The following is a 53652-nucleotide window of genomic DNA, read 5'->3' as shown; positions in this document are numbered from 1 at the left end:
CGGGGGGTGAGCGCCGTCCCCGGGCCCCCACCCCGCGACGGCTGCACCTGCCGAATCGGCGGTCACCGTCGCAGCAACGGATGAGTCGAACTCCGGCGCGTCCCTGCGCCGAGAGATCTCCCGGGATGTCCCGTTGTTCCTCGTGAACTTCTACTACACGGATGTCACGCTCAACGACGACTCCATCGAGGCGCTGTGGTCCGCCGTGCCCGACGACTTGAAAGAGAACACCGTCGTCCTCCTGATCGCCGAGCGAGGCCTTCGGAACACGCCGGAAATCAAGGACTGGATCACGACGTGGGCCGACCGCGCGCAGGCGGCATCCATCCCGTTCGCCGTGCAGACGATCAACGGCGAGACCCGCACGAGCCAGCAGATCCCGGTCGCCTGGTTCCGGGCCCTCGCCGAGTCGCACTCCATGATGCACGGCGTCAACGCCGCAGAGCTGTACAACGGCGAACCGTGGTACGGAACCGCGGAGGGCAACCACTCCGACTACGTCAAGGACCTGATCCTCGCGGCCAGCGCGACCGGCATGCACCTGATCTGGACCGATACGAACGTCTGGGGCAACGGAACTCCCGAAACGGGAACGATCGCACGGTGGCTCGAAGACAACGCCGGGCTGTACGACGCATTCCGCGCGCACTCGGCGAACATCGTGATGATGAACAAGGAGTCCTTCGGTGACATCGACACGGACGCCCTCAACAGCGGGCTGTGGCTCGCCGGCAGTATCGGCAACTGGGGCACCTCCTCGGACTGGTGGCACTGGGGGCTCAACGGCTACGGACTCCTGGGCGGGACCGGCGGCCAGGATTGGAAAGACATCCTGCAGTACCCCGACGCCATGACCGTTCAGTCGATGCTGCGCGTTGCGAGCCAGGGCGGGACAGCGTTCAAGGCGGAAGCGCAGTGGTTCACCAGCGCGATCGGCGGAGAGCGTACCGCGACATACGAGTACGGGATCATCCCGCTCCTGCGCGATCTGAAGGCGGATCTGGTGCACATCCCCACCCGCGAGGAGATGCTGGCACAGAACAAAGCAGTCTTCATCGATTCATCCGCGTGGTCGTCGCCCAACTGGGATCTGAGTCGATCGAACCTCTTCCCGAACAGCGGCCGCTACGGCGTCATTCCGCTGCTGCCGTCCACTGCGAGTGACGCCGAGAAGGCGCATTTCGAGAACGTGCTGTCGACTCCCCAGGACAAGACGTACTTCGACGCCCTGTACCCCGAGCAGACGATCGCAAGCGACACCTTCATGTCCCACACCGGCAACACGTGGTACTGGATGAACTACGCGGAGAATCAGAGCTACACCGCAACGACGACATTCAAGCCGGCCGACAGCGGTGCTGACCTTGTCGGGATCGAGGCCGGCAACCACACCTTTGCGACCTTCACCGAGAAGGACGGTGCGATCGACGTGTCGGTGAACAACTATCGCGTCGACAAGTCCAACGTTCGATCAGAGACGCTGTACGGGGTCGAGCCTGAGGACAAGTTCGAGCAGACCGACACGTACCGATACATCCACGACTACCTCACGGTGAAACTGGACGCGGATGGTCGGCCGATCGTGGACGCCGACGGGAACGTCACCACCGCGGCGGGTCGAACGCTGAACGACCGCAGCGATCGCGACGTCCGGACGACGACTTTCCGGGTGGAAGGCACATGGGAAGGTGGCAAGCCCGCGCTCGTCTTCGCCGACCCCACTGACGCCACACGCCCATACACGGTGGACGAGCAATGGGATGCTGACCGCAAGACACTTCTCGTCACTCTGACCCACAACGGTCTTGTGAAGTTCACGATCAAGACCGACGGCCCGCCGCGCAACACCGTCTCAACGACGCGTGAGGCGGAGGATCCCGCGAACGAGCTGGGTAGCAAGCTGAAGGTGAAGTCCGCTGCCGAAGCCTCCGGCGGCAAGGTCGTCCGCGGCGGCAACGGAAAGGGCGACGATAGCACCATCGCGATCGCCGGTCTCTCGGCCGTGGCCGACGGAGAGGCTCGTCTCCGCGTCGACGCCGTCGCCAAGAAGGCCGGTACGGTCTCGCTCACGGTCAACGGCGGGCCGGTGCAAGTTCTCGAGTTCCCTGGTAACCGTGGGAAGAAACCCGTGAGCGTGACGATTCCGGTGAGCGTCGTCGCCGGTGACAACACCATCCGGTTCTCGATGCTCACTGCCGCCGGACCGGCTCTGGACGCCATCGTGCTGACGCAGGAGTCGGCGATCCCGCCGGTGGCTCCCGCGCTTGCGCTCAGCGCGGCGAGCGTCGAGCAGGGCGAGAGCGTCGTCGCGACTGTGACCGGGCTTCCTCCGGTGACCCAGGTATCCGCGAAGCTCATGCCCGGAGACATCCCGGTGACCGGCATCCCGACTGCCGACCTGACCGGCGCGGTGTCCTTCAACGTACCGGTCGACTACGTGGTGCCCGCCGGCGAGCACAGCATCGTCGTGACCGCCCCCGGCGTCGACGATATGGGCGCGCCGTTGACGGTTGAGGCGGTGCCCTTCATCGTGACGGACTACGAGGCCGAGAGCGCCGCGAACACCTTGAGCGGTGCCGCAGCGGTGAAGTCGCTGTCGGCAGCGTCGAGTGGAGCCATCGTCGGAGAACTGGGCGCAGGCGGGGCGAACTCCGTCACGATTGAACGAGTGGTCGCTCAGGCCGCCGGCGAGGTCAGGCTCCGCGTGTCGGCGGTGACGGGCGAGAACCGGGACTTCTGGGTCTCGGTGAACGAGGCAGCGCCCGTCAAGTTGACGATTCCCGGCCGCAGCTGGACGGAGCCCACAACCGTGGAGACGACGGTCGAGCTCGCGGCCGGCCTCAACTCCATCCGGTTCGGGAACCCGTCCGCCTACGCGCCCGACCTCGACGCGATCACGGTGCTGGAGCCGACCGATGGCAGCACGCCCGCCCCGGCGCTGCACCTCGGTGCTGCAACCGTCGAGCAGGGCACGAGCGTGCTCGCGGCGGTGACGGGCTTGGACGAGGGATCCCAGGTGTCGGCGAAGCTCATGCCCGGCGACATCGCCGTCGCGGACATCCCCGCGGCGAATGGGAACGGGGTGGTGACCTTCGCGGTCCCCGTCGGATCAGAAGTGTCCCCGGGGGAGTACACCCTCGTCGTCACAGCCGACGGCCTCGAACCCCTGCGTGCCCCGTTCTCGGTCGTGGCGCCGACCGGAATCACCACGTACGAGGCTGAAAGTGCGGGCAACACCCTGACCGGCTCGGCAGTCGTGAGGTCGAAGTCGACCGCCTCCGGCGGGTCGGTCGTCGGTGAGCTGGGCGCAGGAGCCGGCAACGCGGTGACGATCGAAGGGGTGACCGCGCGGACTTCCGGACCGGTGACGCTGCGGGTAGCAGCGGTGACCGGAGAGGACCGGGACTTCTGGGTCTCGGTGAACGGCGCCACGGCGGTCAAGCTCGCGGTTCCCGGCCACAGCTGGGATGAACCGACCATCGTGGAGATGACGGTGGACCTCGCGGAGGGAACCAACTCCATCAGCTTCGGGAACCCGTCCGCCTACGCTCCCGACCTGGACGCGGTCGTGGTGGATACCGCTGCGTAGGTAAGGGTGCGCAGGTCCTGAGCCCACATCTGCTTCTGATGGTCAGAAGGTCGTATTGATGCAGCAGCCGAGAAGTGCGCGGTGCTGAGCTGCCATTCGGTGTGATGAACGATCAGACAGCCGAAGAAGCTCATGCGAAGCCGGCCTGGTTCGGTACGAGCTACGACCGCTGGAAAATTCCCGCGCTTAGCTTGGAACGCCGATACACCGATGCGGAAAGTGCCCAGCAACCGCAAGGCCTTCCGGATTTCCCGAATGCGCCACCACAGCGCAATCGGAGAATCAGTTCCTGGTCTTCGGAAAATGGCGCAGAAGAGGTCGTGATCAGAGAAATCTGGCACGACCTCTTCTTCTTTGCGCGGGTGACCCTTTGAAGCCCGTCCAGCGCGTCGGCCTGCGAGAGGTCCCGCCCGTCAACGACGCCGGTGTCCGTGCCCGCCAGGAAGGACGAAGGACCCCCGCCGCCCGATGAGGCGACAGGGGTCTGGCCAGGAGAGGGCAGCTCAGGATCGGCGCTCACGCGGCGGCGAACGCGGAGGACGCGACGGTCAGCGGATGCTGTGAACGAAGTCGCGGATGTCCTGCGCGAGCAGGTCGGGTTCCTCCAGCGCCGGGAAGTGGCCGCCCTCGGCGAACTCTGTCCAGTGGCCGATCGACCGCTGCGGATCCATGGCTCGGCGCACGAGCGGATGCGCATCGAACACAGCCCAACCGGCCGCCACTGCCGCACCCATCGCGGGCGGCATACCGGAGTGCGTCGCCTCGTAGTAGAACTGCGCGCTCGACTCCCCACTGCGGGTGAACCAATAGAGACTCACGTTCGTAAGCAGGTCATCGAGGTCGACTGAGTCGCTCGGCGTGGCGTGGCGATCGCCGCGGGCCTTGAACTTCTCCGCGATCCATGCGAGCTGGCCGACGGGCGAGTCCGTGAGGGCCGCGCCGATGGTGTCGGGCTTGTGGTTCTGCATCTCGAGATACCCGCGGTCGGATGCCGCCTCAGCACGCATCGTCGCCAGCTCGGACTCCTCCTGCGCGGAAAGGTCGTCGGGTGCGGGGAAGATCACCCCCACCAGACCCAGAAGACGTTGCTCGCACGCGAGGTGCATGCCGATGACGCGCTCGGGATGCGTGTTGGCGAGCTGCGCGACGATGCCCGATCCGGTGTCGGTGCCGTGGGCGACGAAACGGTCGTACCCGAGACGGGTCATGATCTCCGCATACGCCTCGGCCGTGCGACCGATTTCCCAGCCGGCCGACGACAGCGGGGTCGAGAACCCGAACCCTGGCGGCGACGGGATGACGACGTGGAATTCGTCGGCCAGCAGCGGCATCAGCCGCCGGTACTCGACGAACGAGCCCGGCCAGCCGTGGCACAGCAGCAGCGGGGTCGCATCCGGGTTCGACGACGCGACATGCACAACGTGGAAGGTCTGCTCGTCGACGGTGGTCAGGAGTTGCGGGAAGGCGTTGAGCGCCGTCTCCTGCGCCCGCCAGTCGAAGCTGTCGCGCCAGAGCTCGGCGAGCTCGCGAAGATAGGGCTGGGGGATGCCACGGCTGAAATCTGTGCGGTCGTCTCGTCCCGGCACGGTAGCTGCCCATCGGGTGCGTTCGAGTCGATCCTTGAGGTCGTCGACGGCAGCCTGAGAGATGTCGATCCGGAACGGCGTGAGCTGAGAGTCGTTGTTCATGCCTCTACGCTCCTCGGTGATGCGGAAGGTTTTGTTCCGCGATTGCTGAAATGATCGTGAGCATGTTGGGGACCTCGGCGCGACTACTCGAGTTGCTGTCGCTGCTCCAGCTGCGCCGCGACTGGACGAGCGCCAACCTCGCCGAGCGTCTGGGAGTAAGCACCCGCACGGTGCGCACCGACATCGGCAAGCTGCGCTCCCTCGGGTATCCGGTGATTGCGCGTCCCGGTGTCACCGGCGGCTACCGACTGAGCGCAGGCACGGCCATGCCGCCCCTGCTGCTGGACGACGACGAAGCCATCGCCGTCGCGGTGGGGCTCGGCGCGGCCGCGGGCGGAAGTCTCGGCATCGAGGAGACCTCGCTCACTGCGCTCGCGAAGCTTGAGCAGGTGCTCCCGTCTCGCCTTCGGCACCGCGTTGACGCGCTGCGTCACGCCGCGAGCGTTGTCCCCGGCGCCGGGCCGGCGCTCGACCTCACCGTCGTCAGCGGTATCGCGGTGGCGATCCGCGGACACGAGCGCCTGCGATTCGGCTACACCAAGCCGGGCGGGCCGGAAGAGCCGCGCCACGTGGAACCGCAGCGCCTGGTCGGGTGGGGCTCGCTCTGGTATCTGCTCGCGTGGGACCTCGACCGTGACGACTGGCGTGTGTTCCGTGTCGATCGGATGCGCCTCCGCGCGCCGACGGGAAGGAGGTTCCGTCCGCGCGTGATCCCCGAGCGCGACGAGGTGGACTTCGTCGTCGAGCAGGTGCTCCGCGCGGGTTGGGTCCACCGCGCCCGCATCCTCGTGCACGCTCCTGCGGATGTGGTTGCCGCCAAACTCGTCGTTCCGGTCGAAATCGAACCGATCGACGACACCTCGTGTCGCGTCGAACTCGGGTCCGACGACCCCGACCGTCTCGCGCTGTGGGTCACGCAGCTCGGAGTCGACTGCGAGGTGATCGAGGGCGATGGCCTCATCGCCGCGCTCGAGCGACTCGGCGCCCGCCTGCAACGCGCGATAGGTCGCACCCCCGACGCGGGCTGACGCCCGTCGCGCCGTCCGGGTGATCGCGGCGGCCACCTGGCAACGCACCGACCACGAATCTCCCACAGCATCGCTGACGGGCTACAGACCGCGCGCCTGTCATACGACGTTCATTGCGCGGGAATTGCAGAGCCGTGCGATGAATGGAACGGGGGCCGGCGACACAGCCTCAGAACTCGGTCGCCACGCAGACCGACGAAGCGTAGATCCGTATGCCCGCTGCGGATTCCCGTATAGCGATCGTCGTCGCTCCCGGCGACAACGGATCAGACGAGGCGTAGACGGCCAGTCCGACCTTCGCTGAGCTCACGGGGATGTACCCGCTGGCGACCCAGGCTGCGGTGATCGCCGCGAACGCTGCGTCGGCACTGCTGGCGACCTCGAAGATCGGGATGGTGACCTCGCCCTCGGCGTGCTCGCCCTGCTCCTGTGCGCACTCTGCGACGCCCACGTCAGGTTGGCCGCGGATGCCGGCTGCGGCGCCGGCTGCATCGAGGAGGTTCGTGACGAGCACGCGATCGGCGGCGACCCGGCCGTCGGCAGCGCCCGGGTCGAGCACCAATGTCGCAGAGTCGGGGGCCGAGACGACCTGCTCATCAGGCACCTGCGATCCGAGCGGCAGCCCGACGAAGCCAGCGAGCTCCCCGGCGGGGCCGGCGTCATCGGAGAGCACGTCGAACACATCGAACTCAGCGCGGCTGACGCCAGTTGGCACTGCCGTGACAACGTCGTCGACCGAAGTCAGCACAGCCGTGACTCGCTCGAGAGCGGCTTCGCCTTCCACTTCGACGATGAGCGATGGTCGCTCCAGCGGCGCAGTGTTCAGCGATAGCTCTGTGCTCGCTGGCGACTCAGGCTTCGCACCTGTGTACGAGAGCCGCACGACGTCGTCGTCGTTCGCCAGCTCGGCGAGGACCTGAAGGAACGCCGGGCTCGGCGAGGTCGCATCGATCCGCAGCTGATTGAACCGGCCCGTGGGGGTGCCTGCCCTGCTGACCGGCGCAGCGCTGTCTGTGCTCGCGGCGATCGACACAGCCGTGAGCGCGCCGAACCCGAGGTCCGGGAGCTCGCGCAGCTGAGCCGCGACGTCTGGCCAGAGCGACGGGTCATCGACACCCACGGCCGCGACCGGGTCACCCTGTGACACGAACGCTGACATCGCTCCGTCGATGTCCCGGAGGAGCTCCAGCGACGACGCCAGTTCCTCCGGCGGCATGATCTCGTTCGAGCGGTCAGTGCGCAGGAACGAGAGAGTGGCTCTCGGGCCGTGATCGTCCTCAGGCACGTGCAGCGTGCCGCCGGTAGACACGGTCTCGCTGGCATCTGAGAGTACTTCTTCGACTTCGGTGGCCAGCCGGCCGAGGTCGGGCACGTTCCGCTCCAGGTCGACAGAAATGGTCCCGTGCCAGGAAGTGACACCCTGCTGTGGTTGGTCGGGGAGCGGCGACAAGCCGTCGGGCCGTTCGCCCTGAACGAGCTTCGACGACGCAGACTCGACGCCCTTGATGATCTCGATCCCCTCGACTGCGTCGTCGACTGCGGCCTGCATCTCTTCGACGCTTGTGTCTTTCGGGAACCGATCCCCGCCGACGTCGCCCTCGGTCAGGCTCTCCGGACCCTGGCTGACCATGCTGCATCCGCCGAGGGCGCCGAGGAGTCCGAGCACCACGCACAGCTGTTTCATGGTCGCTCAGCGTACTGACGGAAGCTCATCGCCCCGTGCGACGTTGGGTCCAGAAGCCCAAGATGCAACCAAAGTCGCATCCCCGGACATCTCTCTTCAAGTGAAGCTCGTCATGGGGGTGAGGACGATGCAGCAGGCAGGTACGAAGCTCATGCGCGCCGGCGGCGCGCTGACGATGCTCGGCCTCGTCGGTCTGGTGGTGGGAGCTGCGATGCTCGCGTACGCCTCGGCATTCGGCACGGCATCGGTCAACACAGACGCCCAGCGAGCAGTCGCGCTGCTGGTCGCAGCCGTCGGCACAGCGATATCGATCGCCGGCGTGAGTCTCGTCTGCATGGGTCTCGTGCTCCGGCCGCGTCGCACGGCGTCGTTGCGCACATCGCGGCGCGACCGTCGCTACGTGCCGCCCATGCACCGCGAGACGTACGCGCGTCCGGCTCGGCGTACGAGCACAGCGATCACCGGCGAGCAGCCGGTCATCGCAGCCTGACCGGAGATCGACCAGGAACGCAGCACGACTCCGCAGAGAATTCTCGCTCGAACATGTAACGAGGCACCCTTCTCCGACAACTACCCGAGTAGAGACAGGAATGGGGTGGTGTGGTGTCGGCTGGCAAGATGCTCATGCAGGCGGGTGGTGCCGTGGCGATGGTGGGCACGGTCGGCATGGTGACTGGGGCTGCGATGCTCGCGTTCTCCTCGGCGTTCAGCGAGGCGTCTGCCAACGCAGTGGCACAGAGCAGCATCGCGCTCTGGGTCGCGGTCGGCGGCGCGGCACTCTCGATCGCGGGGCTGGCGATCGTCTGCATCGGACTCGTCGTGCGGCCGAGCCGGGCAGAGCAGCATGGGCGTCTCTACGTCCCGGTGCACCAGCGGGACTCGTTCATGCGAACTGCGCACCAGCGCGGCCGCAGCAGCGGCCGACGCGGTTCCAGCGTGCAGGTGCACAGCCCGATCCCCTCCGAGCAGCCGGTGGTCGCCGGCTCTGCTTGACGGGCAGCGCCGCAGGTAGGGTCATCGGACGCGCCGGGGAACCGCGAACACAGAGACGGAACAGGCAGCGAGTGAGATCAGGAACAGGAACAGACGACGCCGAGGCGGTGCTCACGCATGAGCGCGCCTTCGACGAGCTGTTCCGTGCCCATCACCGGACGATCGTCCAGGCGGCGTACCACCGGCTCAGCAATGTGCGCGACGCCGAGGATGCCGCGGCCGAGGTGTTCTCGGTGGCGTGGCGACAGCGCGCCAGCGCTCCCGGGATCTACACGCTGCCGTGGCTCTACGGAGTGCTCCGCAACGTGGTCGGCGTCGAGTACCGTCGCCGCGACCGCGCGCGTGTGGGCGCTGCCGCGAGCGCTGAGACTGGCCGTGCCGAGGATGACAGCGCCGACGTCGATGCGGGTGATGCCGCGCGTGACGTGCGCCGGGCGGTCGCATCGCTTGCTCTGAGCGATCGCGAGCTGATCTGGATGGCGTACTGGGAGGACCTGAGCCGCACCGAGATGGCGGAGATCGTCGGCATCTCGCACGCGTCTCTGCGCGTGCGGCTCCTCCGTGCTCGGCATCGACTGAAAGTCGCACTCGACGCACCAGGGAACGCAGATCCGGGACGGAGGCAGAAACCATGAACGACGAAGAGCTCACGAACCGGATCCGAGCAGCACGCCCGGTGCTGCCGGGATACGAGGGGCGCGATAAGGCGCTCGACGAGAGGGCTGAGGCGACCCTCCTCGTCATCATGCGCGAAGGTGACGCAGGTGACGCAGGTGACAGCGCTGCTGTTCCGTCCAGCCCCGAGCCGGCTCTTGCACCCGTCACCCCGATCACGAGCGCGAGCAGCCTGTCCCGTCGGCTCCGCCCGGTTTACCTCAGCGTCGCGACTGGACTCCTCGTGCTCATCGTCGCGGCGATCGCCATGGTCGCCGTGCCCCGAGGTGGCGCGAGCACCGCGTGGGCGGCGACGCCGCCGCAACTCGCGCCCGTGCCCATCCCCGGAACTTCGAAGGAGCTGCTCACGGAGATGAGCGAAGCCGTCCGCCTGAGCGCGGTACCTGAAGCCGAAGGGAGCGAGACCGTCCGCTCCCAGTCCTGGGCGCTGGCGCTGGCTCCGGAGAGCGAGGAACTCCCGGTCGCGATCGTTCCCGAGGTGCGCGAGTTCACGCGCCACGCCGACGGGTCCGTGCTGATCGAGGTGCGCGCCGGCGTCCCGTACGGCGCCGAGGGTCAGGAGATCGTCTCCTTCCTCCAGGTCGCGCCCGGTGAGCTGGTCTGGCGCGAGGAGCTTGAACCTGGCGAGCAGACGTGGATGTACCCGGATGCGCCGCCCACGGACGCCGCGCTGTATGCGGGGTATTTCCGTGAGCACAATCCGATCTCCTCGGAGCCCGACTCCGAGGTGCCGACGACGAGCCACTACTTCAACTGGACCACCCACCTCCTGAATGAATGGAACATGAACCCCGCCCAGCGCGCGGCGCTGCTCGAGTTCCTGGCGGGGCTACCCGACATCGCCGTCGACGGCACCGTCGAGGACCGCCTCGGCCGGCCCGGCGTCTCGTTCTCGACGCACACCCGCGACATCAGCGGTGAGTACCGCGACATGCTCGTGGTCTCGCCCGAGATGGGTGTTCTCTCGTCCGAGCGGGTCTACATCGGCACCGATCGCACCGACATCGAGGCGCCCGCGGTCGTGCACTACGTCGCATGGGAGTGAGGGACTCAGCGCTTCGCTGAGCCACTGGTTCAACGGGAATTGAGAAGTGGTGCAGCACCCGCACTGCACCACAGCACGACGAAGCAGGAATCCGACCAACGTCGCATCTGGCGTCTGACGCGAGTGCACGACGGGCCCCCTCTCGCAGATTTGTAACACACAGCCTCGCTCAGGAAACAGACCAAGGAGACGGGTCCACACCGGCCTGGTGCTGCGCAACCGGATCACCAGTTCCGGACATTCCTTCTTGGGGGCGTCTCGCACCGCTCGCTGCAACCAGAGGGGAACACTCGATGAGGCTCATGAACGGATTCGCCGGCGCCGCGTCGCGCTGGCGCGACGATGAGTAGCGACACGGCGATCCGGGTCGTCATCGCAGACGACCATGAACTCTTCCGGGCCGGTATGCGTGCGATGCTCGCTGCAGAGACCGGCATCGAGGTCGTGGGCGAGGCCGCCGACGGCGCCGGAGCTCTCGCTGCCACGGTGGCAGCGCGCCCCGACGTACTGATGCTCGATGTGGAGATGCCCGGCGTCCCGGTTCTCTCAACGATCACTCGTGTGCTCGCGGAGTCGCCGGGTACCCGTGTGATCGTCGTGACGATGCACCGCGACAGAGTGCTCGCGGACCATCTGCATGCCGCCGGCGCGAGCACGTGCATCTCGAAGTCCGCCACCTCGGCTGAGCTGATCGCCGCCGTGCGCCAGGCCGCGCCCCCGAGCCGAGCCCAGGGAGAGATCCAGCGCGCGCCGAGCAAGGCCGTCCTCTCGCACCGGGAGCGCGAGGTGATGAGACTGATCGGCGACGGGTTGTCCAACGAGGCGATCAGCCGGCGGCTGTCGATTTCCATCGGCACAGTGAAGCGGCACAACACGCACATCTACGCCAAGCTCGGCGCGACCTCTCGCACGGATGCCGTGCGCCGGGCGTGGACTCTTGGCGTGTTCGCCGGCGCACGACCCTGATCGCGTCGGCTCAGGCGACGACGTCGAGGACGGCGCGCACGATCGAGTCGACGTCGATGCCGTGGGAGCGGTAGACGTCGGCGAGATCGCCCGACTGCCCGAAGCGACTGACGCCGAGGTTCCGCGCCGGCACCTGGTTGATGCCGGCGAGGAACGCGAGCGTGTGGGGGTGGCCGTCGAGCACCGTCACCATCGGCGCGGCCTTCTCCGCGGGGAAGACTTGGTCGAGGATCCAGGACGGCGCATCGGCCAGGCCGCGCCGAGCCTGCAGCGCCTCGAACAGCAGGCCGGCGCTCGTGACGCACACGACGTCGGCGATCACGCCGAGCTCCGTCAGCCGGTCTGCGGCGGCCAGCGCCTCGGGCACCAGCGCTCCCATCGTCACGATGGTCGTCTGCGGGCGGTCCGCCGAGCGGAGCAGGTATGCGCCGGCCACGACCTGGCGTCGACGACGCTCGCGTGCCGCGGGGTCCGCCGGAATCACTGCGAGGGTCTGGTCGACCGGCTTGGTCGAGAGCCTGAGATAGGCGGACTTGCCGCCGATGCGGCCCATCTGGCCCATCGCCGCGAGCAGCGCCCATTCGAGGTCCACCACGAATGCGGGCTCGTAGCTCAGGCACTCGGGCTGCTCGAGGCCGATCGACGGGGTCTTGATCGACTGGTGGGCGCCGCCTTCCGGTGCGAGCGTCACGCCCGAGGGCGTCCCGACGAGGATCGACTGGCCCCCGGCGTACATGCCGAACGACCACGGTTCGAGCGCACGCTCGACGAAGGGGTCGTAGATCGTGCCGATCGGGAAGAGCGTCTGCCCCCATCGGCTCCAGGTCGCACCCAGCTCGCTGATCAGGCTGACGAGGTTGACCTCCGCGATGCCGAGCTCGATGTGCTGACCGCTCGGCCTCTCGCGCCAGTGCAGCAGCGTCTCGGAATCGTCGTCGAACCAGTTGCGGCGCTCCTCGGTCGACCAGACGCCGACCTTGTTGATCCATCCGGCGAGGTTCGTGCTGCTCGACACGTCGGGGCTCACGGTGACCACGCGGGATGCCGCGTCGGGGGCGACCCGCGTCAGGTCGAGCAGGGCGCGGCCCAGGGCCGCTTGGGTCGTCGACGTGCCGGTCGGCGTGTGCCCGAGGTCGGTGGGCACGGCGGGTGGCGATGACGTCGGCGCCGCCGGCCGCTCGAGACGGTTCGCCGTGTCGGTGCAGAGTCGCCCCGGCTCGCTGTCTGGCGCGAACGTCGACCACGGGGCATCCTGATCTTCGCCGAGCGCATCGGCGAGCGCCCCGTACTGCTCGATCGAGAGCAGCGACGAGTGGTTCTGCGGATGGCCCTCGATCGGCAGCCCGTGTCCCTTGACCGTGTAGGCGATGATCACGGTCGGGCGCGTGTCGTCGATCTCCGCGTAGGCGGCGCGGAGTGCGTCGAGGTCGTGGCCGCCGAGGTTGCGGATCGCCGCGTGCAGCGTCGCGTCGTCGACCCCGCCGCAGAGGGTGTCGATGGCCGCGGCATCGGCACCCGTTCCGGGCAGGCGCACGCGGAGTTCGTCGACCCGGCAGCGCAGCAGACGCTGGTACTCGGGGTTCGTCATCTCGGTGATGCGCCGGCGCAGCGCGTCGCCGCCCGGCCGCGCCATGAGCGATTCGAGCAGGCGCCCGAACTTCACGGTGATGACCTGCCAGCCTGCTGCGTCGAAGAGCTTCTCGATCTTGTGCGCGGCGATGTTCGGCACGACGCGGTCGAGCGACTGGCGGTTGAGGTCGACGATCCAGACGATCTCCCCGAGGTCCTGCACCGAACTGTCGAGCACGGCCTCCCAGATGGCGCCCTCGTCGAGTTCGGCATCGCCGAGCAACGAGTACTGGCGACCGCTGCCGGCCCCGCCGCCGTGCGTCTCGGTGTACCGGCGGGCGATGGCGCCCCAGATCGGGGCCGTCGCGCCGATGCCGACCGAGCCCGTCGAGTAGTCGGCCGGATCCGGGTCCTTGGCGCGGCTCGGGTAGCTCTGCAGTCCGCCGAACTCGCGCAGGGTCGTGAGGTGGCGCGCGTCGAGGGTGCCGAGGAGGTAGTTGATCGCGTGCAGCACCGGTGAGGCGTGCGGCTTGACGCTCACGCGGTCCTCGGCCCGAAGCTGCCCGAACCACAGCGAGGTCATGATGGTCGTCATCGAGGCGCTCGAGGCCTGATGACCGCCGACCTTGATGCCCGAGGTGTTCGGGCGCACCCGGTTCGCATGGTGCACGATCGAGGTCGCCAGCCACAGCACGCGCCGTTCGATCTGCTCGAGCACGGCGGTCGGGTTCGACCTGCCGTTCTCGACGGGCCGGGAGGCGTCGGCGGATGTCGCGAGCACGACGCTGCCCGCGGGCTCGATGGCACCCGTCGGCTCGGTGGTGCCCGTCGCGGCGATGGTGGGGAGGAGCATGCGCGGCCTTTCGTCGTCGATGAGGTGCGGTTGCGCATCGGTGCCGACCAGTGGAACATCGATGCGTGTCGTGCGCAACAGAGGCCCACCAAGATGCGCAGAATGGTCACGGCGGCGGATGCCGGCCTCGAGGAAGGTGATCATCGTGGATACTCGGCGAACAGCGGACGATATCGACGCCCTGCTGCTGCGGGCGCTCGTGGACGACCCCGATGCCACGAACCTGGCCATCAGCGAGCGCACCGGCCTCGCCCGCAACACGGTGAGGTCGAGGCTGGCGCGCTACGAGGCGGAACGATCACTGCGTTCCTTCGAGCGGCGCGTCGACCCTGCATTCCTCGGGTTCCCGCTCGAGGCGTTCGTGATGACCACCGTCAAGCAGCGTGAGCTGCAGGCGATCTCCGCCGCGCTCGGCGAGATCCCCGAGGTCGTGCAGGTGCACGGACTCGCCGGCGTCGCAGACCTGCTCGTGAACGTCGTCGCTCGCGACGCCGACGACCTCTACCGCATCGCGGGGCGCATCCTCGCGATCCACGGCGTCAAGCGCACCGTGACCGGGCTCGTGATGGGGGAGTTCGTTCCGCATCGCCTCGCCCAGTTGATTCCCACTGGATGAAAGCCGCAACCCGCGGGTGACCGGCTCGGTTGCTTCGAGGGTCCAGGAATGGGGGTTGTCCACGACCGCCTTCATCAATAGCGTCATCTCGCAACGCAGCTCGGCAATGACCGGAACGGGACACCGATGCAACGACGCCGGATCGGCAGGCAGGGAAGAGCAATTGTCGTGCTTGCCGTTGTCGGCGGTTGCTTCCTCACCGGGCTCAGCCTGCTCCACCACTATTGGGTGAACGTCAGGGACCCGTACTTCGCGTGCACTGAGCTGTTCACTCCCGTCGAGTCCGCGCTGTCCACGCTCCGGGGCACTGGCACATGGTGGCCGCTCGGTCTCTCGTGCACCTACGAGGTGTCCGGCGTGACGAGCACCGTCGATACCGGATGGGGTCTCACCATCGTGGCGCTCGTCGGTGCGGCGTTGATCGCCGCCGGGTTCTCTGCGCTTCACGTGCCCGCGAAGAATTCTCGCCCGAACACGTAACGAAACCCCTTCGCCGACAACTCCTCCGAGAGGATCTCCGTCGGTACTGGCGCACCGAGGTGGTTGTCGCAGACGGCGCACGCACCCGGCCGGCGAGTGATCGGTATCCTCTCAGGGGATCTGAGGGAGAGGGGCCTCGTGCAGACAGCGTCGATTGCACCGGAGAAGCCGATTGCACCGGAGGAGTCGTCGCACCGGGGGACTCCGTTCCCGGTGCTGCGGAACCGCAGGGCGACCGCTGTCGGCTTCGTCGCGTTCGTCGTGTCCCTCGCCGGATCGTGGGTTCCCTCGTACTGGTTCGACGAGGTGGCCACCGTGATGGCTGCTCGGCTCAGTTGGAGGGAGCTGTTCACCCTCACCGAGTACATCGACGTCGTCCACCTCAGCTACTACTCGCTGATGAAGGTGTGGATGGGTCTCGTCGGTGAGTCGGAGCTGGCCACCCGTTCCCTCTCCGCTCTGGCCATCGGCGCTGCGGCCGCCGGACTGGTCGTGCTGGTCTCGATGTTCACGAGCCTGCACGTCGCGGTCATCTCCGGTGCGGTCTTCGCGGTGCTGCCTCACGTCACCTTCATCGGTGCCGAGGCGCGCTCCTATGCACTGAGCGCGGCACTCGCCGTGTGGACCACGGTCGTCCTGCTGGTCGCGCTCCGCAGCAGGCGCCGTCGCTGGTGGTGGGCCTACGCGGCCATGCTCGTCGTCGGAGCCGCCGTCTTCCTGTACTCCCTGCTCCTCATCCCGGTCCACGGGTTCCACCTCTGGCGCCACCATCGCCGGCGCCGAGCTCTCCTCGCCTGGCTGGCCGCTGCCGCGCTCGCCGGTCTGGTCGCGCTCCCGCTGATCCAGGCGGGTCTCCGCCAGAAGCAGCAGATCTCCTGGATCGCCTTCCAGCCCGGCCGAGATCTCTGGGGGATCCTGACGGAGCCCGCCTTCCAACTGTCCCGGGACGTCGCGACGGGCGCGAGCGTGGTCGCCCTCGTGCTGATCCTGTGCTTCGCTCGTCGCCTCTCGGCTGCACGGCGCCGACTGCTCGGTCTCGCACTGGCCTGGTTCTTCATCCCCCTGCTCATCCTGTTGATGGCGGATGCCGCGATCGGCTCGGTGTTCACGCCCCGCTACCTGTCCTTCGCGGTGCCGGCGATCGCCGTGCTCCTCGCACTCGCCTTCACCATCACGCCGCTGAAGCAGGTGGCCTGGCTGCTGGTGGCTGCGCTCGCACTGGCGTGCGCACCCGGCTACCTCGCCCAGCGCACGCCCCTGGCCAAGAACGATGGAAGCGACCTCGCCCAGATCGCCGTCTACATTCAGCGACACGCCGAACCCGGCGACGGGATGTTCCTTGAGGACTCGAACTTCGGCAATACGCAGCCTCGGCTGGCGCTCGCCGGTTATCCTGCCGCGTTCGCGAACACGCGAGATATCGCGTTCGTCCGCTCGTTCACGACGACGGGGGGCTTCTCCGACATCACGATCGAGTTCGACCGGCTCGGGTCGCGGCTCGACGGGATCGACCGGCTGTGGCTCGTCACGGCGGGCTCACCTGCGACGGGGGAGCTCCGCGGGGCGCCGTACATCCTGGGGACGCACGGATTCGCTGCAGTGAGCGAGTTCGAGACCAACCGGTCGACGATCGTGCTGTACGAGCGCTGACGCGGCCGCAGCGACTGCGTGCTCGAGACGATCGGACCGCCAGGCGGTGGTGGTTCGCTAGCGACGGGTGAGCTGCAGCACCGGGATCCGGCGATCGGTCTTCTCGAGGTAGCCCCCGAACTGCGGTTCCTCGGCCGTGATCGCGCCGTACGCTTCCTGCCAGTCGTCGCCGGCGATCTCGGTCGCCGTCACCGGCACCGTCATGATCTCCCCGTCGACGAGCGCCTCGATCTCGAATGACGGGTTGGCTCGCAGGTTGTGGTACCAGGCGGGATTCTCCGGTGAGCCGCCCTTCGATGCCACCACGCGCCATCCGTGCTCGTTGCGGAACCCGACCACGGGATTCAGGCGCGTCTCGCCCGACTTCGCCCCGATCGAGTGCAGGATGATCAGCTTCGGACCCCAGAAGTTCTCGGTGCCCTTGCTGCTGCGGAACGTCTCTATGACATCGTCATTCCAACCCATGCAAGCGACAACGCAGGCGGAGTCCGGAATCTTCCCTTCTTCACCCGCTTATGTCGCTCTGTTTCAGGCCCGTTCCCGACCGAAGAACTCGGCGATCCGCCGCTGCCACGCCACGAGCACGCGAGGCGGCCGGGCCGGGTGGGCCCCGGCGCCGCCATGCCGACGTCGAGCGGCGGTCGCGGCCTGTGCCGTGCGGCCATGGCGGGTGCCGCCCTGGTGCCCGGTGGGCCGGATCGCATGAGCGGGAGCGCCGGGGACCAGGTGGGTCGTCTCGTGCAGTGCGTCGAGGAGTGTGCGCTTGTCGGTCATCGTCGTCGCTTCCGTTTCAGGCTTCGCTCCCGGTGGGGGAGACCGCGAATCTATCACCGATAGAGGCGATTCTCAATCGTTGATAGAGTGACGACGGAGGTTGGCTGTGGCGTTGAACAAGCGGCAGATCGTCACCGAGGCCGTCGCGCTGCTCGACGCCGACGGCCTGGACGGCGTGACGTTGCGCAAGCTCGCGGCGAGGCTCGGCGTTCAACAACCCACGCTCTACTGGCATCTGCCCAACAAGGCGGCCCTCATCACTGCGATCGCGGATGCCATCCTCGAACAGGAGTTTCCCGAGCCGGCGCCGGCGAATCCCGAGGAGCAGTGGCAGGACTGGCTGGTCGACCTCGCCGAGCGGCTGCGCCGTGCGCTGCTCGCCCATCCCGACGGCGCTCGCATCATCTCGACCTCGCAGACGTCCCTGAGAATGGCTGCGATCTCCGAACTCGCGATCAGCACCCTCGTGGCTCGCGGTGTGGGCTTGCGACAGGCCCGGCTCATCGTCGTGACCGTGGAGCACTTCACGGTGGGCCACGTCCTCGAGGAGCAGACGGGACCACCCGCCGCGGCCGCCGATCAGGAGTTCGACCTGGCGGCCTTCGCCGCGGCGTATCCGACGGTCGTCGCCGGCATCGCCGAGTACTACCGAGACGACCGGACGCCCGACGACCTCTTCCGCGATTGCCTGAACGTGATCATTCGGGGCGCAGCGGCGACGGCCGGCCTCGCGCCGTGACGACCGCGTCCAGCACTGGTGCAGCGCCGGCCCTCGTGTTTGACTGACCGAAGGCGTTCCATGGTGCTCATCGGAGAACTGGCGGTAGCGACATGTCGGAATCAGACACCCACCTCGATGACGGCCCGATCGTGGTGGGCATCGAGCCGGGCCTCCCATCGCGGATCATCGAGACCGCCGAGCACACCGCGCGCGCGTTCGGCTGCGAGGTCGTCTTCGCCTACGTCGAGCTCAACAGCGCCCTCGTCGAGCTCGAGTACACGGAGCCGCGCACCCACGACTCGCTCGAGCCCTCGATCGACGAGGAGATGTCGGGGGTCGCCGCCGCGCTCAACGACCGGCTCGCGGCGGAACTCGCCGAGTCCGACGTCGCCTGGGCGTTCCGCGTGCTCGCGGGCGATCCGGCGAGTGCGCTGTCTCGTCTGGCCGCCGACCTGCACTCGCGGATGCTCGTCGTCGGCACGAGGCGGCGCGGGGGCCTCCATCGCGTCGAGGAGTTCTTCGCCGGCTCAGTGGCGAAGGCGCTCGCCATGGGACAGGAGCGCCCCGTGCTGCTCGTGCCGTTGAATCGCTGAACGTCTCGCGGACTACGCCGACTGCAACGCCTTCGCCTTGAGTGCGTCGAACTCCGCTTGCGTGATGGCGCCGCTGTCGAGCAGCTGCTTGCCCTTCTCGATCTCCGCCGCAGCCGACGACGAGGACGAGCCCGCGACGCTCCGGATGTAGTCGGCGCTCGCCGCCTGCGACTCCGCCACCCTGGCTGCGTTTCGTTCGGCCATGCCGCGACCGCGCGCGATCAGGTAGATGAAAGCCGCGAGGAAGGGCACGAAGACGAGGAACAGCACCCAGAGCGCCTTCGCCCAGCCGTTCAGCGAGTGGTCCCTGAAGATGTCGACGATCACCGTGATGAAGACCCAGATGCACGCGATGACCACGTAGAACCAGAAGAGCCAGATGATGAAGTCCCAGAAACTGTTCATGGCGATGGCCTTTCGTCTCGTCGGACGCAGTTTCACTGCGACTGCCGCGAGAGTACGGCTTCCGTTTCAGGAGCACATCATTCGATTCGGATGATTCGTCAGCGGCGTCCCTCGATCGGCGACGGCGGGCGGCGGCACATCGAGGATCAGCTCGTGCCGGCATCGCGGCGGTCGCCCGACCTCGCGCCGAGCCATCCGCGCCGCCGGAATGCGAAGTAGACGACGAGGTCGAGGACGAGCACCGCGACTCCCACCGCGACCCAGCCGTACTCCCACTTGATGAGCGGGAGGTTCTTGAAGTTCATGCCGTAGAGACCCGCGATGACCGTCGGGATCGCGAGCAGCGCCGCGAACGCCGAGATCGTGCGCATGTCCTGGTTCTGGCGGGTGGCGACGTTGCTCTCGTGGCTCGAGACGACGGCGTCGAGTGCCTCGTGCTCGGCTGACGCGAGGCGTGCCGCACCTTCGGCAGCGAGCTCGAGATGAGTGAGATACGGGCGCAGTGCGGGTTCGAGCGTGAAGATCGTCTCGAACTCCGCCCTGCCTGCGCGAAGCGCATCGGCGAGTCCCGACGCCGCCCGATCGATCCTGCCGATGCGCTGTCGCAGACGGTAGATGCTGCGGTAGTCCTCGTGGATCCGACTGTCGAAGACCTCGGCCTCGACGTCGTCGAGATCCTCCTCGACTCCCGCGCACAGTTCGATGAAATCGTGGACGACGGCGTCGAGGATGCGAGAGACGGCCGAGAGCGGTGACGTCACCGGCAACAGGGGCTCGTCGGCCCCACCGGGTGCATCCAGCAGGGCGGAGATGTCCCGCATGCCGTGGTCGGGTCCGCGTTGCACGACGAGGAGCTCGTCGTCGTGCAGGATCATGGCGATCTCGGTCTCGGCGCGAGTGGCGCCGTCGCCGCTCGGGTGGAGGTCCCAGATGGTCAGGCAGAGGTGGCCCTCGAAGAGCTCGACCTTCGGATGCTGTCGCCCGCCGAGGAGATCGGCCACGACGAGGGGGTGCAGGCCGAATCGCCGGCGCACGCCGTCGAGCCCCTCCCTGCTGGGGTTCACGAGGATGACCGGTTGGAACGCCGGTGGCGTTCGGCCCGACGGGGGTCGGCCTGCAGGGGCCTCGACGCTCACGCGCTGTTGCGACCGGCGATCATCCGGATGAGCCAGGCGATCACCGCGATCGCGAGGAGGACGAGTCCGACCCAGAGCAGGAAGTTCAGGGACTGCACGAAGCCGCCGGTGATTGCCAGGATCACAGCGATGATGACGACGATGATCAGCAGGATGTTCATGGGGTTCCCTTCGCCCGCCCCTGCGCTGGAGACGGCAGGGACCGTGGTGTCGCAAGGCTAGATCGCCCCGCAGGGCGGCGTCGAGGGCTTGACAGACGGCCGATTCGAGGGTGCCGCCGCCGTCGCCGCCGACGGCGTGCTCCTCGGCGAAAAGTCAATCCCTATCCGAACGTCGCACCCGCGCGTAGCTTCGAAGTGTCGGCCCCGATGTCGTGGCCGGTCCGAACGAGGAGCACAACGATGAGAGACCCCTTCCCTACGGAGTCGAGCCCGAGCGAAGAGCCGGCGCAGTGAGCTCCGTGATCGACGAACCGGCCCACGACGAACGTGCGTCGCGGGCGGGCGGGCTTCCGCCGATCGGGCTGTGGTGGCCCATGCTCGAGCGCCCCCTTCGACGAGAGGTGATGGAGAACCTCGACGCGCCGCTGCGGGCGGTCGTCGTCCGTCGGATCTTCGAACTGTGCGATCTCGACCCCGGTCGGGCGCCACGCCTGGGGGTCCGGCTCGGAGAGAACGAGCGCGCCTACATCGCAGGCTGGATGCACTCGGTCGACTGGACCTGACCCGCACTCGTCAGGATCACGAGTCGCTGCGTCGCCCGCGTCATCGCGACGTAGCGGTCGACCGCGCCCTCGATGCCGGTGCCGTACAACTCGGGGTCGATGAGCACGACGAGGTCGAACTCGAGCCCCTTCGCGAGTTCGGGCGTCAGCGACCTGACGCGCGCGAGCCGGCCGGATGCATCCGTGCCGACGCCGCCCGACTCGAGGCCGTCGCGGGCGATCACGCAAGCGGTGCCGTCGGCGTGCTCGGAGAGCCAGGCGTCGAGGACCTCGCCGAGTTCGGCCACGGTGCCGTGCGCGACCGGCACGCCGCTGCTGCGCACCGACGTCGGCACGTTGGCGTCGGGAATCGCGGCCCTGATGACGGGCTCCGCTTCGACCATGACCTCCTCGGGAGTCCGGTAGTTGATGGTGAGGTGGGCCAGGGCGACGTGGTCGAGCCCGACGCGCGCGAGCCGCTCCTGCCACGACTCGGTGAATCCGTGCCTCGCCTGGGCGCGATCGCCGACGATCGTGAGGCTCCGCGACGGGCAGCGGGCGAGCACCATCCGCCACTCGGCATCCGTCAGCTCCTGCGCCTCGTCGACGACGATGTGCGCGAACGGGCCCGCGAGTTCGTCGGCATCACGGCTCGGCAGCTCGGCCTCGTCGATCAGCGAGTACTGCACGTCCTGCCCGCGGAGCATCGTCATGACGCCCTCGCCGTCGTCGTGCACCTGCGACTCGATCAGGTTGTCGATGACGCGCGACATTTCCTCCCGCTGGGCGGCTGCAACGGCTTCGCGCCGTCGACGGTCGCGGGATGCCTCCGGGTCGCCGATGCGCTGTCGCGCCGCATCGAGGTACGGGAGGTCGGCGACCGTCCAGGCGCGGGCGTCGGGGCGCTGCAGCACCCGCACCTCGTCGTCCGAGAGCCAGGGCGCGCACCGCCGCAGGTACGCCGGCACCGTCCACAGGTCGGCGATGACGCCGGCCGGGTCGAGCACGGGCCACGCGCGGTTGAAGGTCGTCCGCAGTTCGGGGCTGTCGGTGAGCGCGGCGCGGAGCTCATCGCGCTCCACATCGTCGTCGTGCCTATCGCTCAGGATGCTCAGCAGTTCCTCCCAGACCTGCAGGCGCGCCTCGTTGTGCGGGGTGCCGGGCTCCGGCGCGTCGAACGCCTCGGCCCAATCGTCGGCATCGACCGACACATCGGCCCACGGCGTCTCGACCGTCATCCGGGTGCGAGGCGGCCGCTCGTAGTGACCGACCGCACGTTCGACGGCCTGCACGAGTTCGGCCGATGATTTCGCACGCGCGACCGCGGGGTCGCGTTCGCTCACGGCGCCAGCCCCCTCCGGCACGAGGTCGCGCAGGGTGCACGTCGCCACGCCCTCCTCGCCGAGGCCCGGAAGGATGTCGGCGACGTAGTCGAGATAGGGCTGATGCGGCCCGATGAAGAGCACGCCGCCGCGCCGGTGCCCGAGCCGTGGATCGGAGTACAGCAGGTACGCCGTGCGGTGCAGGGCGACGACCGTCTTGCCCGTACCGGGCCCGCCGTCGACGACGAGCGCGCCGCGGGAGCCCGCACGGATGATGGCGTCCTGGTCGGCCTGGATGGTGCCGAGCACGTCCTGCATGCGAGCCGAGCGGGAGCTGCCGAGGCTCGCGATGAACGCGGACTGGTCATCGAGCGCGGCATGCCCGGCGAGCGCCTCCGGAGTGAACACCTCGTCCCAGTAGTCGGTGATGCGGCCACGGGTCCAGCGATACCTGCGGCGGCTCGTCAGGCCCATCGGGTCGCCGTGCGTCGCGCCGAAGAAGGGTTCGGCGGCGGGGGATCGCCAGTCGAGGAGCAACCGGCGACCATCGGGCCCGGTGAGGCCGAGGCGACCGATGTAGACGGGCTCACCGCCGTCGGCGCCGACGATCCTGCCGAGGCACAGGTCGAGGCCGAATCGCCGGAGCGTTCGCAGTCGCCCGCTCAGGCGGTGGATCTCGAGGTCGCGGTCGAGCGCCGCCTGGCCGCTCCCTCCGGGCGATCTCAGCTCGACGGCGAGACGTTCGGAGACCTCGGCGATGGAGAGCCGGAGCGCCTCCGCGATGGCCGCGAAATGCTCTTCGTCACCGGCGATGAGCGCCGGGTCGGCCTTGGCGGCGAGAGTGTCGGGCAGGTCGAATACGCGCGAAGTCAGTGCAGCTCCTCTGTGTCGCGAGCGGATGTCTCCGGCTCGGCCGACCAGTATGCGCCGCTGAGGGGGCCTTGCCGCAAGCCCCCCTCCCCGCGATATCCTGAGAGTGGAGAGCAGGGTGCTCTCCACTGCTGTTTCCGCAGCACGGCGCTTTCACCCGGAATGGGTGATGACCGCGACGCCGACGGGTCGTACGGTGTGCTCGCGTGCGGCACCCACGGCACGCGGATCGGAGTCCTCATGTGGTGGACGAAGAAGCGCTCGCCGGCCGTGACGGCGCCACTCGAGGCGCCGGCGGCATCGGCCCCGCCCGAGGCGATCGTGGTGCGCGACGAGCACCGCAACGCATTCATCCTCATGGGCATCGGCGGCGGCACCGTGGCGATCTTCGGCCTCGCCGCGATCTCGGGCATCTTCGCTCCGGTGTTCCTCGCCTTCGTGCTCACGATCTGCGTGCATCCGCTGCGACTCTGGCTCGAGGGCCGCGGTGTGCCCCGGGGCATCGCGACGGGCTCGGTGATCCTCGCGGTGACGCTGCTGCTCGTGGCCCTCGGCTACGCCATCCTCATCGCCATCGGTCAGTTCGGCACGCTGCTGGCCGACTTCGGCGATGAGATCGCGGCCTTCGGTCAATCCGTCGCGACGTGGCTGAACTCGATCGGCATCGATTCCACCGAGGTGAGCGCGATGTCGGCCGACTTCGATCCGTCGGCGCTGATCGGATTCCTCGGCGGCATCGTCGGCGGCCTCACCGGGTGGGTGTCGGGCCTCGTGATCATCTTCACGATGCTCCTCCTCATGGCGATGGACGCGGCATTCCTGCCGCACCTGCACCGGCAACTGCAACCGATCCGCCCGCTCATCGTCACCGGATTCGTGAACTACGGCGACAACGTGCGCCGCTACATGGTCGTGACGACGGTGCTCGGGCTCGTGCAGGGCGTCATCAACTGGGTCGCACTGCTGATCCTCCAGGTGCCGGGAGCGTTCATCTGGGGCCTGCTGGCATTCATCTGCTCGTTCATCCCGAACATCGGGTACTTCCTCGCGATCATCCCGCCGATCATCTTCGGCGCGCTCGTCGGCGGCTGGCCGACGGTGATCGCCGTCATCATCGTCTACGGCGTCATCAACGCCGTCATCCAGTCGGTCATCCAGCCGCGCGTCGTGGGCAGGGCGGTGAGCCTCAGCCAGACCCTCACGTTCTTCTCCGTGCTGTTCTGGGCGGTCGTGATCGGGCCGATCGGGGCGATCCTCGCCATCCCGCTCAGCCTGCTCGTGCGGCTCCTGCTCGTGGACGCGAACCCGTCGATGGCGTGGATCCGGCCGATGCTCGGCGAACTCGACGAGACGAAGCAGATCATGGCGGAGGCCGATGCCGAATCCAAAGCGGCTCGACAGGAACGGAAGGCCGCGAAGGCGGCGAATCATCCCTTGTAGGTGATGCGGAGGGCGGCGAGCAGGGGTTGCCTGTCAGAGGACGGCTGCGACCGACGAATCGAGGGGAGGGCGGCTCATGGACTACACCGACCGACTGCGACGGCTCGCGATCAACGACGAACGGCTCGCCGAGACGGAGGCGGGCGACGCCACCGGCGGCTCCGGCCGGCTCGACCCGAGGTCGCTCGCCCTCGCCAGGATCGCCGCGCTCGTGTCGATCGGCGGGGCCGAGCCGTCGTTCGGGGCGCAGGTCGACGCGGCGATCAGCGCGGGCACGACGCCGGCGCAGATCGTCGACGTGCTGGTCGGCGTCATCCCCATCGTCGGTCTTCCCCGGGTCGTCGCCGCCGCACCGAAGGTCGCCCTGGCGCTCGGCCACGATCTCGAGATCGATGTCGACGAACTCGGAGCCGGCACGACCCGATGATGCGGGGCTCAGAGACCCGATCCGAGCAGCCCGAGCTGGGTCGCCCGCTCCACCGCGTCGCTCCGGGCGGAGACGCCGAGCTTGCGGTAGATCGATCCGAGTTCGGAGCTCACGGTGTTGCGTGAGACGAAGAGTCGCTCGCCGATCTCCCGGACCGAGAGATGCGTCTGCAGGTACGGCAGCAGGCGCAGCTCAGCCGGGGTGAGCGGCGGGCCGCTGTCCTCGCCCTGCTGCTCGCTCATCGTCACGAGGCGATGGAACTCGTCGACCTGATCGGCGAGCGTGCCGAGCTCCGGCCGACGGAGGCGGATGTCGTCGATCTCGCGCAGCAGGTGGTGCGCGGTCGCATGATCGGCCATGGCCCAGAAGACCTTGGCGAGCTGCAGCCGCGCGCGAACGGCGAGGTACGGGATCGCATCGGTCGCGGTGGGGCGTGCGCGCATCGCGCGGGTGAGCTCTCGTCGCACGGCGGGGAGGTCTCCGCGATGGAGCGCGAGACGTGCCGCCTGGGTGAATGCGAGCACGGCGGTCGCGTAGTCGTACATGTGTCGATCGTCGATCGCGTCGAGCGCCGCCGCCACGTGCGCCGCGGCCTCGTCCCACCGTCCGGCATCCATCGACAGCAGGGCGAGCTCGGCCGCGCAGACGACCAGGCCCTCGGCGTTCCCCGTCGCCGTCGCGATCGCCGCGCTCTCACGGAGCGCCGTCACGGCGCCCGGGATGTCGCCGACGAGCAGCCGGGCCTCACCGAGGAGCTGCAGCGCCTGGTCGCGCCACGGGCTCCAGCTCGGCTCGGCGGCGAACGCCAGCTCGGCGTCGGCCAGGGCCTCTTCCGGGCCGGCCGGGCACATCGCCGAACGCAGCATCGCCCTGGCGGAATCGAACGACGCCGAGCCGTCGTCGGGCTCGCCGTCGTAGGAGCTGCGCTCGAGGACCGACGCCCACCGCGCCGCTTCCGTCGCCTGCCCCGAGAGCGCCATCGCCCAACCCGCGAGCACGGCGAGCGGAGGGTACGCCTCGATCGCCGGGTCGCCGATCGTCCGCAACCACCGTTGCACCGTCGCGAGCTGCCCCGACTGATAGCTCGCCAGTGCCGTCGCGGCGATCAGGCGGGCGGTCCGGGCTCGTTCGGCCGGCTGGTCGAGCAGGAGCTCGATCGCCATCGCCGTCGAGCCCTGCGCCTCGAACCAGGTCGCCGCACGGTTCCGGAGTTCCGGCACCGACTCCGGTTCGAGACGACGAAGCTCGCCGAGCAGGAACTCGCGGTAGAGCGCGTGGTAGCGATACCAGCCCCGGCTGCGATCGAGCGGAACGATGAAGACGTTCGACGCATCCAGCTCGCCGAGCACGAGCTGAGCGTCATGGCTGTCGAGGATCGCATCGCAAAGCGGAGCCGACAGGGTGTCGAGCACTGCGGTGCGCCGGAGGAACCGCTGGTGGTGCTCCGGCAGATTGACGAGGGATTCCCGGTACAGGTAATCGGCGACGTAGCGGTCGTCGCCGGTGACGGTCGTGGGCGGTCGCTCGCCGTCGCCCGCGATCGCGGCCGCGAGCACGACGCCGACGGGCCAGCCCTCGGTGCGTTCGGCGAGCTCCCGCGCATCGTCGGACGAGAGCGGGACTCGCGTGTTTGCGAAGATCTCCTGAACGCCGGCGGCATCGAGCGCGAGTTCGCCGGCCGTGATCTCGAACGCGTCCCCTTCTGCACGGGCGCGCGGCAGGTGCCATGGCTCACCGCGGCTGGCCACGACGAGTTGCGAACCGATGGGGATGCCGGCGAAGACCACGCTCAGCACGTCGCGGCAGGCGGGATCGCGCAGCTCTTGCAGGTCGTCGAGCATCAGCACGAACGGCGTCGGGGCGCGCCGCAGTGCTGCGGCGAGCAGTGGCGCCTCGCGGCCGAGCAGCGCGACTCCGTGCCCGGTCATCTGGAGGGGCAACTGCGCGGCGGCGGGCTCGATCCGTGCGAATGCTGCTGCGAGCAGGGTCAGCAGTGCGGCCGGATCGTCGTCGTAACGGTCGAGCGACACCCAGGCCACGGGCCGGGTCTCACGGCGGGTCCACTCGGCGAGCAGGCTCGACTTGCCGTACCCGGCCGGGGCGGTGACCCCGACGAAACGGCGTCCGCTCGAGCGGGCGGCATCGATCTGCGCGGCGCGACTGACGTAACCCCGGTCCTGCGGTTCCGGGGCGGAAAGCTTCGCGTCGAGCAGTTGCTGATCGAGCTCGACTTCCGGCGTCTCCGCCGACGGGGCATCACCGCGCACGGTCGAAGCATATTGACCGGCAGACGGCGCAACAACGCCCCGATCCGGGTGTGTCGGCATTGCGTTCGGGCGACGTCTCCGGCGATGGGAGGCCGCTTCGTCGCCGTTCAGCGACGATTCGAGCATTCATGCGATCTGAATGATGCCCCGCACGCCGATCAGCGCCACTCTGTCGAGTGTTCAACCGAATCGCCGGCCGACGCCCTCGTCGACGGCGCCGAGCAGGAGGGCAGACGGCCATGAGCACTGCACCACAGCAGACCGGGTGGATCGGGTGGATCGGCTTCGCGGCCATCATCCTCATCCTGAACGGCGCGTTCAGCGCCCTGCAGGCGTTCGTCGCCCTGCTCGGCTCCAACACCTACTACACGGTCACCGAAGAGGGGCTCTTCCTCTTCGACATCACTGGCTGGGGCTGGTGGAACCTCATCATCGGACTGCTGCTCGTGCTCACGGGCGTCGCCCTGCTCTCGGGTGCGACCTGGGCGCGGATCGTCGCGATCATCGTCGTCTCCCTGAGCGCCCTCGGGCAGTTGCTCCTCATCCCGGCGCAGCCGTGGTGGTCGGTCATCGTCATCGGCATCGACGTCCTCGTCATCTACGCGATCACCGCCCACGGCCGGGAACTCGCGCAGGCGAACGGGTAGTCGCAGCCCGATCGAGGCTGCCGCAGGCACTGGGACCGGGGGTCCAGTGCCTGCGGCCACGTCGTCGGGGTCCGCGCCGCGTCACCGGTCGATGGAGACCGCCTCCACGGCATCCGACGGCGTCTCCGCGTCGTGCGCCGGGGCATCCGTGTGTTTCGGGCGGATCAGCACGATCGCGAGCACGCAGCCGATGACCATGGCGATCGAGGCGGCGACGAAGGCGGCCGAATAGCCGCTCACGAAGGCGTCGAGCCGGCTCGCGGTGTTCGTGACGTCGATGGCACCCGAGGCCGCCGCGTACGCGGCCGTGAAGATCGAGAGGCCGAGCGATCCGCCGATCTGCATCGCGGCGTTCGCCGTGGCACTTGCGGCACCCGCGTCATGCCCGGCCACACCGGCGAGGGCGAGGTTCTGCATGGGCACGAAGAGGAGGGACATGCCGATGGCGAGCAGCACGAGCCCCGGCAGCACCTGCGTGAAGTAGTTGCCGCCGACCGTGATGAAGCTCATCAGGAAGAGTCCGGCCGCTGCGAACAACGGACCGGTGATCATGAGCGGACGTGGGCCGAAGCGAGTCAGGAGCCTCGTGGCGATCGGTGCGACGAGCGCGATCACGATCGGGAGCGGAAGGCTCGCGAGCCCGGCCGCCAGCGGCGAGAAGCCGAGCACGATCTGCAGGTGGAACGTCAGGTAGACGGTGGCGCCGATCATGACGCTGCCGGCGATGGCCTGCAGCAGGAACGCGCCGCCGCGCACCCTGTCGAGCACGATGCGCAGGGGCAGCAGCGGCTGGGGGACACGCGATTCGATCCACACGAACAGGGCGAGCAGCACGACGCCCGCCGCGATGAAGCCGAGGGTGTCGAGCGCGATCCAGCTGTGCTCGGCGAGCGTGAAGCCGTAGACGAGCGAGCCGAGACCGAGCGCCACGGTGATGACGCCGAGCCAGTCGTAGCGGTTGTCGCCTTCGGCCTTGCTCTCGGTGACGAGCAGCAGGCCGGCGATGATGGTGACGATCACGATCGGCACGTTGACGAGCAGGCACCAGCGCCAGTCGACGAACTCGGTGAGCACGCCGCCCAGCAGGAGGCCGACGCCGGCGCCGGCACCCGCGACCGACCCGAAGACGGCGAACGCCGTGTTGCGCTCGCGTCCGCTGGGGAAGGTGACGGTGAGCAGCGCGAGTGCAGCGGGAGCCATCATCGCCGCGAACACGCCCTGCAGGCCCCGGGCGAGGATCAGCTCGCCGCCCGTCTGGGCGATGCCGCCGATGATCGAGGCGACGCCGAAGCCCACCATGCCCACGATGAATGTGCGCTTGCGGCCCCAGTAGTCGGCGATGCGGCCGCCGAAGAGCAGCAAGGCCCCGAACGCGAGTGCGTACGCCGTGACGACCCACTGGCGCTCGACGTCGGTGAGACCGAGAGCGAGTTGCGCCTCGGGCAAGGCGATGTTGACGATGGTGCCGTCGAGCACCACGACGAGTTGCGTCAGCGCGAGGATCACGAGGACCCACCAGCGCCGGGAGGAGGAATTGGACATGGGCGTAGCCGAGCCTTTCGGAGGAGAACGCATGAGTTCCGGGGTTTCCAGCCCGGATCGTTGCGCGCTCATCAGCGGCTCGACCACGCCAACCTCGGGGTTGGCCAGACATCGAGGATATCAGGGGAGGACGTCCGGAAGGCCCGCTCGACGGGCACGGATCGCCCTAGGCTGTGGGCATGCAGAGGGAGACCGATGGTTTCGGCATCGCCGTCGCGCAGTTCGCGCCGGGCGACGACGGGGCAGGCAATCGTGCCGAGATCGAGCGACTCGCCGCGCTCGCCGCAGCTCGTGGGGCCGGTCTCGTGGTCTTCCCCGAGTACTCGAGCCACTTCACGCCCGAGCCCGGTGAAGGGTGGCTCGCGGCGGCCGAATCACTCGTCGGCGGATTCACGGCCCACCTCGCGGGGGTCGCCGACCGACTCGGCGTGCACCTCGTCGCCGGCATGATCGAACGCCTCGATCGCGCGGGCGATGACCCGACCGACCGACGCGTCGCGAACACGGTGGTCGCGGTTGCACCCGGCGAGGGCGTCGTCGCCACCTACCGCAAGCTGCACCTCTACGACGCGTTCGGGCAGCAGGAGTCGGCCTGGGTGGCCCCGGGTGCGATCGAGGAGCCCGAGACCTTCGAGGCCGGGGGCATCCGCTTCGGTCTGCAGACCTGCTACGACGCGAGGTTCCCCGAAGTCACGCGCCGCATCGTCGATGCCGGCGCCGACGTCGTGTGCATGCCCGCCGAATGGGTGCGCGGCCCGCTGAAGGAGGCGCACTGGCGGGTGCTGACGACCGCGCGGGCGCTCGAGAACACGATCTACGTCGCCGCGGCCGACCAGGCGCCGCCGATCGGCGCGGGCAACAGCATGATCGTCGACCCGATGGGCGTCGAACTCGCCACGATCGGCGAGACCACGGATGTCGCGGTCGCATGGATCTCGAAGGCGCGCATCGACGCCGTGCGCCGGGTGAACCCCGCACTCGCGTTGCGGCGGTTCACCGTCACCTCGCGCTGAGCCCGGTGAGCCTGGCGGAGGCCTCCTCGAGCACGTCGCGTCGCTTGCAGAACGCGAAGCGCACGAGGCTCGAGTAGGCGCCCTGGCGGTCGGGGTGCACGAACGCCGTCACCGGCACGCCGACGACGCCCGCGAGGCCGGGCAGGGCCCGGCACAGTTCGGCGCCGTCGGTGTAGCCGAGGGGCGCGGCATCGGCGATGACGAAGTAGCCGGCCTGCGGGAGCGAGAGCGCGAAGCCGGCAGCCTCGAGACCCGTGGCGAGCAGGTCGCGCTTGGCCGCGAGGGTTGCAGCGGCATCCGAGAAGAAGGCGTCGGGCAGGCCGAGCCCGGTCGCGATGGCGGGCTGGAACGGGGCGCCGTTGACGTAGGTCAGGTACTGCTTGACCGCGAGCACGGCGGTCACGAGCGGTGCGGGCGCGGTGAGCCATCCGACCTTCCAGCCCGTGGTCGAGAAGGTCTTGCCGCCCGACGAGATCGAGATCGTGCGCTCACGGGCACCCGGCAGCGTCGCGATCGGGGTGTGCGCAGCACCGAACACGAGATGCTCGTATACCTCGTCGGTGACGATCAGCGCGTCGTGCCGTTCGGCGAGTTCGACGACGAGCGCGAGCGTCTCGGCATCGAGGACCGCACCCGTCGGGTTGTGCGGCGAATTCACGAGGATCACGCGAGTGCGGTCGGTGACGGCCGCGCGCAGCTCGTCGTGATCCGGCTGCCAGCCGGAGCCGGAAGCCTGCTCGCCCGACCCGTCACGCGTCCAGCGCAGGGGCACGGTTCGGTGCACCCCGCCGGCGCGGGCGATGATCGCGGCGTACGCGTCGTAGTACGGCTCGAAGGTCATGACCTCGTCGCCGGTGTCGACGAATGCGAGCAGCGTGGCCGCGAGGGCCTCCGTCGCGCCGGCCGTCACGAGCACCTCGGATGCCGCGTCGAGCTCGATGCCGTACCACCGGCGCTGGTGGGCGGCGATCGCCTCGCGCAGCACCGGCATGCCGACCCCGGGCGGGTACTGGTTCACCCCGTCGGCGATCGCCTGCCGCGCCGCCTCGAGCACCTCGGCCGGGCCGTCTTCGTCGGGGAAGCCCTGACCGAGGTTGATCGCGCCGGTGCGGGCGGCGAGTGCGCTCATCTCGGCGAAGATCGTCGGCGCGATCGAGCCGTCGGCGGCCAGGAGGCCGGCGCCGGCCGCGGTTCGTTGCCACGGCGCGAGGCCCGACGCGGGGGAGAAGTCGCTCACACTCACACCGTACGCGAGGGGGCCCCGCCGTGCGGGGCGACGATCGCGCCCGTTCTCACCGAATTCGAGGGTGCTGCCGATACGCTGGCGCAGGCAGCGCAGCCCCCGGCCGGCATTCGGAGAAATCCCGGCGCGGGGATAGCAGAGTCATAGACTCCGCCGATCGGGCACACAGCTTGCTTCGGGATGCTGGCATCGCTTGGAAGGAGCACACCATGACCGACACCACGAACGGAGCCGCGGGGGAGCCCCGCGAGGACGACGTCGTTCCGACGCCCGCGGCCGCCGAGAGCGCTGCGCCCGTCACCCCTGAGACTTCCGCCGCAGCGAACGAGGCCGCGGCGCCCACCGAGACCCCGGCCTCCGAGGCCCGGCCGACGGATGTCGCGGCGCCCGCCGCACCCGAGACCCCGGCCGCACCCGCAGCGCCGACCGCACCCGCAGCCCCCGTCGCTGCACCGGCGGCACCGGCAGCGCCCGCAGCACCGGCCGCGGCGCCCGTCGCGCCGGCCGCCCCCGCCGCGACCGGCACCGTGTACGAGCCCGGGCAGGAGCCTCAGCCGTACAGCGCACCCCAGTACACGAAGCAGCCGGCCCAGCCCGTCGCCGCGGCATCCGCTGCCCCTGCGCAGCCCGGCCAGGTGCCGCCGGCCTTCGGCGGCCCCGCTGCACCGCAGAACCAGACGCAGCCGACCGTGCCGCTCACCGGCGTTCCGGCCGAGGCTGCAGCGCCCGCAGCGCCCAAGCAGCGCCGCGTCGGACTCGGCGTCGCCGCCGCGATCGTCGCGGCCGCCCTCATCGGCGGTGCGTCGGGCGCGGGCATCAACGCCCTGCTCACGAACGACAACGGCACGCCGACGAGCGATGCCGCGAACTCCGCGCAGAACATCGTCGTCAACGACACCGACTCGGTGAACCAGATCACCGCCGTGGCGGCCAAGGCGAGCCCGAGCGTGGTCACCATCTCGGTCTCGGGCGGCCAGTCCGGCGGCACCGGCTCGGGCATCATCCTCTCCGAGGACGGCTACGTCCTGACGAACACCCACGTCGTGACGCTCGACGGCGCGACCGGCGACCCGACCATCCAGGTCAAGACGAACGACGGCCACCTCTACACGGCCGAGCTCGTCGGCACCGACCCGCTCTCCGACCTCGCGGTCATCAAGCTGGTCGACGCCTCGGGCCTGACGCCGCTCGAGTTCGCCGACTCCGACAAGCTCAACGTCGGTGACACCGCGATCGCGATCGGCGCTCCGCTCGGCCTCTCGGGCACCGTCACCAACGGCATCGTCAGCGCGCTCAACCGCTCGATCGACGTGGCCTCCTCGGCCGCACCGTCGACGCCCGACGACTCGCAGAGCGATCAGGGTGACCAGGGCGGCCAGGGCGACGGCTCCGACAGCCCATTCGACTTCTTCTTCGACCTGCCCGACCCCGACGGCGGTGAGACGCAGCAGCAGCCGAGCGCTTCAGCGGGTCAGGTCTCGCTTCCGGTCATCCAGACGGATGCCGCGATCAACCCGGGCAACTCCGGTGGCGCGCTCGTCGACTCCGACGGCAAGCTCATCGGCGTGAACGTCGCGATCCTCTCCACGGGCAGCTCCGCCCAGGGCGAGACCGCCGGCAACATCGGCGTCGGCTTCGCCGTGCCGTCGAACCTCGCCAAGCGCATCGCCGACGAGATCATCGAGAACGGTTCGGCCACGCACGGCCTGCTCGGTGCCACCGTGACGTCGGCCGAGGCCGACGGTTCGAGCGACACCGTCGGCGCGCTGATCGCCGAGACGCCCGATGGAGGAGCGGCTGCCGCCGCAGGCCTGCAGAAGGGCGATGTCGTCACCGAGTTCAACGGCGTGCCGATCACCGACCAGACCGACCTCACGGCCCAGGTCCGCGCACTCCCCGGGGGTGCGAAGGCCGAGCTGACCTTCACTCGCGACGGCTCGTCGCAGACGGTCACCGTGACCCTCGGCACCTTCGAGGGCTGATCGAACGACCAACCGACCGGCGGGTCCGGGTCCGAGAGGACCCGGGCCCGCCGTCGTGCGCCAGCGGTCGCTCGAAGTCGCTGCTGCTAGGCTCGATCGACCCGAGCGACGAGTGAGGAACATGCCCGAGAACCACCCAGAAGCGATGCCCGCATCGCTCCTCGGCGTCTCCTATGTCATGCCGGTGCTGAACGATGCGACCCACGTTCGGGCTGCCGTCGAGTCGATCCTCGCGCAGGACTACACGGGGCCCGTCGAGGTGCTCATCGCACTCGGCCCGTCGATCGACGGCACGAACGAGCTGGTCGCCGACCTCGCGGCTCGCGACCGACGGGTGCGCGTGCTCGAGAACGAGGTCGGCTCGACGCCGGCCGGGCTCAACATCGGCATCCGCGCGGCGCAGTACCCAGTGGTCGTGCGCGTCGACTCGCATTCGATGCTGCCGACCGATTACGCGCGCATCGCGGTCGACGAACTCGAGCGCACCGGAGCCGACAACGTCGGCGGCATCATGGACGCGCGCGGTGAGACCCCGTTCGAGCGTGCCGTCGCCCTCGCCTACACGACCAAGGTCGGACTCGGCGGTTCCGCGTTCCACGTCGGCGGCTCGGCCGGCCCTGCGGACACCGTGTACCTCGGGGTGTTCCGCCGCGATGCGCTCCTGCGCGTCGGGCTCTTCGACGAGACCATCAAGCGCGGCCAGGACTGGGAGCTGAACCGGCGCCTGCGGGAGACCGGCGGCGTCGTGTGGTTCACTCCTCGGCTCGGCGTCACCTACCGGCCGCGCTCATCGCTCGATCGACTCGCCCGCCAGATGTTCTCCACCGGGCTCTGGCGCGGTGAACTCGCACGTCGGTTCCCGTCGGCGAACGGCATCCGCTACTTCGTGCCGCCCGTCATGGTGCTCGGCGTCGCGCTCGGTCTCCTCGTCGGCATCGCCGGCCTCGTGCAGGCGGCGCTCGGCGCTGCGCCGTGGCTGCTGCTCGGCTTCATCGTGCCGGTCGTCTACCTGCTCTTCGTGGTCGCGGCCACGCTCGCGTACGCGAGCGGGCGCGGCGCACGCACGGCGGCCTGGTTTCTCGTAGTGTTGCCCTGCATACACGTCTCGTGGGGTGTGGGCTTCGTGCTCGGATACCTCTCGCTGACGAGCAACATCGCCAGGCACACGGGAAGGTGACGCGGATGTCGCAGACCGGTCCGGTCACCACGAGACCCACGAGCATCGCCGAGCTCCGCGAGGTGACCCAGCCGCCCGAGGTGCGCGGTCGCCGCAACGCCGAGCACTGGACGGCGTCGTTGTACCTGCGCAAGCTCTCCCCGTATCTGACGTGGATGCTGCTGAAGACCTCGATCTCCGCGAACGGCGTGACGGGGCTCATGATCCTCGTGGGCTGGTCGACGGCCGCGGCGCTCCTGATCCCCGGCATCTGGGGTGCGCTGCTCGCCGTCGTGCTCGGCCAGCTGCAGATGCTCGTCGACTGCTGCGACGGCGAGGTCGCCAGGTGGCGCCGCACCTCCTCGCCCGCCGGCGTCTTCCTCGACAAGGTCGGGCACTACACGACCGAGGCGCTCATCCCGCTCGCCCTCGGCATCCGCGCGGCCGCGTATCCGCTCGAGTTCCCCGCCGACTTCCTGTGGACCACGATCGCAGCGCTCCTCGCCCTCGTCATCGTGCTCAACAAGGCGCTCAACGACATGGTGCACGTCGCGCGTGCGAACGCCGGGCTCGCCAAGCTCGCCGACACCCACGGCGAGACCGCTCCCCGCGGGGGTCTCGTCGCCAAGCTCCGCAAGGTCGCCCGGTTCCTGCCGTTCCACCGCCTGTACCACTCCGTCGAGCTGACGCTCATCGCCTTCGCCGCGGCGCTCGTCGGGCTCGTCGCGGGGCAGCCGATCACCGATCGCATCGTGCTCGCGGTGCTCCTGCCGCTTGCGGTGCTCTCCGTGATCGGGCACTTCGTCGCGATCATGGCCTCTCGTCGTGTCCGGTCCTGACCCCGATCCTCACGTCGACTCCGCCCGGCCGCGCGTCGGCGTGGTCGTGCTCACGATGGGCAAGCGGCCCGACGACCTGGCCCGCGGCATCCGCAGCATCCTCGACCAGCAGGGCGTCGATGTCGACGTGGTCTGCGTCGGCAACGGGTGGGACCCGGCGACGGCGGAGCCCGCGCTCCCGGGCGGCGTGAAGACGCTGCACCTGCCCGAGAACCTCGGCATCCCGGCCGGCCGCAATCGAGGCGTGCCGCTCGTGACGGGCGACGGGCTCTTCTTCCTCGACGACGACGCCTTCCTGCCGAGCGAGACCTTCCTCGCCGACGGGTGCCGGATGCTGGCCGAGCGGCCCGAGATCGGGCTCATCCAGCCACGGGTCGTCGATCCGACCGGACGCGTCTCGCCGCGCCGGTGGATCCCGCGCATCCGGAAGGGCGACCCGTCGCACTCGAGCAACGTCTTCTCGTGCTGGGAGGGTGCCGTGCTCATGCCGCGTGCGGTGTTCGACGCGACCGGCGGCTGGGCCGACCCGTTCTTCTACGCGCACGAGGGCATCGAGCTCGCCTGGCGGGTCTGGGACACCGGGCACGTCGCGTGGTACGCGGGCGACCTCGAGGCGGGGCATCCGGTCATCGACCCCGCCCGGCACGCGTACTACTACCGGCTGAACGCCAGGAACCGCGTCTGGCTCGCCCGACGCAACCTCCCCGCCGTGCTCGTGCCGTTCTACGTCGGCTCGTGGACCGCGATCCAGGTGCTGCGCTGGGCGCGGCAGCCGGCAGCGCTGAAGGCGTGGTTCGCCGGCTGGCGCGCCGGGTGGAGGGAGTACCCGGGGGAGCGCCGGCCGATGCGGTGGCGCACGATCTGGCGCATGACGCTCGCGGGGCGTCCGCCGGTGGTGTGAGCGGACCTGCAGGGGTCAACCCGGCAGCGTGGCACTGCGTGCGGTAACGATCGGCTCTCAGTGCTGCCGCGGCGCGGGCGACGGGGCATCCGCTCAGCCCGACCTCGCTACCCTTGGACAGTGGGATTGAGGAAAGACGCGCGACGCGCCGTCAAGCTGGCCAAGGACATCATGTGGTCCAGACGTGCGCAGCGCTCGCTCGGCGTGAAGCTCGCCGAGCAGGAGCCGTTGCCGCCGCATCGCTTCCGCGTCGGCGTCTACTTCGCCGACGGCAAGGTCAACCTCTACCAGCTGCGCCAGTGGTACGCCCCGCTCGCGGAACTGGCCGAGCGCCACCCCGTGCTCATCCTGAGCCGTGCGTCCGGTGCGGCCCTCACGCTGCTCGACGAGTCGCCGGTGCCCGTCGCCTACGTGCGCCGAGTGGCCGACCTCGAGCGGGTGATCGCCGAGCAAGACCTGCATGTCGTCTTCTACGTGAACCAGAACGCCAAGAACTTCCAGATGATGCGGTACGGCCGTCGCTGGCACGTGTTCATCAACCACGGCGAGTCCGACAAGATGTACATGACGACGAACCAGTTCAAGGCCTACGACTACTCGCTGATCGCGGGCGATGCGGCTCGGGCGCGGCTCGAGAAGGTGCTCTGGGACTACGACTTCGACAAGCGGGCCATCCCCATCGGTCGCCCGCAGGCCGACCACTACCTCGACGGCGCGGCGCTGCCGTACACGCCCGACGAGCGCGAGGTCGTGCTCTACGCGCCCACCTGGGAGGGCGATCGCGACGCGGCGGCGTACGGATCCATCGCGACGCACGGCGTGCCGCTCGTGCAGGGTCTGCTCGCGACCGGCCGCCACCGGGTCATCTACCGGCCGCACCCACGATCAGGCGTCGTCGATCACGAGTACGGTGCGGCGAATCGCGCCATCATCTCCGCGATCGAAGCGGCGAATGCCGCCGACCCGACGGCGCAGCACGTCTACGACGACGGACCGAAGCTCGGCTGGCAGCTCGCCGCGGCCGATGTCGCAGTCGTCGACATCTCCGCGATGGTCTACGACCGACTGGCGGCGGGCAAGCCGCTCCTGATCACCCGACCGGCCAATCCCGAGGCGCAGATCGACACGTCGGGCTACCTGCAGGCGTGCGAATGGCTCGACGTGACGGATGCCGCGGCCATGGTCGCGCGCGTCGACGACGTCGCACACGACGTGGAAGCGCTCGAGCGGCTCGGACTCTGGGTCGAACGCTACTTCGGCGACCCCACCCCGGGCGTCACGACGGCGAGGTTCCATGCGGCGGTCGATCACCTCATGGCCGAGTGGGAGCGGTTCGCCGCCCTGCACGCTGCAGACGGCGACATCGATGAGCGCGACGTCCGCGCCGGTGAACAGGACGACGAGGAACTCGAGGCGTAGCTGCGAGCAGGCCGTCGGGCAACCGGGGCCGGTGCGGAGTCAGGGCCGCGGATCGCCGTCGTCGAGGTGATGCCGTCGCAGCATCCGGTCGCCTGCGTCGACGTAGCCCTCGAAGAGGTCGACGACGGCGCGGAGGCGTTCGCGCGCGCGTTCTCCCTCGGTGAGCGCCGCTCCCGAGCGGAGCGTGCGGATGAAGGTTCGCGTTCGCTCGTGACTCGCAGCGAGCAACTGCTCGAATCCGCCGACGGCCTCCACGCGGAGGCGCCGGCTGCCGGGTTGGGGGATCGTTCGAGCGAGCCCCCACGACGTGAGCTCGCGGACCGCGGTGCTGACACCGCCGGCGCTGAGGCTCAGTTCCGCGGCGATGGTGTCGAGGGTCTCCGGCTCGGTCCTGAGTAGCAGGAACCCGTACACCCTCCCGGTCGTGCGGGAGAGGTGCCAGGAGGCCAGGGTGTCGCCGACCGACTCGATGAACTCGACACGTTCGTCGCGCTCAGACATGGGGCACCGATGCGAGCAGGTCGAGGAGCGCGATCGTCGTGGCTTCGGGCGCATCGAGGGTCACCACGTGGCCGGCGCCCGCGATGACCCGTTCGCCGACGGCCTCGGCCCTCGCCCACGCGGGCATGGCCGTCGCGATGTTGCCCGTGCGATCCAGTTCGCCGCGGATGAGGCCGAGGGGAACGGGCACCCGGTAGTCGGGGTCGGGGTCGACGAACGCGACGGTCGCGCGCCAGACGTCGAGGAAGGAGCGCTTCGGCATGCGGGCGAACATCGCCTCGGTGGCCGCGATCGCCCCTGGCGTTACCGCCGAGGCGCGGGCCAGCATGCCCGGCAGTCGCGACGCGGGAACGAGCGACAGTGCGGGGGCGGCGAGGCGGAGCGCGGTGCGTTCGCCGCGGGAGAGCGGCCCGGTGTTCCAGGTCGAGTCGATCACGATGAGCGCGCCGGCTCGACCCGGGTCGCTGCGTACGAGTGCCTGCGCGAGGTTGCCGCCGAGCGAGTGTCCCACGAGGGCGGGACGGTCGAGGGCGAGGTGGTCGAGCAGCGCCGAGAGATCGTCGAGCGCGGCCCGCCCGGTGAAGCGCGCGTCGGGCTCGAGGCGCGAGCCCCCGTGGCCGCGCTGATCGAAGGCGACGACCGAGTGCCCGGCCTCCTGAAGGGCGAGGGCCTGCACGGCGAACATGGAGTGATCCATGCCGGCGCCGTGGACGAGCACGACCGGTCGCCGATCACCGTCGAGCATCGTGAAGCGGAGCGTCGCGCCCGGGCGGGACAGGGTGCGATCCAAATTCAACATATTCTGAATATAGCGAATTCAGCGTCGGACGGGGCGATCTCCGGGCGAGTTCGCCGGGACGGCCGAGTCGGCCGAGTCTGCGAGTGCGTGCACCGGATCGTGCCGACGGTGTCCACGCGAGGGTGGGTCGATCGTCATTCTGGTGAGCCCGCACCCTGCGGGCGAACAGAGGAGACAGCAGAGCATGTCCACGATCACGGTTTTCGAGAGCGTCAGCCTCGACGGCGTCATGCAGGGGCCCGGTCGGGCCGACGAGGACGCCCGAGGGGGGTTCACCGAGGGCGGATGGAGCAACGGCTACCAGGACGAGGTGCTGATGAAGTACGCCGGTGAGGGCATGGGGGCCGGTCCAGCCCTCGTGTTCGGCCACCGCACCTACGACGACGTGCTCGGCTACTGGTCATCGGTCGGGCCGAACCCGTTCGTCGATGTCCTCCTCGGGTCCGAGAAGTTCGTCGTCTCGCGCTCGGCCGACACGGCATTGGCGTACCCGAACAGCGAACTCCTTGCGGGCGAGGCGGTGTCGACGGTCGCCGCGCTGAAGGAGCGCTCCTCCCGTGACCTCCTGATCCTCGGCAGCGGCGAACTCGTCCGTTCGCTGCATATCGCGGGTCTCGTCGACCGCTACGCGTTGCAGATCCACCCCATCGTCGTCGGCTCGGGCGCTCGGCTCTTCGGGCAGGGCGACCGCGTCGACCTCAGGCTCGGTCGAAGCATCCCCACCACGACCGGCGTGCTCATCGTCGAGTACACCGTGGCCCGCTGATCCGTTGCCGAACGCGACGCCCGACGAGAGAATCGAGCACATGCGATACATGTTGCTGACGCACTACTCCGAAGGCGACGGGCTGCGCCAGAACGAGGAGGCGGTCGCAGCCGCCATGGACGCGATGGCCGCCTACGCGGCGACGCTCGAGGCCGCCGGCGTGCTCGTCGCGGCCGAGGTGCTGGGTTCGTCCGAGAGCTCGACCACGGTGTCGCTCGTCACCGGCGAGTTGCGCATCCAAGACGGACCGTTCGCGGACACGAAGGAACAACTGGGCGGCGTGTTCGTCATCGAGGTCGCCGATCCGGACGCCGCCCTCGCCTGGGCGCAGCAGGCACCGCCGGTGCGGTGGGGATCGGTCGAGATCCGGCCGGTCGCCACGTATGCCGTCGCAGGTGTCTGGGTCGAGTGACATCAGACGCCCGCCAGGTCGCGGCCCACGCAGCGCGCGCGTCGTTCGGGCGGCTCGTGGCGTTGCTCGTCTCGGCGAACGCGAACATCGCCGAAGCGGAGGACGCGGTCGCTGCTGCCCTCGAACAGGCCCTGCGCTCGTGGCCCGCGACGGGGATTCCTGCGAATCCGGAAGGATGGCTGCTGACCGTGGCCAGGAATCGTCAGCGGGACGCGTGGAGGTCGGCCGCGCATCGCACCGGCGCCGAGCTCGACGCGGATGACCCGCGCATGCCGTACGCGCTCGACGAGGTCGATCCCGGCGCGATCGGCGACCGTCGCCTGGAGTTGATGTTCGCGTGCGCCGATCCGGCGGTCGACGCCGGAGTACGCACGCCGCTCATGCTGCAGCTGGTCCTGGGGTTCACCGCAGCGCAGATCGCCGCCGCGTACGGCGTCGCACCGGCCGGGTTGACGAAGCGGCTCGTGCGCGCGAAGCGCCGCATCCGCGATGCCGGCATCCCGTTCGCGATCCCCGACCGCGCGAGCATGCCTCATCGGCTGAGCGCCGTGCTCGAAGCGGTCTACGGTTGCTACGCGATCGCGTGGCGCGATGCCGACGGCCGCTCGCATCGCGAGCCGGATTCGATGGCCGGCGAGGCGCTTCACCTCGCAACGACCCTGGCCGTGCTTCTGGATGCGGAAGCGGAGGCGTGGTCGCTGGCGGCACTCATCGCGCTCTCACTGTCTCGAGCCGAGGCCCGTTCGGGTGTGTTCGTGCCGCTCGACGAGCAGGATCCGGCCACCTGGGATGCGGCGCTGATCGTCGAGGGCGAAGGTTACCTCCGACGGGCGGGGGAGCTGGGCGGAACACCCGGACGGTTCCAGCTCGAGGCGGCGATGCAGGCCGTTCACGCTGCCCGAGTCCGCGGAGCGGCCGTGGACTGGGCGGCGCTCACGAAGCTGTCGAGAGTGCTCGTCGCCGTGGCGCCGACGGCGGGTGCCCGCATCGCATCCGCCGCGGTGGTCGGCAGGACCGACGGGCCCGAGATCGGCCTCGCGCTGCTCGACGAGCTCCCGCCCGGAAGCGAACGCCTGTCGGCCTTCCACGCCACCCGGGGTGACCTGCTCACGCGGGCGGGTCGTCGAGTCGAAGCATCCGCTGCTTTCGCTCGCGCTGCCGAGCTCGAGACCGACGCGGCGGCAGCGGCCTACCTTCGATCACGCGCTCAGTGATCGGCTGTCGTCGAGTCCCCGTCGCGGTCGTCGCCGTCACTGTCGCCGTCGCCGTCGTCCGACGACGACCGGGCTGCTGCGAGCCGATCGAACGGCAGTTTCGCTGCGCGGCCGACGGCCCCGCCGACCGCGCCGGCGATGCGCACGACCCGCTTGCCCGTCGAGACGAGCATCGTCTCGTCGCCGCGCGGTTCGAGCTCGAGCGGCAGTGCTGCCGGCGCCGTGCCGAACGCGAGCCGCGACTGCGTGAGCACCCGGCGACCGAGCACGTTGTTGCCGATGCCGCCGATCGCCGCCCCGATGCCGAACGGGATCGCCTTGCCGATGATGCCGGCGCCGCCGCGCACTGCGAACTGCTTGATGAAGACGCTGCGCAGGCGGTCGACGACGGTGCCCATGACGGCCTTCGGCAGACTGTTCGTGATGAGCTCGCCCCAGTAGGCGTCGCGGGCCACGCCCGAACCGGTCGCCTGGCCGGCGAATTGACGCACGAGATCACTGCCCTCGCGGCCGAGCATGAGCGTCATCACGAGCGCCCGCGCCCGCTCGGGGTTGTCGATGGGAATGCCGTGCACCTCCGCCACCGACTGGGCGAAGAGCGCGGTCGCCTCGAGGAACCCCGCGGTCTCGACGCCGGAGAGTGCGAGCGTCACACCGGTGCCGACACCCGGGATCACCGCGGTCGCCCCGACGGCTGCGCCGCCCGTGGTGACGGCGGCGAGGTAGCGGCGTTCGAGGATGCGCACGAGCTGGTCGGGCGTCGCGCCAGGTGAACGGCGACGGATGCCGCGGAGATGCGCCACGACGATCGGACGCTGGATCGCGAGCGCGCGGTCGATCGCACGTTCGACGCCGTGCGCGCGAGCTGCGTCGGCGGGGGCGCCCACGGTCGGATCGCCGGCCGTCGGGCCCTCCTGCTCGCGAGGGCGCTCGCGAGACTGCTCGCTCGGATCGCTCGGCCCCATCGAGGTGATCGTGTGCACGCGGTCTGGCATGTGGCGATGATACGCGAGCCCGCTGAGGGGTCGGCGGGCGGGTGTCGCCTACGCGACCCCGTGCTCGGCGTTGTAGCGGGCGAGCACGTCGTCGATCGGGCCGTCGAGCACGAGCGAGCCCTTGTCGAGGTAGAGGCCGCGCGTGCAGAACCGGCGGAGGTCCCGTTCGTTGTGCGAGACGAAGAACAGCGTGCGGCCGCCGGCGAGCAGCTCGTCGATGCGGCGGTAGCACTTCTCGCGGAACGCCTTGTCGCCCACGGCGAGCACCTCGTCGACGAGCATGATCGGCTCCTCGAGCTGCGAGATCACCGCGAACGCGATGCGCACCTTCATGCCGCTCGAGAGGTGCTTGTAGGGCGTGTCGAGGAAGTCCCCGATGTCGGCGAACTCGATGATCTCATCGAACTTCGCGTCGATCTGGGCGTTCGTCATGCCGTGCAGGCCGGCCGTCAGGTAGACGTTGTCGCGCACGGTGAGGTCGTCGACGAACCCGCCGGTGATCTCGATGAGCGGGGCGACACCGCCCGTGATCTCGACCGTGCCCTCGTCGGCGATCATGACGCCGGCGACGAGCTTCAGCAGGGTCGACTTGCCCTGGCCGTTCCGACCGACGACGCCGATCGCCTCGCCGGGGCGCACCTCGATCGAGACGTCGCGGAGCGCCCAGAACTCCCCGGGACGCGTGCGGCGGCGGCGGCCGGCCAGCAGGTCCTTGAACGAGCGGCGGCCGCGTCGATTGCGCCGGAAGCGGATGCCGAGCCCCGTGGTGCGAATGGCGAAGGGGGCCGAGGAGACGGCGGTCGTGGCATCCAACTCAGATCTCCTTCAGTACCTGGCGCTCCGAGGAGCGGAACACCCAGAGGCCGACCGCGAGGATCGCGAGCGACATCCCGGCGGAGACGGCGACGTTGAACCAGTCGAGCTCTTCGGGGAAGAACCCGGCGCGGTAGATGCCGAAGATGCCCGAGAGCGGGTTGAAGGCCGCCCAGAAATGCAGCTGCGACGGCAGGTCGGTGACGCCGTAGATGATGGGGGAGGCGTAGAACAGGAACCGGAGCGCGAGCTTGACCGCCCGCTCGAGGTCGCGGAAGAAGACCACGAGCGGCGCGACGATCAAGGCCACGCCCGCGGTGAGGATCGCCTGCAGCACGATCGCGATCGGGAAGAGCGCGAGTTCCCAGTAGACCTCCGCATGGAAGACCACGACGAAGAGCGCGAGCACCGGCAGCGCGAGCAGGAACTCGATGCCCTTCGACAGCACGATGCGGTTGACCCAGATCGTGCGCGGGATCATCGTCGAGCGCACGAGCTTCGCGTCCTTCAGGAACGCGCGGGTGGAGTCGGAGACCGACCCGTTGAACCACATCCACGGCAGCAGCGCCGACAGCAGGAACACGATGTACGGATCGGTGCCCACCGGGCGCTGGAAGACCTGGGTGAAGACGAACCAGTAGATGCCCGCCATGACGAGGGGGTCGAGCACCGACCACACGTACCCGAGGGCGGAGGTCGAGTAGCGCACCTTCAGGTCGCGGGTCGTGAGCAGCCACAACGAATGGCGGTACCTGGCCCACGGCGTCCGCTGCAGCGGATGGGCATCACCGTATGCTCTCGACACCGTGCTCATCACGCTCTCATCGTAGATGCCGCACCGGGGTAGATTTGTATCGACGGGTGGCAAGTGCCGAGCCCAGTCGGAAGGAGCCTCGTGCACCGCACCAGTACCCGTGTGATCCTCAGCTGCGCCGCGATCGGCGTCGGCGGCGGCCTGTTCGCCGCCGGTGCGGGGTACGCCGCCGGGCTCATCGCCGGCATCGCCCCGATGCTCTACGGCATCACGATCGGTTCGCACTTCCTGCCGAGCGCCGTGGCGCTCGCACTCCTGAAGCGCCCGGGCGTCGGCATCCTCACCGGATTCATCGCGGGTCTCGTCGGCGCGGCCTTCGCCCCCCACTGGATCCTGCGATTCCTCGGCACCGGCCTCCTGGTCGGCGCACTGCTCGAGCTGCCGTTCTTCATCACCCGGTACAAGAACTGGTCGCCGTGGCTCTACTACGTCGCGGCAGGGGCCTCCGGCCTGATCCTCGCCGGGGGCACCTTCATCGCCCTCGGACCCGAGCACTACGCGCCCTGGTTCTGGGCGCTCTACCTGGCGATGTTCGCCCTGAGCCCGATCGCGTTCACCTGGCTCGGCCGGGTGATCGCGGCATCGCTCGCCCGTGCGGGCGTCGCGCGCACGCTCACGACGGGGCGCTGAGCCGCCGGGCACCACGTACGGAACGCGAGAACTCCGAAAAGAGAAGAGAGCGGATGCCTCGTGGCATCCGCTCTCTTCTCTTATTTCGGTGCTGTGGTGCAGGTCACACGAAGTGGTTCGCACGCTCCAGGTCTTCGGCGAAGTCGATCTCGACCGCGTAGAGGTCGGAGATGTCCATCGGCTCGACGAGGAGGCCGTTCTGCTCGATCGCGAGCTCGAGGCCGCGCTCGAAGTAGTCCTGGTCGCCGACGCGGTGCAGGTGCGCGAGGAACGTCGCCTTGTCGCGGCTCGAGATGTAGTTGATGCCGACGGCCTCGCCGAGACCGCCCTTGACGGTCTTCGAGAGCGCCTTGATGTAGCCCTCTGCGCTCGTCGTGTACTTCACCTCTTCGTCGGACACCTTCGAGGTGTTGACGGTGACGAAGGACTGGTCGCGAGCGATGTAGGGCAGCGCGCGGTCGAGGATGCTCGGGTCGAAGACGACGTCGCCGTTCATCCACAGCACGCCGCCGGACTGCGACGCCGCGAGGGCGCGCATGAGGCTCTTCGAGGTGTTCGTCTGGTCGTACTCCTCGTTGTAGACGAAGGACGCCTGCGGGAACGCCTCGATGATGTGCTCGAGCTTGTAGCCGACGACGATGGTCACGTCGGCGTTGCCGCCGAACGCGTGCTCGATGTTGTCGAACTGCTGGCGCATGATGGTGCGGCCGTCGCTGAGCTCGGTGAGGGGCTTGGGGAGGGATCGCCCGAGCCGGCTCCCCATGCCGGCCGCGAGAATCACGATCTGGGTCACTGCATCTCCTTCGGTGGGTCGGATGCCCCCCGAGCGCCGCCCTCGTCGCCGAGGGTTCGCCCGGATTTCATCCGGAAGTTCACATATGGACACGCCGTTATGCCGGTATTCAGGATATCGGGGCCGCTCCGTGCCCACCATCTGGGGGGCAAGGTCGTAGTGCGATCGTGATACGACGCTCAGCCGATACCCAGTCTCCCCCTCCAATCACCGTGCGACAAGGCTCGCAACGGCGGTGCTGATTGATAGGTTGTCTGGGTGACTTCCGTTTCGCGCTCCGAACACGACGACGAAACTGCCGAAGGCACCGGAGCGGGGGCGTCCGATACACCGGAGTCCCAGCCGGTGCAGTCGGCAGCGACGGCGAAGCGCCCCGCGCGCACGGCCGCACCGAAGACGACCGCCGCGGCGGCGACTGCGAAGTCGACGGCGGCGAAGACGACCGCAGCGAAGAAGGCCGCCGGTGCTTCGACGGGGGCCAAGACCGCCGCTGCGAAGTCGACCGCGGCCGCCAAGACCGCGGCAGCGAAGACGACGGCGGCCAAGACCGCTGCCGCGAAGAAGCAGGCCGCAGCAGCCGAAGCCGCCGCAGAAGCCGCCGAGTCGGCCGCAGGCGAGACGACAGAGAGCCGCCCGGCCTCGAAGCGCACCGCCGCGTCGCGCACAGCGTCGGCGAAGGCCGCCGCCGCACGCGGCGAGGCCGCGAAGACCACGCGGGCGCCGCGAGCGACCGCGACCAAGAGTGCAGCCGGTGCGGCGAAGAGCCGAACCGAGGCCGTGGCGACGGCGGCGGCGACTCGACGCCAGTCGCAACAGGTCGCCGCGGCGCTCACCACCGAGACCACGGCCGCCGAGCGGTCGACGCGCAAGGCCCCCGACACGTCCGCGGCGACGGTGTCCGAGCCCCCTGTCGCACCCGAGACCACGCCCGAGACCACGCCCGAGACCGCGCCCGTCGCCGCACCCGAGACCGCGTCCGTCGCCGCGCCCGAGACAGCGCCCCGGACCGCGTCCGTCGTCGCGCCCCGGACTGCCGCCGCGCGTTCGGAGATCGACGAGGAGACCGTCGAGCGCGCTCCGAAGCGGCCTGCTGCAGCTGCGGTGGTCGCGGCCGTCGCCGCCACCGAGGTCGTGGCCACCGAAGACGTCGCGACCGCGGCACCCGAGGCGCCCGTCGCCCCGCCCGCGTCGCCCGTGGCCGAATCGAGCGAGGCAGCTGCCGAGGCATCCGGCAGCGCCGCCCAGGCCGTCGCCGTGATCCAGCCCGCCAAGAAGCCCACGGCGCGCAAGAAGCGCTCGCTGCGCCCGGCTCGAAGCGCACCGCCGGCGACCGCGCCGAAGGTGCTCGCGATCGAGGGGCTCGTGAAGAAGTTCGGCGAGAACACCGCCGTCGACGGCATCAGCCTCGACGTGCGCGCCGGATCGTTCTTCGGCATCGTCGGTCCGAACGGCGCCGGCAAGACGACGACCCTCTCGATGGTGACGGGCCTCCTTCGTCCCGACGCCGGCACCGTGCGCATCCACGACATCGACGCGTGGGCGAACCCGCGGGCCGCCAAGCGCGCCACGGGCGTGCTGCCCGACCGGCTGCGCCTCTTCGACCGGCTGACCGGTGCGCAGCTCCTGTACTACTCCGGCGTGCTGCGCGGCCTCGACAGCCGTACCGTGCGCGAGCGCAGCGCCGACCTGATCGCGGCATTCGGCCTCGACGACGCCGTCGACCGGCTCGTCGCCGACTACTCCGCGGGCATGACGAAGAAGATCGCGCTGGCGTGCGCCATGATCCACTCGCCGCGCCTCCTCGTGCTCGACGAACCGTTCGAGTCGGTCGACCCCGTGTCGGCCGCGAACCTCACCGAGATCCTCGAGCGCTACGTCGCAGGCGGTGGCACGGTCGTGCTCTCGAGCCACGGCATGGACCTCATCGAGCGCGTCTGCGACTCGGCGGCGATCATCGTGGCCGGGCGCGTGCTCGCGGCGGGCACGCTCGACGAGGTCCGCGCCGGACAGACCCTCGAAGACCGATTCGTCGAGCTCGCCGGCGGACGCAAGGCTGCGGAAGGCATGGAATGGTTGCACAGTTTCTCCGACTGAAACTGCGGCTGCTCGGCAACATCTTCCAGCGAAGCGCGTGGCAGGTCGTCGGCATCGTCCTCGGCTTGATCTACGGGTTGGGCCTGGCTGCGCTGTTGTTCGCATCGCTCGTCGGGCTGCGATTCGTCGATGACGTCGAGGTCATCCGCGACGCCTTCGTGGTCGCCGGGTCGATCACCGTGCTCGGCTTCATCATCGTGCCGCTGATCTTCGGGGTCGACGACACGATGGATCCCCGGCGCTTCGCGCTCTTCGGCCTGCCCGACCGCACGCTCGCGATCGGCCTCGCCGTCGCGGCCGTCATCGGGATCCCCGCGCTCGTGCTCGCCATCGTGCTGCTCGGCACCGTCGTCACCTGGTCGCGCGGCGTCGGCGAGACCCTCCTCGCGATCATCGCCGCGGCGATCGCGTTCGCCACGTGCCTCCTCATCGCGCGCGTCGCGACCGGCGTCGCATCCCTGCTGCTCGCCACTCGACGGGCCCGCGAGCTCAGCGGCGTGCTCGGGCTGCTCCTGATCGTGATGGCCTCGCCGATCATCGTCGTGCTCGTCTCGGTCGACTGGGAGAGCTCGGGCGCCTCGGTCATGGAATCGATCGCGGGCGTGCTCTCCTGGACCCCGTTCGGCGCGGCCTTCGCGGTGCCGGGCGACGCGGCCGCCGGCCAGTGGGGCCCGGCGATCGTCAAGTTCCTGATCGCCGCGGCGACCCTCGTGCTCATCTGGTTCGGCTGGCAGGCCCTCGTCGCCAAGATGCTCGTGACCCCCGGCCGCGAGGCCTCGGCCAAGAGCTACCGCGGACTCGGCTGGTTCGACCGGCTGCCGCACGGCGCCGCCGGCGCGGTCGCCGCGCGCAGCTTCACCTACTGGTTCCGCGACGCGCGCTACTGGGTCTCGCTCGTCATGGTTCCGATCGTCCCGATCATCGTGATGGTGCCGCTCAGCCTCGCCGGCGTGCCCACCGAGTACCTCTGGCTGATCCCGGTGCCGCTCATGTGCCTGTTCCTCGGGTGGAGCCTGCACAACGACACCGCCTACGACTCGACGGCCATCTGGCTGCACGTCGTCTCCGGCGTACGCGGGGTGTCCGATCGGATCGGCCGGCTCGTGCCGGTGCTCATCGCCGGCGTGCTGGTCATCGGCCTCGGCAGCGCGGTCACGGTCTTCGTGCTGAACGACTGGCGACTGCTGCCATCGCTCCTCGGCGTGAGCACGGCGCTGCTGCTGGCCGGACTCGGCGTCGGGTCGATCACCTCGGCCCGGTTCCCGTATCCGGCGGTCAAGCCGGGCGACAGCCCGTTCCAGCAGCCGCAGGCGACCGGCACCATCACGGCGCTCGTGCAGTCGATCACCATGCTCGGTTCGCTGCTGATCGCGCTGCCGGCGCTGGTGTTCGGCTGGCTCGGCATCTTCGTCGACCCTGCGTGGCACGCGGCATCCTTCGCCTCGGGCATCGGCCTCGGTCTCCTCGTGCTCGTGATCGGCGTGACCGCCGGCGGCAGGGTCTTCGACCGCCGCGGGCCCGAGATCATCGGTGCCGCGATCCGCGCGTAGAATCGAACGCATGATCTCCTCCGTGCGCGTGAGCATCGCCGACCCTGGTTCGCCCGGCGGCGGCACCGACGTTCTCGACCGCGAACTCGAGAAGCTCCTGAACGAAGAGGCCATCGAGCCCGGCGATCACGAGCGCTTCTCGCACTACGTGCAGAAAGACAAGATCCTGCAGTCGGCCCTCACCGGCAAGCCCGTGAAGGCGCTGTGCGGCAAGAAGTGGACCCCCGGGCGCGACCCCGAGAAGTTCCCGGTCTGCCCGACCTGCAAGGCGATCTACGAGAAGATGAAGGCGGAGTAGCCGCGCTCAGCGGTACGTCGCTCGGCGCTTCGTCGCTCAGCGCTTCGTCGCTCAGCGGTACGTCGTCGGAATCACCGGTTCGCCGCGGCCGAGGCGGAACGCCTCGATCGGCAGCTCCTGCATGACCGTCGCGCGGTGCTCGCGCGCGGCCTCGGTGCCCGCCTCGCCGAGGAACGCGGGGTCGGCCTCGCCGCCGCTCATCAGCTGCACCATGAGCGGGCGCAGCTGGCTGCCCGCCTCGTACTCGGCCTCGCCGCCGGGGCCGTCGCCGACGAAGACGAGCTCTTCGCGTGCCGTCAGCGTCGCGTCGAGCCGGCGTGCGGCGTTCTTGCGGCCGCCGACGCTCGCCTTCTGCGTCGACGCCTTCGCGACCGAGACCCACTCGCCGGCGTCGTCGCGGCGCGCCACGAGCTTGAACACCATGCCGGCGGCCGGGAAGCCCGAGCCGGTGACGACGGCGGTGCCGACGCCGTAGGCGTCGACGGGAGCACCGGAGAGGCCTGCGATCGTGAACTCGTCGAGGTCGCTCGTGACGGTGATGCGCGTGTCGACGGCACCGAGGGTGTCGAGCTGCTCGCGCACGGCGGCCACGACGGTCGGCAGGTCGCCGGAGTCGATGCGCACCGCGCCGAGCTCGGGGCCGGCGACCTTCACGGCGAGCTCGACGCCCTTCGTGATGTCGTAGGTGTCGACGAGCAGCGTCGTCTTCGGGCCGAAGGCCTCGACCTGGGCGCGGAACGCGCTCTCTTCCGTGTCGTGCAGCAGGGTGAAGGCGTGCGCAGCGGTGCCCATCGTCGGAATGCCCCACGTGCGCCCGGCCTCGAGGTTCGACGTCGCGTCGAAGCCCGCGATGTAGGCGGCGCGTGCGGCGGCGATCGCCGAGCCCTCGCTCGTGCGCCGCGAGCCCATCTCGGCGATCGGTCGGCCGAGGGCGACGGAGACCATGCGGGCGGCGGCGCTCGCGACCGACGAGTCGTAGTTGAGGGTCGAGAGCACGACGGTCTCGAGCATGACGGCCTCGGCGAACGTCGCCTGTATCGTGAGGAGCGGCGAGCCCGGGAAGTAGGCCTCGCCCTCGCGGTAGCCCCAGATGTCGCCCCTGAACCGGTAGTCGGCGAGCCAGTCGAGGGTCGCGGGTCGCACGACGTCGTGCTCGCGGAGCCACTCGAGCTCCGCCTCGTCGAAGCGGAAACGCTGGATCAACTCGATCAGGCGCCCGGTGCCCGCCACGATGCCGTAGCGCCGCCCATCGGGCAGGCGCCTCGCGAAGGCCTCGAAGAGGCTCTCGCGGTGGGCGGTGCCGTCGAGCAACGCGGCATCGACCATCGTCAGTTCGTATCGGTCGGTGAAGAGCGCTGCTGAGCCGGTCACCCGCCAAGCCTATCGAGGAGGGCGCGTACAGCGGGGAGCGCTACGCTTGCATGTCGTGACGGATGCACCGATCGGAATCTTCGACTCCGGGGTCGGCGGGCTCACCGTCGCCCGGGCCGTGAAAGACCAGTTGCCCAACGAGTCGATCCTCTACATCGGCGACCTCGAGCACTCGCCGTACGGGCCGAAGAAGATCGCCGACGTGCGCGGGTACGCGCTCGCGGTGCTCGACGACCTCGTCGCCCAGGGCGTCAAGATGCTCGTGATCGCCTGCAACACGGCCTCCGCCGCGATGCTCCGCGATGCGCGCGAGCGATACGACGTGCCCGTCGTCGAGGTCATCCAGCCGGCCGTCAGACGCGCCGTCGCGGCGACGAAGACCGGCAGGGTCGGCGTGATCGGCACCGCCGGCACGATCGGTTCGCGGGCCTACGACGACGCCTTCGCCGCGGCACCGCACCTCGAGCTCTTCTCGCAGGCGTGCCCGAGGTTCGTCGAGTTCGTCGAGGCCGGGGTGACGACGGGCGACGAACTGCTCGCGATCACCGAGGAGTACCTCGCACCGCTGAAGGCGGCCCGCATCGACACCCTCGTGCTCGGGTGCACCCACTACCCGTTCCTGAAGGGCGCGATCTCCTACGTCATGGGCGAGGAGGTCACGCTCGTCTCGAGCGACGTTGAGACGGCGAACGACGTCTACCGGGTGCTCGTCGGCACCGGCGCCGAGCGCCGGGCGGCGACCCCGCCGAGCTACCGCTACGAGGCCACGGGCCGCTCGACGAGCGCGTTCCTCGACCTCGCCCACCGCCTCATCGGCCCCGAGATCCCGAGCGTCGAGCTCGTGCAGACGGGTGCCGTCACGATTCCAGACCACGTACGGCTTCGACAGGAGAACGCATGACCGAGGCATCCGAGTCCACCACCATCATCCGCGCCGACGGACGCACTGCCGACCAGTTGCGCGAGGTGACCATCGAGCGCGGCTGGAGCGAGCACGCGGAGGGCAGTGCCCTCATCTCGTTCGGCAAGACCAAGGTGCTCTGCACCGCGTCGTTCACGAACGGCGTGCCCCGCTGGATGAACGGCAAGGGCAAGGGCTGGGTCACCGCCGAGTACTCGATGCTGCCCCGCGCCACGAACACGCGCAACGACCGCGAGGCCGTCAAGGGCCGCATCGGCGGGCGCACGCACGAGATCAGCCGCCTGATCGGCCGCAGCCTTCGCGCGGTCGTCGACACGAAGGGGCTCGGCGAGAACACGATCCAGATCGACTGCGACGTGCTCCAGGCCGATGGCGGCACCCGCACCGCCGCGATCACGGGCGCCTACGTCGCCCTCGCGGATGCGATCGAGTGGGCTCGCGACAAGAAGTTCGTGGGCCAGCGCGCCCAGCCCCTCATCGACACCGTCTCGGCCGTGTCGGTCGGCATCATCGACGGCACGCCGATGCTCGATCTCGCCTACGTCGAAGACGTGCGCGCCGAGACCGACATGAACGTCGTGGCCACCGGTCGCGGCCTCTTCGTCGAGGTGCAGGGCACGGCCGAGGGCGCGCCCTTCGACCGTCGCGAGCTCGACTCGCTGCTCGACCTCGCCCTCGCGGGCACCGCCGAGCTCACGCGCATCCAGCAGCGCGTGCTCGCCGAGGCCATCGCCGCAGCGGGGGAGTGACGCGGTGAGCCTCGAGATCGTGCTCGCGACCCACAACCAGCACAAGGTCGACGAGTTCCAGAAGATCCTGGGCGAGCGGATGCCCGGGCTCACGGTGCTCGCCTACGACGGCCCCGAGCCGGTCGAAGACGGCACCTCGTTCGAGGAGAACGCGTTCATCAAGGCGCGGGCCGCTGCGGCGCACACCGGTCGCATCGCCCTCGCCGACGACTCGGGTATCGCGGTCGACGTCATGGGCGGTTCTCCCGGCATCTTCTCCGCCCGATGGGCCGGGCCCAGCCGAGGCGCGCAGGCGAACCTCGACCTGCTGCTCGCGCAGCTCGGCGACATCCGCGACCCGAACCGCATCGGACACTTCCACTGCACCATCGCGCTCGTGGTGCCCGAGTCGGCCGGCGGCCCGCACGAGTACGCGGCCGTCGGGCTGTGGCCCGGGCGCATCGCGCTCGAGGAGTCGGGGGCGCACGGATTCGGGTACGACCCGATCTTCATGCCCGAGGGCTTCGAGGTCTCCGCGGCCGAGCTCGCGCCCGAGGTGAAGAACACGCACAGTCACCGGGCCCGCGCGTTCGCGGCGCTCGTGCCCGAACTCGAGCGGATCATCGCCGCTCGGTGAGAGCGGGTTCGCCGAGTCCCGGGATCGCGGCGCGCGGAGGCGCCCCCCCAGGCCGCCGACGAGGCGGGGCGCGAGCGAG

Annotated in this window: 52 protein-coding genes; 33 read left to right on the top strand and 19 right to left on the bottom strand. The window is 69.4% G+C overall.

Annotated features, from left to right (window positions below; translation table 11 throughout):
• Nucleotides 1-103: 103 nt before the first annotated feature.
• Together ACFTQE_RS07395 and ACFTQE_RS07390 are read left to right on the top strand one after the other, a co-directional pair.
• Entirely contained in the window at nucleotides 104-3589 is a 3486-nt protein-coding gene (locus ACFTQE_RS07395) for a glycoside hydrolase family 98 domain-containing protein (protein ID WP_376924435.1), read from the top strand.
• Between the two features lie 74 nt (nucleotides 3590-3663).
• A complete protein-coding gene (locus tag ACFTQE_RS07390; protein WP_376924429.1) occupies nucleotides 3664-3963 on the top strand; it encodes a hypothetical protein in 300 nt (99 codons plus the stop codon).
• A gap of 174 nt (nucleotides 3964-4137) precedes the next feature.
• Here the strand turns inward: ACFTQE_RS07390 and ACFTQE_RS07385 are convergent, their stop codons facing one another.
• Nucleotides 4138-5277, bottom strand: coding sequence for an epoxide hydrolase family protein (locus ACFTQE_RS07385; RefSeq protein ID WP_376924428.1), 1140 nt, complete (start codon nucleotides 5275-5277; stop codon nucleotides 4138-4140).
• Between the two features lie 62 nt (nucleotides 5278-5339).
• On the opposite strand from ACFTQE_RS07385, the gene ACFTQE_RS07380 reads away from it, so the two are divergent.
• Nucleotides 5340-6305, top strand: a complete 966-nt coding sequence (locus tag ACFTQE_RS07380) for a helix-turn-helix transcriptional regulator (RefSeq protein WP_376924427.1) — start codon at nucleotides 5340-5342, stop codon at nucleotides 6303-6305.
• 169 nt (nucleotides 6306-6474) lie between these two features.
• Here the strand turns inward: ACFTQE_RS07380 and ACFTQE_RS07375 are convergent, their stop codons facing one another.
• On the bottom strand, nucleotides 6475-7989 hold the full coding sequence (locus ACFTQE_RS07375) for a hypothetical protein (protein WP_376924426.1): 1515 nt from the start codon (nucleotides 7987-7989) through the stop codon (nucleotides 6475-6477).
• Nucleotides 7990-8116: 127 nt separating this feature from the next.
• Between ACFTQE_RS07375 and ACFTQE_RS07370 the strand changes: the two genes are divergently transcribed.
• The 5 genes from ACFTQE_RS07370 (at nucleotide 8117) to ACFTQE_RS07350 (ending at nucleotide 11668) form a co-directional block, all read left to right on the top strand.
• Nucleotides 8117-8479: a hypothetical protein gene (locus tag ACFTQE_RS07370; RefSeq protein WP_376924425.1), complete on the top strand. Its 363-nt coding sequence runs from the start codon at nucleotides 8117-8119 to the stop codon at nucleotides 8477-8479.
• A gap of 113 nt (nucleotides 8480-8592) precedes the next feature.
• Complete coding sequence (locus ACFTQE_RS07365; protein ID WP_376924424.1) at nucleotides 8593-8982, top strand: hypothetical protein; 390 nt, start codon at nucleotides 8593-8595, stop codon at nucleotides 8980-8982.
• A 71-nt stretch (nucleotides 8983-9053) separates the two neighbouring features.
• Nucleotides 9054-9617, top strand: coding sequence for an RNA polymerase sigma factor (locus tag ACFTQE_RS07360; RefSeq protein WP_376924434.1), 564 nt, complete (start codon nucleotides 9054-9056; stop codon nucleotides 9615-9617).
• Nucleotides 9614-10702 carry a hypothetical protein gene (locus tag ACFTQE_RS07355; RefSeq protein WP_376924423.1) on the top strand — a complete coding sequence of 363 codons (1089 nt, stop codon included), beginning with the start codon at nucleotides 9614-9616 and terminating at the stop codon, nucleotides 10700-10702. The genes ACFTQE_RS07360 and ACFTQE_RS07355 overlap by 4 nt, the downstream gene beginning before the upstream one ends.
• Before the next feature lie 342 nt (nucleotides 10703-11044).
• Nucleotides 11045-11668 carry a response regulator gene (locus tag ACFTQE_RS07350; RefSeq protein WP_376924422.1) on the top strand — a complete coding sequence of 208 codons (624 nt, stop codon included), beginning with the start codon at nucleotides 11045-11047 and terminating at the stop codon, nucleotides 11666-11668.
• Nucleotides 11669-11678: 10 nt separating this feature from the next.
• Here ACFTQE_RS07350 and ACFTQE_RS07345 read toward each other — a convergent pair whose 3' ends face one another.
• A complete protein-coding gene (locus tag ACFTQE_RS07345; RefSeq protein WP_376924421.1) occupies nucleotides 11679-14090 on the bottom strand; it encodes a pyruvate dehydrogenase in 2412 nt (803 codons plus the stop codon).
• Between the two features lie 145 nt (nucleotides 14091-14235).
• Here ACFTQE_RS07345 and ACFTQE_RS07340 point away from each other — a divergent pair, with 145 nt between their 5' ends.
• From ACFTQE_RS07340 to ACFTQE_RS07330, 3 genes are all read left to right on the top strand, one after another.
• On the top strand, nucleotides 14236-14706 hold the full coding sequence (locus ACFTQE_RS07340) for an Lrp/AsnC family transcriptional regulator (protein ID WP_376924420.1): 471 nt from the start codon (nucleotides 14236-14238) through the stop codon (nucleotides 14704-14706).
• A 126-nt stretch (nucleotides 14707-14832) separates the two neighbouring features.
• On the top strand, nucleotides 14833-15186 hold the full coding sequence (locus tag ACFTQE_RS07335; protein WP_376924419.1) for a hypothetical protein: 354 nt from the start codon (nucleotides 14833-14835) through the stop codon (nucleotides 15184-15186).
• A 138-nt stretch (nucleotides 15187-15324) separates the two neighbouring features.
• Nucleotides 15325-16836 carry a hypothetical protein gene (locus ACFTQE_RS07330; RefSeq protein ID WP_376924418.1) on the top strand — a complete coding sequence of 504 codons (1512 nt, stop codon included), beginning with the start codon at nucleotides 15325-15327 and terminating at the stop codon, nucleotides 16834-16836.
• Between the two features lie 57 nt (nucleotides 16837-16893).
• Here ACFTQE_RS07330 and ACFTQE_RS07325 read toward each other — a convergent pair whose 3' ends face one another.
• Together ACFTQE_RS07325 and ACFTQE_RS07320 are read right to left on the bottom strand one after the other, a co-directional pair.
• Entirely contained in the window at nucleotides 16894-17301 is a 408-nt protein-coding gene (locus tag ACFTQE_RS07325; RefSeq protein ID WP_376924417.1) for a nitroreductase/quinone reductase family protein, read from the bottom strand.
• Between the two features lie 63 nt (nucleotides 17302-17364).
• The gene (locus ACFTQE_RS07320) at nucleotides 17365-17610 is read right to left on the bottom strand and encodes a hypothetical protein (RefSeq protein WP_376924416.1); all 246 of its coding nucleotides are present in this window, start codon (nucleotides 17608-17610) and stop codon (nucleotides 17365-17367) included.
• Nucleotides 17611-17716: 106 nt separating this feature from the next.
• Between ACFTQE_RS07320 and ACFTQE_RS07315 the strand changes: the two genes are divergently transcribed.
• Together ACFTQE_RS07315 and ACFTQE_RS07310 are read left to right on the top strand one after the other, a co-directional pair.
• On the top strand, nucleotides 17717-18349 hold the full coding sequence (locus ACFTQE_RS07315) for a TetR/AcrR family transcriptional regulator C-terminal domain-containing protein (RefSeq protein WP_376924415.1): 633 nt from the start codon (nucleotides 17717-17719) through the stop codon (nucleotides 18347-18349).
• Nucleotides 18350-18441: 92 nt separating this feature from the next.
• Entirely contained in the window at nucleotides 18442-18924 is a 483-nt protein-coding gene (locus ACFTQE_RS07310; protein ID WP_376924414.1) for a universal stress protein, read from the top strand.
• Nucleotides 18925-18936: 12 nt separating this feature from the next.
• On the opposite strand, the gene ACFTQE_RS07305 is transcribed toward ACFTQE_RS07310, so the two are convergent.
• The 3 genes from ACFTQE_RS07305 to ACFTQE_RS07295 all read right to left on the bottom strand — a co-directional run bounded on the left by ACFTQE_RS07305 (nucleotide 18937) and on the right by ACFTQE_RS07295 (nucleotide 20626).
• Nucleotides 18937-19329: an SHOCT domain-containing protein gene (locus tag ACFTQE_RS07305; protein ID WP_375837252.1), complete on the bottom strand. Its 393-nt coding sequence runs from the start codon at nucleotides 19327-19329 to the stop codon at nucleotides 18937-18939.
• Between the two features lie 146 nt (nucleotides 19330-19475).
• On the bottom strand, nucleotides 19476-20465 hold the full coding sequence (locus tag ACFTQE_RS07300) for a CorA family divalent cation transporter (protein ID WP_376924413.1): 990 nt from the start codon (nucleotides 20463-20465) through the stop codon (nucleotides 19476-19478).
• Complete coding sequence (locus ACFTQE_RS07295; RefSeq protein WP_376924412.1) at nucleotides 20462-20626, bottom strand: hypothetical protein; 165 nt, start codon at nucleotides 20624-20626, stop codon at nucleotides 20462-20464. Before ACFTQE_RS07295 ends, ACFTQE_RS07300 begins: the two co-directional genes overlap by 4 nt.
• Nucleotides 20627-20916: 290 nt before the next feature.
• Between ACFTQE_RS07295 and ACFTQE_RS07290 the strand changes: the two genes are divergently transcribed.
• Complete coding sequence (locus ACFTQE_RS07290) at nucleotides 20917-21189, top strand: hypothetical protein (protein ID WP_376924411.1); 273 nt, start codon at nucleotides 20917-20919, stop codon at nucleotides 21187-21189.
• Here ACFTQE_RS07290 and helR read toward each other — a convergent pair.
• Nucleotides 21150-23363, bottom strand: a complete 2214-nt coding sequence (helR, locus tag ACFTQE_RS07285) for an RNA polymerase recycling motor ATPase HelR (protein WP_376924433.1) — start codon at nucleotides 23361-23363, stop codon at nucleotides 21150-21152. The genes ACFTQE_RS07290 and helR overlap by 40 nt on opposite strands.
• Before the next feature lie 159 nt (nucleotides 23364-23522).
• Between helR and ACFTQE_RS07280 the strand changes: the two genes are divergently transcribed.
• Both ACFTQE_RS07280 and ACFTQE_RS07275 read left to right on the top strand, forming a co-directional pair.
• Nucleotides 23523-24800, top strand: a complete 1278-nt coding sequence (locus tag ACFTQE_RS07280; RefSeq protein ID WP_376924410.1) for an AI-2E family transporter — start codon at nucleotides 23523-23525, stop codon at nucleotides 24798-24800.
• Nucleotides 24801-24876: 76 nt separating this feature from the next.
• On the top strand, nucleotides 24877-25227 hold the full coding sequence (locus tag ACFTQE_RS07275; protein ID WP_376924409.1) for a carboxymuconolactone decarboxylase family protein: 351 nt from the start codon (nucleotides 24877-24879) through the stop codon (nucleotides 25225-25227).
• An 8-nt stretch (nucleotides 25228-25235) separates the two neighbouring features.
• Here the strand turns inward: ACFTQE_RS07275 and ACFTQE_RS07270 are convergent, their stop codons facing one another.
• Nucleotides 25236-27494 carry a LuxR C-terminal-related transcriptional regulator gene (locus ACFTQE_RS07270; RefSeq protein ID WP_376924408.1) on the bottom strand — a complete coding sequence of 753 codons (2259 nt, stop codon included), beginning with the start codon at nucleotides 27492-27494 and terminating at the stop codon, nucleotides 25236-25238.
• A gap of 239 nt (nucleotides 27495-27733) precedes the next feature.
• Here ACFTQE_RS07270 and ACFTQE_RS07265 point away from each other — a divergent pair, with 239 nt between their 5' ends.
• Nucleotides 27734-28141 (top strand): hypothetical protein, encoded by a 408-nt coding sequence (locus ACFTQE_RS07265; protein ID WP_376924407.1) that lies wholly within the window; start codon nucleotides 27734-27736, stop codon nucleotides 28139-28141.
• A gap of 81 nt (nucleotides 28142-28222) precedes the next feature.
• Here ACFTQE_RS07265 and ACFTQE_RS07260 read toward each other — a convergent pair whose 3' ends face one another.
• Nucleotides 28223-29683, bottom strand: coding sequence for an MFS transporter (locus ACFTQE_RS07260; RefSeq protein ID WP_376924406.1), 1461 nt, complete (start codon nucleotides 29681-29683; stop codon nucleotides 28223-28225).
• 179 nt (nucleotides 29684-29862) lie between these two features.
• On the opposite strand from ACFTQE_RS07260, the gene ACFTQE_RS07255 reads away from it, so the two are divergent.
• Nucleotides 29863-30696, top strand: coding sequence for a carbon-nitrogen hydrolase family protein (locus ACFTQE_RS07255; RefSeq protein WP_376924405.1), 834 nt, complete (start codon nucleotides 29863-29865; stop codon nucleotides 30694-30696).
• Here the strand turns inward: ACFTQE_RS07255 and ACFTQE_RS07250 are convergent.
• The gene (locus ACFTQE_RS07250; RefSeq protein WP_376924404.1) at nucleotides 30683-31933 is read right to left on the bottom strand and encodes an aminotransferase class I/II-fold pyridoxal phosphate-dependent enzyme; all 1251 of its coding nucleotides are present in this window, start codon (nucleotides 31931-31933) and stop codon (nucleotides 30683-30685) included. The genes ACFTQE_RS07255 and ACFTQE_RS07250 overlap by 14 nt on opposite strands.
• Nucleotides 31934-32148: 215 nt before the next feature.
• Here ACFTQE_RS07250 and ACFTQE_RS07245 point away from each other — a divergent pair, with 215 nt between their 5' ends.
• From ACFTQE_RS07245 to ACFTQE_RS07225, 5 genes are all read left to right on the top strand, one after another.
• Complete coding sequence (locus ACFTQE_RS07245) at nucleotides 32149-33921, top strand: S1C family serine protease (protein ID WP_376924403.1); 1773 nt, start codon at nucleotides 32149-32151, stop codon at nucleotides 33919-33921.
• A gap of 145 nt (nucleotides 33922-34066) precedes the next feature.
• Nucleotides 34067-35098: a glycosyltransferase family 2 protein gene (locus ACFTQE_RS07240; protein WP_376924402.1), complete on the top strand. Its 1032-nt coding sequence runs from the start codon at nucleotides 34067-34069 to the stop codon at nucleotides 35096-35098.
• Nucleotides 35099-35103: 5 nt separating this feature from the next.
• Complete coding sequence (locus ACFTQE_RS07235; protein WP_376924401.1) at nucleotides 35104-35916, top strand: CDP-alcohol phosphatidyltransferase family protein; 813 nt, start codon at nucleotides 35104-35106, stop codon at nucleotides 35914-35916.
• Between the two features lie 55 nt (nucleotides 35917-35971).
• A complete protein-coding gene (locus ACFTQE_RS07230) occupies nucleotides 35972-36817 on the top strand; it encodes a glycosyltransferase family 2 protein (RefSeq protein WP_376924432.1) in 846 nt (281 codons plus the stop codon).
• Between the two features lie 120 nt (nucleotides 36818-36937).
• Nucleotides 36938-38236 (top strand): hypothetical protein, encoded by a 1299-nt coding sequence (locus tag ACFTQE_RS07225; protein WP_376924400.1) that lies wholly within the window; start codon nucleotides 36938-36940, stop codon nucleotides 38234-38236.
• 39 nt (nucleotides 38237-38275) lie between these two features.
• Here the strand turns inward: ACFTQE_RS07225 and ACFTQE_RS07220 are convergent, their stop codons facing one another.
• Both ACFTQE_RS07220 and ACFTQE_RS07215 read right to left on the bottom strand, forming a co-directional pair.
• Nucleotides 38276-38737: a GbsR/MarR family transcriptional regulator gene (locus ACFTQE_RS07220; protein ID WP_376924399.1), complete on the bottom strand. Its 462-nt coding sequence runs from the start codon at nucleotides 38735-38737 to the stop codon at nucleotides 38276-38278.
• Entirely contained in the window at nucleotides 38730-39536 is an 807-nt protein-coding gene (locus tag ACFTQE_RS07215; RefSeq protein WP_376924398.1) for an alpha/beta fold hydrolase, read from the bottom strand. Before ACFTQE_RS07215 ends, ACFTQE_RS07220 begins: the two co-directional genes overlap by 8 nt.
• A 184-nt stretch (nucleotides 39537-39720) precedes the next feature.
• Here ACFTQE_RS07215 and ACFTQE_RS07210 point away from each other — a divergent pair, with 184 nt between their 5' ends.
• Genes ACFTQE_RS07210 through ACFTQE_RS07200 form a run of 3 tightly spaced genes read left to right on the top strand, consistent with a single transcriptional unit; the run spans nucleotide 39721 to nucleotide 41928 of the window.
• Nucleotides 39721-40302 (top strand): dihydrofolate reductase family protein, encoded by a 582-nt coding sequence (locus ACFTQE_RS07210; RefSeq protein ID WP_376924397.1) that lies wholly within the window; start codon nucleotides 39721-39723, stop codon nucleotides 40300-40302.
• Between the two features lie 40 nt (nucleotides 40303-40342).
• Nucleotides 40343-40714 carry a YciI family protein gene (locus tag ACFTQE_RS07205; RefSeq protein ID WP_376924396.1) on the top strand — a complete coding sequence of 124 codons (372 nt, stop codon included), beginning with the start codon at nucleotides 40343-40345 and terminating at the stop codon, nucleotides 40712-40714.
• Entirely contained in the window at nucleotides 40711-41928 is a 1218-nt protein-coding gene (locus ACFTQE_RS07200) for an RNA polymerase sigma factor (protein WP_376924395.1), read from the top strand. The genes ACFTQE_RS07205 and ACFTQE_RS07200 overlap by 4 nt, the downstream gene beginning before the upstream one ends.
• Here ACFTQE_RS07200 and ACFTQE_RS07195 read toward each other — a convergent pair.
• The 3 genes from ACFTQE_RS07195 to ACFTQE_RS07185 are packed head-to-tail and all read right to left on the bottom strand — an operon-like array spanning nucleotide 41922 to nucleotide 44550.
• Complete coding sequence (locus tag ACFTQE_RS07195; protein WP_376924394.1) at nucleotides 41922-42923, bottom strand: hypothetical protein; 1002 nt, start codon at nucleotides 42921-42923, stop codon at nucleotides 41922-41924. The two genes, ACFTQE_RS07200 and ACFTQE_RS07195, sit on opposite strands and share 7 nt — an antisense overlap.
• 48 nt (nucleotides 42924-42971) lie before the next feature.
• The gene (locus ACFTQE_RS07190) at nucleotides 42972-43736 is read right to left on the bottom strand and encodes an ABC transporter ATP-binding protein (RefSeq protein ID WP_376924393.1); all 765 of its coding nucleotides are present in this window, start codon (nucleotides 43734-43736) and stop codon (nucleotides 42972-42974) included.
• 1 nt (nucleotide 43737) lies between these two features.
• Nucleotides 43738-44550, bottom strand: a complete 813-nt coding sequence (locus ACFTQE_RS07185; protein ID WP_376924431.1) for an ABC transporter permease — start codon at nucleotides 44548-44550, stop codon at nucleotides 43738-43740.
• Between the two features lie 81 nt (nucleotides 44551-44631).
• On the opposite strand from ACFTQE_RS07185, the gene ACFTQE_RS07180 reads away from it, so the two are divergent.
• Complete coding sequence (locus ACFTQE_RS07180) at nucleotides 44632-45180, top strand: ECF transporter S component (RefSeq protein WP_376924392.1); 549 nt, start codon at nucleotides 44632-44634, stop codon at nucleotides 45178-45180.
• 103 nt (nucleotides 45181-45283) lie between these two features.
• Here ACFTQE_RS07180 and ACFTQE_RS07175 read toward each other — a convergent pair whose 3' ends face one another.
• A complete protein-coding gene (locus ACFTQE_RS07175) occupies nucleotides 45284-45973 on the bottom strand; it encodes an NTP transferase domain-containing protein (RefSeq protein WP_375837229.1) in 690 nt (229 codons plus the stop codon).
• A gap of 1254 nt (nucleotides 45974-47227) precedes the next feature.
• On the opposite strand from ACFTQE_RS07175, the gene ACFTQE_RS07170 reads away from it, so the two are divergent.
• The 3 genes from ACFTQE_RS07170 to ACFTQE_RS07160 are packed head-to-tail and all read left to right on the top strand — an operon-like array spanning nucleotide 47228 to nucleotide 49915.
• On the top strand, nucleotides 47228-48067 hold the full coding sequence (locus ACFTQE_RS07170) for an ABC transporter ATP-binding protein (RefSeq protein WP_376924430.1): 840 nt from the start codon (nucleotides 47228-47230) through the stop codon (nucleotides 48065-48067).
• A complete protein-coding gene (locus ACFTQE_RS07165; RefSeq protein ID WP_376924391.1) occupies nucleotides 48043-49617 on the top strand; it encodes a hypothetical protein in 1575 nt (524 codons plus the stop codon). The genes ACFTQE_RS07170 and ACFTQE_RS07165 overlap by 25 nt, the downstream gene beginning before the upstream one ends.
• Nucleotides 49618-49627: 10 nt before the next feature.
• Entirely contained in the window at nucleotides 49628-49915 is a 288-nt protein-coding gene (locus tag ACFTQE_RS07160; RefSeq protein WP_056014257.1) for a DUF3039 domain-containing protein, read from the top strand.
• 51 nt (nucleotides 49916-49966) lie between these two features.
• Here the strand turns inward: ACFTQE_RS07160 and ACFTQE_RS07155 are convergent, their stop codons facing one another.
• The gene (locus ACFTQE_RS07155; RefSeq protein WP_376924390.1) at nucleotides 49967-51286 is read right to left on the bottom strand and encodes a nicotinate phosphoribosyltransferase; all 1320 of its coding nucleotides are present in this window, start codon (nucleotides 51284-51286) and stop codon (nucleotides 49967-49969) included.
• Between the two features lie 55 nt (nucleotides 51287-51341).
• Between ACFTQE_RS07155 and murI the strand changes: the two genes are divergently transcribed.
• The 3 genes from murI to rdgB are packed head-to-tail and all read left to right on the top strand — an operon-like array spanning nucleotide 51342 to nucleotide 53573.
• Nucleotides 51342-52187, top strand: coding sequence for a glutamate racemase (gene murI, locus ACFTQE_RS07150; RefSeq protein ID WP_376924389.1), 846 nt, complete (start codon nucleotides 51342-51344; stop codon nucleotides 52185-52187).
• Nucleotides 52184-52957 carry a ribonuclease PH gene (rph, locus tag ACFTQE_RS07145; RefSeq protein WP_376924388.1) on the top strand — a complete coding sequence of 258 codons (774 nt, stop codon included), beginning with the start codon at nucleotides 52184-52186 and terminating at the stop codon, nucleotides 52955-52957. Before murI ends, rph begins: the two co-directional genes overlap by 4 nt.
• 4 nt (nucleotides 52958-52961) lie before the next feature.
• Nucleotides 52962-53573: an RdgB/HAM1 family non-canonical purine NTP pyrophosphatase gene (gene rdgB, locus ACFTQE_RS07140; protein WP_376924387.1), complete on the top strand. Its 612-nt coding sequence runs from the start codon at nucleotides 52962-52964 to the stop codon at nucleotides 53571-53573.
• Nucleotides 53574-53652 lie beyond the last annotated feature (79 nt).

The organism is Agromyces sp. NPDC056965, from assembly GCF_042673425.1.
Lineage (GTDB): Bacteria > Actinomycetota > Actinomycetes > Actinomycetales > Microbacteriaceae > Agromyces.
This window is presented reverse-complemented; position numbering and strand designations above follow the sequence as displayed.

Coding starts and splice junctions, on each gene's coding strand:
- ACFTQE_RS07385 (WP_376924428.1), bottom strand. CDS start 5,277: ATGAACAACGACTCTCAGCTCACGCCGTTCCGGATCGACATCTCTCAG.
- ACFTQE_RS07380 (WP_376924427.1), top strand. CDS start 5,340: ATGTTGGGGACCTCGGCGCGACTACTCGAGTTGCTGTCGCTGCTCCAG.
- ACFTQE_RS07375 (WP_376924426.1), bottom strand. CDS start 7,989: ATGAAACAGCTGTGCGTGGTGCTCGGACTCCTCGGCGCCCTCGGCGGA.
- ACFTQE_RS07370 (WP_376924425.1), top strand. CDS start 8,117: ATGCAGCAGGCAGGTACGAAGCTCATGCGCGCCGGCGGCGCGCTGACG.
- ACFTQE_RS07355 (WP_376924423.1), top strand. CDS start 9,614: ATGAACGACGAAGAGCTCACGAACCGGATCCGAGCAGCACGCCCGGTG.
- ACFTQE_RS07350 (WP_376924422.1), top strand. CDS start 11,045: ATGAGTAGCGACACGGCGATCCGGGTCGTCATCGCAGACGACCATGAA.
- ACFTQE_RS07345 (WP_376924421.1), bottom strand. CDS start 14,090: ATGCTCCTCCCCACCATCGCCGCGACGGGCACCACCGAGCCGACGGGT.
- ACFTQE_RS07335 (WP_376924419.1), top strand. CDS start 14,833: ATGCAACGACGCCGGATCGGCAGGCAGGGAAGAGCAATTGTCGTGCTT.
- ACFTQE_RS07325 (WP_376924417.1), bottom strand. CDS start 17,301: ATGGGTTGGAATGACGATGTCATAGAGACGTTCCGCAGCAGCAAGGGC.
- ACFTQE_RS07320 (WP_376924416.1), bottom strand. CDS start 17,610: ATGACCGACAAGCGCACACTCCTCGACGCACTGCACGAGACGACCCAC.
- ACFTQE_RS07310 (WP_376924414.1), top strand. CDS start 18,442: ATGTCGGAATCAGACACCCACCTCGATGACGGCCCGATCGTGGTGGGC.
- ACFTQE_RS07305 (WP_375837252.1), bottom strand. CDS start 19,329: ATGAACAGTTTCTGGGACTTCATCATCTGGCTCTTCTGGTTCTACGTG.
- ACFTQE_RS07295 (WP_376924412.1), bottom strand. CDS start 20,626: ATGAACATCCTGCTGATCATCGTCGTCATCATCGCTGTGATCCTGGCA.
- ACFTQE_RS07280 (WP_376924410.1), top strand. CDS start 23,523: ATGGGTGATGACCGCGACGCCGACGGGTCGTACGGTGTGCTCGCGTGC.
- ACFTQE_RS07275 (WP_376924409.1), top strand. CDS start 24,877: ATGGACTACACCGACCGACTGCGACGGCTCGCGATCAACGACGAACGG.
- ACFTQE_RS07265 (WP_376924407.1), top strand. CDS start 27,734: ATGAGCACTGCACCACAGCAGACCGGGTGGATCGGGTGGATCGGCTTC.
- ACFTQE_RS07260 (WP_376924406.1), bottom strand. CDS start 29,683: ATGTCCAATTCCTCCTCCCGGCGCTGGTGGGTCCTCGTGATCCTCGCG.
- ACFTQE_RS07255 (WP_376924405.1), top strand. CDS start 29,863: ATGCAGAGGGAGACCGATGGTTTCGGCATCGCCGTCGCGCAGTTCGCG.
- ACFTQE_RS07245 (WP_376924403.1), top strand. CDS start 32,149: ATGACCGACACCACGAACGGAGCCGCGGGGGAGCCCCGCGAGGACGAC.
- ACFTQE_RS07240 (WP_376924402.1), top strand. CDS start 34,067: ATGCCCGCATCGCTCCTCGGCGTCTCCTATGTCATGCCGGTGCTGAAC.
- ACFTQE_RS07235 (WP_376924401.1), top strand. CDS start 35,104: ATGTCGCAGACCGGTCCGGTCACCACGAGACCCACGAGCATCGCCGAG.
- ACFTQE_RS07230 (WP_376924432.1), top strand. CDS start 35,972: ATGGGCAAGCGGCCCGACGACCTGGCCCGCGGCATCCGCAGCATCCTC.
- ACFTQE_RS07220 (WP_376924399.1), bottom strand. CDS start 38,737: ATGTCTGAGCGCGACGAACGTGTCGAGTTCATCGAGTCGGTCGGCGAC.
- ACFTQE_RS07215 (WP_376924398.1), bottom strand. CDS start 39,536: ATGTTGAATTTGGATCGCACCCTGTCCCGCCCGGGCGCGACGCTCCGC.
- ACFTQE_RS07210 (WP_376924397.1), top strand. CDS start 39,721: ATGTCCACGATCACGGTTTTCGAGAGCGTCAGCCTCGACGGCGTCATG.
- ACFTQE_RS07205 (WP_376924396.1), top strand. CDS start 40,343: ATGCGATACATGTTGCTGACGCACTACTCCGAAGGCGACGGGCTGCGC.
- ACFTQE_RS07195 (WP_376924394.1), bottom strand. CDS start 42,923: ATGCCAGACCGCGTGCACACGATCACCTCGATGGGGCCGAGCGATCCG.
- ACFTQE_RS07185 (WP_376924431.1), bottom strand. CDS start 44,550: ATGAGCACGGTGTCGAGAGCATACGGTGATGCCCATCCGCTGCAGCGG.
- ACFTQE_RS07165 (WP_376924391.1), top strand. CDS start 48,043: ATGGTTGCACAGTTTCTCCGACTGAAACTGCGGCTGCTCGGCAACATC.
- ACFTQE_RS07160 (WP_056014257.1), top strand. CDS start 49,628: ATGATCTCCTCCGTGCGCGTGAGCATCGCCGACCCTGGTTCGCCCGGC.
- rph (WP_376924388.1), top strand. CDS start 52,184: ATGACCGAGGCATCCGAGTCCACCACCATCATCCGCGCCGACGGACGC.